Origin of the sequence: Streptomyces sp. NPDC007971 (genome assembly GCF_042958635.1) — a bacterium.
GTDB lineage: Bacteria > Actinomycetota > Actinomycetes > Streptomycetales > Streptomycetaceae > Streptomyces.
This window is the reverse complement of record NZ_JBIBJK010000001.1, coordinates 760,124-809,510: the sequence shown is the minus strand read 5'-3', so window position 1 is coordinate 809,510 and position 49,387 is coordinate 760,124. Positions and strand designations below refer to the sequence as shown.

The 49,387-nt window shown below is 71.4% G+C and carries 44 protein-coding genes (1 of these 44 only partly in view); 19 read left to right on the top strand and 25 right to left on the bottom strand.

Annotated features, from left to right (window positions below):
• The 3 genes from ACFZCP_RS03665 to glgB all read left to right on the top strand — a co-directional run.
• The coding region (locus ACFZCP_RS03665; RefSeq protein WP_391423656.1) for an alpha-glucosidase C-terminal domain-containing protein at positions 1-372 on the top strand (372 nt) is incomplete at its 5' end.
• A gap of 87 nt (positions 373-459) precedes the next feature.
• On the top strand, positions 460-1,863 hold the full coding sequence (locus tag ACFZCP_RS03660) for a maltokinase (protein ID WP_391423654.1): 1,404 nt from the start codon (positions 460-462) through the stop codon (positions 1,861-1,863).
• Positions 1,860-4,319 carry a 1,4-alpha-glucan branching enzyme gene (gene glgB / locus ACFZCP_RS03655; protein WP_391423653.1) on the top strand — a complete coding sequence of 820 codons (2,460 nt, stop codon included), beginning with the start codon at positions 1,860-1,862 and terminating at the stop codon, positions 4,317-4,319. Before ACFZCP_RS03660 ends, glgB begins: the two co-directional genes overlap by 4 nt.
• On the opposite strand, the gene ACFZCP_RS03650 is transcribed toward glgB, so the two are convergent.
• The 4 genes from ACFZCP_RS03650 to ACFZCP_RS03635 form a co-directional block, all read right to left on the bottom strand.
• Positions 4,294-6,522: a HelD family protein gene (locus tag ACFZCP_RS03650; protein ID WP_391423713.1), complete on the bottom strand. Its 2,229-nt coding sequence runs from the start codon at positions 6,520-6,522 to the stop codon at positions 4,294-4,296. The genes glgB and ACFZCP_RS03650 overlap by 26 nt on opposite strands.
• Positions 6,523-6,715: 193 nt before the next feature.
• Positions 6,716-7,048: a thioredoxin gene (gene trxA / locus ACFZCP_RS03645; RefSeq protein ID WP_362700700.1), complete on the bottom strand. Its 333-nt coding sequence runs from the start codon at positions 7,046-7,048 to the stop codon at positions 6,716-6,718.
• 67 nt (positions 7,049-7,115) lie between these two features.
• Positions 7,116-7,544 carry a MerR family transcriptional regulator gene (locus ACFZCP_RS03640; protein WP_391423651.1) on the bottom strand — a complete coding sequence of 143 codons (429 nt, stop codon included), beginning with the start codon at positions 7,542-7,544 and terminating at the stop codon, positions 7,116-7,118.
• A 194-nt stretch (positions 7,545-7,738) separates the two neighbouring features.
• Positions 7,739-8,260: an AsnC family transcriptional regulator gene (locus tag ACFZCP_RS03635; RefSeq protein ID WP_391423649.1), complete on the bottom strand. Its 522-nt coding sequence runs from the start codon at positions 8,258-8,260 to the stop codon at positions 7,739-7,741.
• Positions 8,261-8,305: 45 nt separating this feature from the next.
• Here ACFZCP_RS03635 and ACFZCP_RS03630 point away from each other — a divergent pair, with 45 nt between their 5' ends.
• Complete coding sequence (locus ACFZCP_RS03630) at positions 8,306-9,280, top strand: NAD-dependent epimerase/dehydratase family protein (RefSeq protein WP_391423647.1); 975 nt, start codon at positions 8,306-8,308, stop codon at positions 9,278-9,280.
• Position 9,281: 1 nt separating this feature from the next.
• Positions 9,282-10,172 carry an aldo/keto reductase gene (locus tag ACFZCP_RS03625; protein ID WP_391423645.1) on the top strand — a complete coding sequence of 297 codons (891 nt, stop codon included), beginning with the start codon at positions 9,282-9,284 and terminating at the stop codon, positions 10,170-10,172.
• Between the two features lie 159 nt (positions 10,173-10,331).
• On the opposite strand, the gene ACFZCP_RS03620 is transcribed toward ACFZCP_RS03625, so the two are convergent.
• A complete protein-coding gene (locus ACFZCP_RS03620) occupies positions 10,332-11,051 on the bottom strand; it encodes a DUF4232 domain-containing protein (RefSeq protein WP_391423643.1) in 720 nt (239 codons plus the stop codon).
• A 619-nt stretch (positions 11,052-11,670) separates the two neighbouring features.
• On the opposite strand from ACFZCP_RS03620, the gene ACFZCP_RS03615 reads away from it, so the two are divergent.
• Positions 11,671-12,834 (top strand): serine hydrolase, encoded by a 1,164-nt coding sequence (locus tag ACFZCP_RS03615; RefSeq protein ID WP_391423641.1) that lies wholly within the window; start codon positions 11,671-11,673, stop codon positions 12,832-12,834.
• Positions 12,835-13,081: 247 nt separating this feature from the next.
• Here the strand turns inward: ACFZCP_RS03615 and ACFZCP_RS03610 are convergent, their stop codons facing one another.
• From ACFZCP_RS03610 to ACFZCP_RS03590, 5 genes are all read right to left on the bottom strand, one after another.
• Complete coding sequence (locus ACFZCP_RS03610) at positions 13,082-14,977, bottom strand: DEAD/DEAH box helicase (RefSeq protein WP_391423639.1); 1,896 nt, start codon at positions 14,975-14,977, stop codon at positions 13,082-13,084.
• 87 nt (positions 14,978-15,064) lie between these two features.
• Positions 15,065-15,268 (bottom strand): cold-shock protein, encoded by a 204-nt coding sequence (locus ACFZCP_RS03605; RefSeq protein ID WP_018538971.1) that lies wholly within the window; start codon positions 15,266-15,268, stop codon positions 15,065-15,067.
• Positions 15,269-15,516: 248 nt separating this feature from the next.
• A complete protein-coding gene (locus ACFZCP_RS03600; protein WP_391423636.1) occupies positions 15,517-17,118 on the bottom strand; it encodes an AAA family ATPase in 1,602 nt (533 codons plus the stop codon).
• A gap of 132 nt (positions 17,119-17,250) precedes the next feature.
• On the bottom strand, positions 17,251-18,015 hold the full coding sequence (locus tag ACFZCP_RS03595) for a DUF2127 domain-containing protein (protein WP_391423634.1): 765 nt from the start codon (positions 18,013-18,015) through the stop codon (positions 17,251-17,253).
• 100 nt (positions 18,016-18,115) lie between these two features.
• Positions 18,116-19,825 carry a DHA2 family efflux MFS transporter permease subunit gene (locus tag ACFZCP_RS03590; protein ID WP_391423632.1) on the bottom strand — a complete coding sequence of 570 codons (1,710 nt, stop codon included), beginning with the start codon at positions 19,823-19,825 and terminating at the stop codon, positions 18,116-18,118.
• A 128-nt stretch (positions 19,826-19,953) separates the two neighbouring features.
• Between ACFZCP_RS03590 and ACFZCP_RS03585 the strand changes: the two genes are divergently transcribed.
• Positions 19,954-20,646, top strand: coding sequence for a TetR family transcriptional regulator (locus ACFZCP_RS03585; protein WP_391423630.1), 693 nt, complete (start codon positions 19,954-19,956; stop codon positions 20,644-20,646).
• 199 nt (positions 20,647-20,845) lie between these two features.
• On the opposite strand, the gene ACFZCP_RS03580 is transcribed toward ACFZCP_RS03585, so the two are convergent.
• The gene (locus tag ACFZCP_RS03580; protein WP_391423711.1) at positions 20,846-22,243 is read right to left on the bottom strand and encodes a cation:dicarboxylate symporter family transporter; all 1,398 of its coding nucleotides are present in this window, start codon (positions 22,241-22,243) and stop codon (positions 20,846-20,848) included.
• A gap of 121 nt (positions 22,244-22,364) precedes the next feature.
• Here ACFZCP_RS03580 and ACFZCP_RS03575 point away from each other — a divergent pair, with 121 nt between their 5' ends.
• The 6 genes from ACFZCP_RS03575 to ACFZCP_RS03550 all read left to right on the top strand — a co-directional run bounded on the left by ACFZCP_RS03575 (position 22,365) and on the right by ACFZCP_RS03550 (position 28,854).
• Positions 22,365-24,011, top strand: a complete 1,647-nt coding sequence (locus tag ACFZCP_RS03575; protein ID WP_391423629.1) for an ATP-binding protein — start codon at positions 22,365-22,367, stop codon at positions 24,009-24,011.
• Entirely contained in the window at positions 24,008-24,685 is a 678-nt protein-coding gene (locus tag ACFZCP_RS03570; RefSeq protein ID WP_391423627.1) for a response regulator, read from the top strand. Before ACFZCP_RS03575 ends, ACFZCP_RS03570 begins: the two co-directional genes overlap by 4 nt.
• Before the next feature lie 188 nt (positions 24,686-24,873).
• On the top strand, positions 24,874-26,247 hold the full coding sequence (locus ACFZCP_RS03565; protein ID WP_391423625.1) for an extracellular solute-binding protein: 1,374 nt from the start codon (positions 24,874-24,876) through the stop codon (positions 26,245-26,247).
• Positions 26,244-27,107 carry a sugar ABC transporter permease gene (locus ACFZCP_RS03560; protein WP_362700666.1) on the top strand — a complete coding sequence of 288 codons (864 nt, stop codon included), beginning with the start codon at positions 26,244-26,246 and terminating at the stop codon, positions 27,105-27,107. Before ACFZCP_RS03565 ends, ACFZCP_RS03560 begins: the two co-directional genes overlap by 4 nt.
• Positions 27,108-27,115: 8 nt before the next feature.
• On the top strand, positions 27,116-27,943 hold the full coding sequence (locus ACFZCP_RS03555; RefSeq protein WP_391423622.1) for an ABC transporter permease subunit: 828 nt from the start codon (positions 27,116-27,118) through the stop codon (positions 27,941-27,943).
• A 173-nt stretch (positions 27,944-28,116) separates the two neighbouring features.
• Positions 28,117-28,854: an XRE family transcriptional regulator gene (locus ACFZCP_RS03550; protein WP_391423620.1), complete on the top strand. Its 738-nt coding sequence runs from the start codon at positions 28,117-28,119 to the stop codon at positions 28,852-28,854.
• Between the two features lie 13 nt (positions 28,855-28,867).
• On the opposite strand, the gene ACFZCP_RS03545 is transcribed toward ACFZCP_RS03550, so the two are convergent.
• Positions 28,868-29,893: an ATP-dependent 6-phosphofructokinase gene (locus ACFZCP_RS03545; protein ID WP_391423617.1), complete on the bottom strand. Its 1,026-nt coding sequence runs from the start codon at positions 29,891-29,893 to the stop codon at positions 28,868-28,870.
• 277 nt (positions 29,894-30,170) lie between these two features.
• On the opposite strand from ACFZCP_RS03545, the gene pta reads away from it, so the two are divergent.
• The 3 genes from pta (at position 30,171) to pyk (ending at position 35,059) form a co-directional block, all read left to right on the top strand.
• A complete protein-coding gene (gene pta, locus ACFZCP_RS03540) occupies positions 30,171-32,300 on the top strand; it encodes a phosphate acetyltransferase (RefSeq protein ID WP_391423616.1) in 2,130 nt (709 codons plus the stop codon).
• Positions 32,297-33,502, top strand: coding sequence for an acetate/propionate family kinase (locus ACFZCP_RS03535; RefSeq protein WP_391423614.1), 1,206 nt, complete (start codon positions 32,297-32,299; stop codon positions 33,500-33,502). The genes pta and ACFZCP_RS03535 overlap by 4 nt, the downstream gene beginning before the upstream one ends.
• Positions 33,503-33,631: 129 nt before the next feature.
• The gene (gene pyk, locus ACFZCP_RS03530) at positions 33,632-35,059 is read left to right on the top strand and encodes a pyruvate kinase (RefSeq protein WP_391423612.1); all 1,428 of its coding nucleotides are present in this window, start codon (positions 33,632-33,634) and stop codon (positions 35,057-35,059) included.
• Between the two features lie 188 nt (positions 35,060-35,247).
• Here the strand turns inward: pyk and ACFZCP_RS03525 are convergent, their stop codons facing one another.
• The 4 genes from ACFZCP_RS03525 to ACFZCP_RS03510 form a co-directional block, all read right to left on the bottom strand.
• A complete protein-coding gene (locus ACFZCP_RS03525; RefSeq protein ID WP_391423610.1) occupies positions 35,248-36,630 on the bottom strand; it encodes a hypothetical protein in 1,383 nt (460 codons plus the stop codon).
• A complete protein-coding gene (locus tag ACFZCP_RS03520) occupies positions 36,620-37,174 on the bottom strand; it encodes a DUF6114 domain-containing protein (protein WP_362692457.1) in 555 nt (184 codons plus the stop codon). The genes ACFZCP_RS03525 and ACFZCP_RS03520 overlap by 11 nt, the downstream gene beginning before the upstream one ends.
• 117 nt (positions 37,175-37,291) lie before the next feature.
• Positions 37,292-37,930, bottom strand: a complete 639-nt coding sequence (locus ACFZCP_RS03515) for a DUF6230 family protein (protein ID WP_391423609.1) — start codon at positions 37,928-37,930, stop codon at positions 37,292-37,294.
• Between the two features lie 621 nt (positions 37,931-38,551).
• Complete coding sequence (locus ACFZCP_RS03510; RefSeq protein WP_391423607.1) at positions 38,552-39,523, bottom strand: tetratricopeptide repeat protein; 972 nt, start codon at positions 39,521-39,523, stop codon at positions 38,552-38,554.
• Positions 39,524-39,732: 209 nt separating this feature from the next.
• Between ACFZCP_RS03510 and ACFZCP_RS03505 the strand changes: the two genes are divergently transcribed.
• Positions 39,733-40,356: a TetR/AcrR family transcriptional regulator C-terminal ligand-binding domain-containing protein gene (locus tag ACFZCP_RS03505; RefSeq protein WP_391423605.1), complete on the top strand. Its 624-nt coding sequence runs from the start codon at positions 39,733-39,735 to the stop codon at positions 40,354-40,356.
• Between the two features lie 6 nt (positions 40,357-40,362).
• Here ACFZCP_RS03505 and ACFZCP_RS03500 read toward each other — a convergent pair whose 3' ends face one another.
• The 5 genes from ACFZCP_RS03500 to ACFZCP_RS03480 form a co-directional block, all read right to left on the bottom strand.
• Entirely contained in the window at positions 40,363-40,971 is a 609-nt protein-coding gene (locus ACFZCP_RS03500) for an Imm52 family immunity protein (RefSeq protein ID WP_391423604.1), read from the bottom strand.
• Positions 40,972-40,995: 24 nt separating this feature from the next.
• Positions 40,996-42,696, bottom strand: coding sequence for a methylmalonyl-CoA mutase family protein (locus ACFZCP_RS03495; RefSeq protein WP_391423602.1), 1,701 nt, complete (start codon positions 42,694-42,696; stop codon positions 40,996-40,998).
• 117 nt (positions 42,697-42,813) lie between these two features.
• On the bottom strand, positions 42,814-43,152 hold the full coding sequence (locus ACFZCP_RS03490; protein WP_391423600.1) for a DUF3817 domain-containing protein: 339 nt from the start codon (positions 43,150-43,152) through the stop codon (positions 42,814-42,816).
• 43 nt (positions 43,153-43,195) lie between these two features.
• On the bottom strand, positions 43,196-43,705 hold the full coding sequence (locus tag ACFZCP_RS03485) for a MarR family transcriptional regulator (protein ID WP_362692435.1): 510 nt from the start codon (positions 43,703-43,705) through the stop codon (positions 43,196-43,198).
• An 11-nt stretch (positions 43,706-43,716) separates the two neighbouring features.
• Positions 43,717-44,958, bottom strand: coding sequence for an MFS transporter (locus ACFZCP_RS03480; RefSeq protein WP_391423597.1), 1,242 nt, complete (start codon positions 44,956-44,958; stop codon positions 43,717-43,719).
• A gap of 359 nt (positions 44,959-45,317) precedes the next feature.
• On the opposite strand from ACFZCP_RS03480, the gene ACFZCP_RS03475 reads away from it, so the two are divergent.
• Positions 45,318-46,298 (top strand): DUF5937 family protein, encoded by a 981-nt coding sequence (locus tag ACFZCP_RS03475; RefSeq protein WP_391423595.1) that lies wholly within the window; start codon positions 45,318-45,320, stop codon positions 46,296-46,298.
• 472 nt (positions 46,299-46,770) lie between these two features.
• Here the strand turns inward: ACFZCP_RS03475 and ACFZCP_RS03470 are convergent, their stop codons facing one another.
• The 4 genes from ACFZCP_RS03470 to ACFZCP_RS03455 all read right to left on the bottom strand — a co-directional run bounded on the left by ACFZCP_RS03470 (position 46,771) and on the right by ACFZCP_RS03455 (position 49,075).
• Entirely contained in the window at positions 46,771-47,505 is a 735-nt protein-coding gene (locus tag ACFZCP_RS03470; protein WP_391423594.1) for a TetR family transcriptional regulator, read from the bottom strand.
• A gap of 28 nt (positions 47,506-47,533) precedes the next feature.
• Positions 47,534-48,289 carry a hypothetical protein gene (locus ACFZCP_RS03465; protein ID WP_391423592.1) on the bottom strand — a complete coding sequence of 252 codons (756 nt, stop codon included), beginning with the start codon at positions 48,287-48,289 and terminating at the stop codon, positions 47,534-47,536.
• A 145-nt stretch (positions 48,290-48,434) separates the two neighbouring features.
• Positions 48,435-48,728, bottom strand: coding sequence for an MTH1187 family thiamine-binding protein (locus tag ACFZCP_RS03460; protein WP_391423590.1), 294 nt, complete (start codon positions 48,726-48,728; stop codon positions 48,435-48,437).
• On the bottom strand, positions 48,725-49,075 hold the full coding sequence (locus tag ACFZCP_RS03455) for a DUF3817 domain-containing protein (RefSeq protein ID WP_391423588.1): 351 nt from the start codon (positions 49,073-49,075) through the stop codon (positions 48,725-48,727). Before ACFZCP_RS03455 ends, ACFZCP_RS03460 begins: the two co-directional genes overlap by 4 nt.
• Positions 49,076-49,268: 193 nt before the next feature.
• On the opposite strand from ACFZCP_RS03455, the gene ACFZCP_RS03450 reads away from it, so the two are divergent.
• Positions 49,269-49,387 carry the start of an AIM24 family protein gene (locus ACFZCP_RS03450; RefSeq protein ID WP_362692488.1) on the top strand. 514 nt of this gene lie beyond the right edge of the window, so 119 of the gene's 633 nt are visible here — the first part of the coding sequence; the start codon lies at positions 49,269-49,271; its stop codon lies beyond the right edge, outside the window.

The following is a 49,387-nucleotide window of genomic DNA, read 5'->3' as shown; positions in this document are numbered from 1 at the left end:
TACGGCTACCAGGTCACCAACGTCGAGGCCTCGATGTCCTCGCCCTCCTCACTGCTGCACTGGACCCGCCGCATGATCGAGATCCGCAAGCAGAATCCTGCCTTCGGACTGGGGTCCTACACCGAACTGCCGTCCTCGAACCCGGCGGCGATCGCGTTCCTGCGCGAGTACGAGGACGACCTGGTGCTGTGCGTGCACAACTTCTCGCGGTTCGCACAGCCCACGGAGCTGGACCTGAGGCGGTTCAGCGGGCGGCATCCGGTCGAGCTGTTCGGCGGGGTGCGGTTCCCCGCGATCGGCGAGCTGCCGTACCTGCTGACCCTGGCGGGGCACGGCTTCTACTGGTTCCGGCTGCGCCAGGACGCGGCGTAGCACCACGGCGGCGGGGCGGTTTTCGCCGTCCCGCCCCGGGCACGCATCACTCACACCCCGACGACCCGGGGAAAGGACGTGACGCCCATGGCGGACACGGTCAGTCCTTCCGACAGCACGAGTACGACCGCCCGGCTCCTCGCTTCGCTCGAACCCCTGTTGCGCGACTGGCTGCCGAGACAGCGCTGGTTCGCGGGCAAGGGGCGTCCGGTCACCGGTTTCACCCCGCTGGCCGCCACCGAACTGCTGCCCTGCACCGGCCGGCTGGGCCTGTACCACCTGCTCCTGCGCGTCCACCAGCCGCCCCTGCCGGGCGGCCCGCCGCACCCCGGCGACTGCTACCAGCTCCTGATAGGAGTGCGCGAGGCGCTGCCGCCCCGTCTGGCGCCCGCGCTGATCGGGCACGTGGCCCAGGGACCGCTCGCCGGACGCACGGTGTACGAGGCCCTGCACGACCCCCGGCCCGCCGAAGTGCTCCTGGAAGCCCTGCGCACCCGGGCGCGCATCGGCGGGCTCCGTTTCGAACGGGCCCCGGGCCAGGAGATCCGGGACGGGCTCGTGGCCCGGCTGATGACCGCCGAGCAGTCCAACTCGTCGGTCGTCTACGGCGATACGTTCATCCTGAAGCTGCTGCGCCGGGTCGTGCCCGGCGTCAACCCCGATCTGGAGATACCGCTCGCCCTGGCCCGCGCCGGCTGCGCTCGGGTACCCGCGCCGACGGCCTGGCTCCAGGCCGACCTGGACGGGCAGCCGTGCACCCTGGCCGTGCTGCAGCCGTTCGTGAGCGGTGCGAGCGACGGCTGGGAGCTGGCGCTGCGCGAGCTGGCCAAGGGCGAGGACTTCACCGCCGAGGCCCGGGCGCTGGGCCGGGCCACCGCCGAGGTGCACACCGCCCTCGCCCTCGCCCTGCCCACGGTCACCCTGGGCCAGGCCCGGCTGCGGCAGCTGGTGGACGGCATGACCGGCCGGCTGGAGGCGGCCGTACGGGCGGTGCCCGCCCTCAGGCCGTACGAGAGCGGGCTGCGCTCCGCCTTCACCGCGCTGGCCGGCCCGGTGGCCGAGGGCCGCACCTGGACCGCCCAGCGCATCCACGGCGATCTGCACCTCGGCCAGTGCCTGCGCTCGCCGTCCGGCCGCTGGTCCCTGATCGACTTCGAGGGCGAGCCGGCCCGGCCGCTGGCCGAGCGGCGCATGCCGCAGCCCGCGGTGCGCGACATCGCCGGGATGCTGCGCTCGTTCGACTACGCCGCCCTCTCGGCGAGCCCGCCCGCGCCCGCGTGGGCGCAGGGCTGCCGGGCCGCCTACTGCTCCGGGTACGCGGAGATCACCGGCCGCGACCCGCGTACCGAGCGCGTGCTGCTGCGCGCCTATGAAACCGACAAGGCGGTGTACGAGGTGGTCTACGAGGCCCGCCACCGCCCCGACTGGCTGCCGGTACCGCTCAGTGCGGTGCGCCGCCTCTCCCTGCCCGACCAGGAGGCTCGTTCGTGACGCCCAAGGCCAAGAAGGATTCCGCGGCCGAGAAGGACACCCCGGTCAAGAAGGACACCGCGGCCGGGAAGGAGACCACGGCCAGGAAGGGAACCGCGGAAGGGAAGGAGACCACGGCCAGGAAGAAGGCCGCCGCCAGGAAGGTGCCGGCGCAGGAGGTTCCCGGGAGGACGAAGGCGAAGGCGAGGGCGAGGGCCACGCCGAAGGGGGCGGCGAAGGCGACGGCGCCCGGGAAGGCGCGCGGGACCCTGCCGCGGCAGGGGGTCGCCGTCTCCCCCGCCGTGCCTGCCGCGGACCGTGAGCGTCTGCTCCACGGCACCCACCACGCTCCGCACTCCGTCCTAGGCGCCCACCCGGTCCCCGGCGGCATCGCCCTGCGGGCCTTCCGCCCGTACGCGCAGGCGGTCACCGTGGTCTGCGCGGACCTCAGGGCCGAACTGCACGACGACGGCGACGGCTTCTTCTCCGGGCTCCTCCCGCTCACCGAGGTCCCCGCCCACCGGCTGCTCGTGACCTACGACAGCACCGTCCACGACACCGAGGACGCCTACCGCTTCCTGCCCACGCTCGGCGAGCTGGACCTGCACCTGATCGGCGAGGGCCGCCACGAGCAGCTGTGGCGGGTGCTCGGCGCGCACGTCCTGACCCACCAAGGAGTGACCGGCACCCGTTTCGCGGTGTGGGCGCCGAACGCACGGGGGGTGCGGGTCGCGGGGGGCTTCAACTTCTGGGACGCGACCGGGTACCCGATGCGTTCGCTCGGCTCCTCGGGTGTGTGGGAGCTGTTCGTGCCGGGCATCGGCGAGGGCGAGCTGTACAAGTTCGAGATCACCCGCCCCGACGGCACGCGCACCCTGCGCGCCGATCCGCTCGCCCGCCGTACGGAGGTCCCGCCCGCCACCTCCTCGATCGTGCACGCCACGCACCACGAGTGGGGCGACGCGCACTGGATGGCCCACCGCGGCGACACCCCCGTGCACGAGGCGCCCTTGTCGGTGTACGAGGTCCACCTGCCGTCCTGGCGGCCCGGCCTGACCTACCGGCAGCTGGCCGAGCAGCTCCCCGCGTACGTCGAGGAGATGGGCTTCACCCATGTGGAGCTGATGCCGGTCGCCGAGCACCCCTTCGGCGGCTCCTGGGGCTACCAGGTCACCGGCTTCTACGCCCCGACCGCGCGCCTGGGCACCCCGGACGACTTCAAGTACCTGGTGGACCGGCTGCACCAGGCCGGCATCGGCGTCCTGATGGACTGGGTCCCCGCGCACTTCCCGCGCGACGAGTGGGCGCTGGCCGAGTTCGACGGGCGCCCGCTGTACGAGCACCACGATCCGCTGCGGGCCGCCCATCCCGACTGGGGCACGCTGGAGTTCGACTTCGGCCGACGCGAGGTGCGCAACTTCCTGGTGGCGAACGCCGTGTACTGGTGCGAGGAGTTCCACATCGACGGCCTGCGCGTGGACGCCGTCGCGTCCATGCTCTACCTCGACTACTCGCGCGAGCCCGGGCAGTGGTCGCCGAACGAGCACGGCGGACGGGAGAACCTGGACGCGGTGGCCTTCCTGCAGGAGATGAACGCCACCGTCTACCGGCGCTGCCCGGGCGTGGTGACGATCGCCGAGGAGTCCACCGCCTGGGACGGCGTCACACGGCCCACCCACCACAGGGGCCCCGGCGGCTTCGGCGGCCTGGGCTTCGGGCTGAAGTGGAACATGGGCTGGATGCACGACTCGCTGGAGTACGTCCGGCACGAACCGGTCCACCGCAGGTACCACCACCACGAGATGACCTTCTCGATGGTGTACGCCTACAGCGAGAACTACGTCCTGCCCATCTCCCACGACGAGGTCGTGCACGGCAAACGGGCCCTCGTCTCGAAAATGCCCGGCGACTGGTGGCAGCAGCGGGCGAACCACCGCGCCTACCTCGGCTTCATGTGGGCCCACCCCGGCAAGCAACTCCTCTTCATGGGGCAGGAGTTCGCCCAGGGCGCCGAGTGGTCCGAGGCGCACGGCCCGGACTGGTGGCTGCTCGACCCGTCCTACGGCGCCGAGGCCGACCACCGGGGCGTGCGCGACCTGGTCCGGGACCTCAACGCCCGTTACCGCGGCACGCCGGCCCTGTGGCAGCGCGACACCGATCCGTCGGGCTTCGAGTGGATCGTGGGCGACGCGGCGGACGACAACGTCTTCGCGTTCCTGCGCCACGACGCCGGCGGCAACCCGCTGCTCGCCGTCTCCCACCTGTCCCCGGTGGTCCGCCGGGACTACCGCATCGGCGTGCCGGAGGACGTCCCGGCCTGGCTGGAGGTGCTGAACACCGACGCGGCCCGCTACGGCGGCAGCGACGTCGTCCGGCCCGACCCGGTCAAGCCGGAGCCGCAGGGGGCCCATGGCCGCCCCGCGAGCATCCGGCTGACGCTGCCGCCCCTGGCTACGGTGTGGTTGCGGCCCGCCTGAGCGCGTCGGGCAGCGCACCGGTGTGCAGCACGCCCAGCCTCTGCGTGGCCCGGGTCAGGGCCACGTAGAGGTCGCTGGTGCCGTACAGGCCGGGCTCGACCACCAGCACCGAGTCGAACTCCAGGCCCTTCGACTGGCGGGGGTCGAGGAGCACGACGGACCGCGACAGGTCCGGCTCCGCGCCGGCCCTCACGCCGTCCAGCCGTGCGGCCAGCCTGCGGTGCAGATGGCGCGGGGCGATGACCGCGAGCCGTCCCTCGGCGGGGGTCAGTTCCCCGACCGCCTCGGCGACGGCGCCGGGCAGGTCGTCGGTGGCGCGCACCCAGGGCCGTACCCCCGTCGAGCGGACCGAGCTGGGCGGTTCGAAGGCGGGGTTCTCGGCGCGCACGACGGCCGCCGCCAGCTCCATGATCTCGGCCGGGGTGCGGTAGTTGACGCCGAGGCGCGTGTGCTCCCAGCGGTCCTCGACGTACGGCTGGAGGATCTTCGACCAGGAGCCGACGCCGGCCGCCTCGGCGGTCTGGGCGGGGTCGCCGACCAGGGTCATCGAGCGGGTCGGGCTGCGCCGCATCAGCAGCCGCCAGGCCATCGGCGACAGTTCCTGCGCCTCGTCGACGATGATGTGGCCGAACGCCCAGGTCCGGTCGGCCGCGGCCCGCTCGGCGGCACTGCGGTGGTCGGCTTCCTCCTGCCGCTCGGCGAAACGCTCGGCGTCGATGATGTCGTGCGCGGACAGGACTTCGGAATCCTCGTCCTCCTTGTCGTCGAACTCGTAGGTGCGGGAGGCGTAGGAGACGTCGAGGACGCCCTGCGCGTAGGCCACCTGCGTCTCCCGTTCCCGTTCGGCCCGCGCCCGGGCCACCCGCTCGTCCACGCCGAGCAGTTCGGCCGCCTCGTCCAGCAGCGGTACGTCCGCCACGGTCCAGGCCCGCGTCACCGGGCGGCGGATGGCGTCCGCGTCGTCGTCGGACACGTAGCCCACGGGGTCGGCGAGGAAGTCCGCGACCAGGCGCTGGGGCGTCAGCCGCGGCCACAGCTGGTCGATGGCGGCCCAGACCTCGGGGTTCTCGGCGAGCTCGTCGCGGATCTGGGTGACGTCCGAGGCGTCCAGCAGGCTGCTGCCGTCGTACGGGTCGGTGCCCACGCGCTCGGCATACAGGTCGGTGAGGGTGTTGAGGATGTGCCCCTCGAAGTACTCGCGGGCCGCGTTGTGCGGCAGCCGGGTGGCGCGGGTGCGCTCGCGGGCCACCTTGACCAGCCCGTCGTCGAGCATCAGGATCTCGCGGTCGTGCCCGATCGCGAGCACCGGATCGGGCAGCGACTGCCAGTCGCGTACGACGTCGGCGAGGACGTCCGCCATGGCGGCACGGCCCTTCACCGCGGCAGCCTCCCGGCTGTCGGCCGCCGTCGCCTTCACGCCGGGGAACAGCTCACCGACCGTGGCCAGCAGCACCCCGGTCTCGCCGAGGGAGGGCAGCACCTCGCCGATGTAGCCGAGGAAGGCCGGGTTGGGGCCGACGATCAGCACGGCCCGGCGGGCCAGCAGCTCCCGGTGCTCGTACAGGAGATAGGCGGCTCGGTGCAGGGCCACCGCGGTCTTGCCGGTGCCGGGGCCGCCCTCGACGACCAGCACCCCGCGGTGCGGCGCCCGGATGATGCGGTCCTGGTCGGCCTGGATGGTCTGCACGATGTCGCTCATCCGGCCGGTGCGCGCCGCGTTGAGCGCGGCCAGCAGGACGGCGTCACCGTTGTGGTCCTCGTGGCCGGTGCGGGTGGCGTCGCCGAGGTCGAGGATCTCGTCGTGCAGGGAGGTGACGGTCCGCCCCTCGGTGGAGATGTGCCGGCGGCGGCGCAGGCCCATCGGGGTGTGACCGGTGGCCAGGTAGAAGGGACGGGCCACGTCGGCACGCCAGTCGATGAGGACCGGGGTGCGCCGGGCGTCGTCCTCGCGCAGCCCGATCCGGCCGATGTGGTGGACGGCGCCGTCGGCGAGGTCGATCCGGCCGAAGCAGAGCGAGCCGTCGACGGCGTTCAGCGCGGCCAGCAGCCCCGATCGCTCGGCGACCAGGATGTCCCGCTCCAGCCGGGCCTGCATGGGCTTGTCGCCCTGGGCGAGCGCGTCCGCGACCGAGGTCTCGGTCTCGCCGCGCAGCACGTCCACGCGCGCATACAGTCCGTCGATGAATTCCTGCTCGTGGCGCAATTCATCGTCCGGAAATTCGGTGTTTGACAATTCCGCTCCCGCCCGGATATACTGTGCTCACTGAACTTCTTCGCGACCTGTTCAAATAGAAGTCGCGAACCACTGAATATACGCACAGAAATCCCCCGGGCGCAATTGACCGGGGGATTTTTCCGTGGGCGGCCCCGCGTTCACGGGCCTATGCGGCACGCGGCTACAGCACGTCGGCGAGCTCCTCCAGCAGCCGCCGCTTGGGCCGCGCGCCCACCATCGACCTCACCGGTTCACCGTCCCGGAAGACCATGAGGGTCGGCGTCGACAGCACCCCGTAGGAGACCGTCGTCTCCGGATTGCGGTCCACGTCCAGCTGGACGACCTTCAGCCGGTCGCCCTCCTCGAAGGCGATGTCCTTCAGCACCGGCGCCAGCTGCCGGCACGGCCCGCACCAGTCGGCCGTGAACTGCACCAGGACCGGAAGGTCCGAGCCGATCACCTCCTTCGCGAAGTCCGCGTCCGTCACCTCGGCCAGCCCGCTCACCAGACTCATCGCGTCAGCCCTCCCATCCCGCTCACCAAACTCATCGCGTCGCCCCTCCCAGCCCGCTCACCCAAACTCATCGCGTCGCCCCTCCCAGCTCGCATGCGGGTTCCGGACCCCCCGGAACCTGCGCCTCGACGGCCAGCTCGTCCCGGGCCCGCTCGGCCCGCCGCAGCTGCTCCGCGACGCTCTCCCGCACCGCCCGGAGCTGCCCGACGAGCGCGTCCAGCTCGTCCAGCTTGCGCCGGTAGACGGCGAGCGAGGCCGGGCAGGAGTCACCCTCCGGGTGCCCGGCGCGCAGGCACTCCACGAACGGCCGCGTCTCCTCCAGGTCGAACCCGAAGTCCTGCAGCGTCCGGATCTGCCGGAGCAGCCTGACGTCGTCCTCGTCGTACGTGCGGTGTCCCTTGTCGTCGCGCCGTGCGGGCAGCAGCCCCCGTGCCTCGTAGTAGCGCAGGGTGCGGGTGGTGGTCCCGGCCCGTGCGGCCAGCTCGCCGATTCGCATGCCCACGACCGTAGGCGTTGACGTCGGCGTCAAGGCAAGACGGGAGGCGGGCCGAGGTACGACGAGGCACGAGGAGAGGCAGGACGGGAGCAGGACGGGAGCAGGACGGGAGCAGGACGAGGCACGACGAGAGGTGGAACCGGAGGCAGGCCGAGGACCGCCGGGAGGCCGGTCAGGGCATGACCGGAGGCGGGTCAGGGCACGACCGGAGGCAGGAGGGGCTTTCGGCGCACCGGCGAGGACAGCACGATCGAGGTCGTCGTGCGGCCCAGCGCCGAGGTCTGCTCCAGGATCTCCTCCAGGTGCACGGTGTCGGTGACGGCCACCTTGAGGATCCAGCAGTCCTCGCCGACCACGTGGTGCACCTCGGCGATCTCCGGCCGGTCCAGCAGCTCCAGGGTCCGCGGATGCTTGAGGGTGTAGCCGCCGTGCGGGTTCACCCGGATGAAGGCCTGGATGCCGTACCCGAGGCGGGCGGGCGCGACCTGGGCGCCGTACCCCTCGACCACGCCCGCCGCCTCCAGCCGGCGCACCCGCTCCGCGACGGCGGCCGGGCTCAGGCTGACCCGCCGCCCCAGCTCGCTGAGCTTGATCCGCCCGTCGGTCTGGAGCAGCTGGAGGATCTGCCGGTCGACCGCGTCGAAGGCCACTGGTGTTTCGTCGGCGACGGCTCGCAGATGCCGTTGTTCTTTCGGCGTGGCGACCGTATCTCCCATGACTCCCCCTTCAGGAACGGATGTGACGCCCGGAGAATTATGGTCATGAGAACGACGCGAGAGGTATTGGTGATCGGCGGCAACCGCTATTTCGGCAAGCGGCTGATCGAGCGGCTGCTGGCGGCCGGTGACCGGGTCACGGTCCTGAACCGGGGTTCGTCGGCGCCCCCGCCGGGTGTGGTGCATCTGGTGGCGGACCGCGACGACGAGCAGGCCCTGTCCCGCGCGATCGGCACCCGCGTCTTCGACGTCGTCCTGGACCAGGTCTGCTACACCCCGCGCCAGGCGGAGATCGCATGCCGTGTCCTGGCCGGGCGCACCGCCCGCTATGTGATGACCTCGACCGTGGAGGTCTACGAGCACGAGGACAGCGAGGTGCCGGTCCCGGAGAGCGCGGTGGACCCGGCCACGGTCGCCGTGGACCGGCAACTACCGTGGGGGGAAACGGAGTTCCTCGAATCGCACTACGGCGAGGGCAAGCGGCAGGCGGAGGCGGTGTTCACCGCGGCCGGCCCGCAGCTCCCCTTCGTCTCCGTCCGGGTGGCCCACGTCCTGGGCGGCGACGACGACTTCACCGGCCGCCTCGGCCACTACGCCGACCGCATCCGCACCGGCGCGCCCATAGCCGTACCGCCCGTCACGCACCCGGCGACGTACATCCACGTCGAGGAGATCGCCGACTTCCTCTTCTGGGCGGCGGGCGAGGACTTCACGGGCCCGGTGAACGCCGCCTCCCACGGCCTGCTGACGCTGGAGGAGCTGTGCGCGGCGGTGGCCGCACGGCTCCCGGAGGGCAGGACCGTGTTCGAGACGTCCGAGGGCGGGACGGTGTTCGAGACGACCGAAGGCGGGACGGCATGGGAGACGGCCGGGCCGGCCGGGGCCGAGGTCTCCCCCTTCGCCTTCCGCCGCCGCTACGGCATGGACAACTCCCGGGCCACACGGCTCGGTTTCACCTTCGGCGACGTACGGCAGTGGCTGCCGCGGGCCGTCGCCGAGACCCTCGGAAAGGACCGGTGACATGCACCACCGCACCCTCGGCGGCCTGACGGTGAGCGCCGTCGGACTCGGGGCCATGCCGCTGTCGATCGAGGGCCGCCCGGACGAGGAGCGCGCCCTGGCCACGGTGCACGCGGCCCTGGACGCGGGCGTGACCCTGCTGGACACGGCCGACTCCTACCACCTGCCCGGGCAGGACCCCGGCCACAACGAACTCCTCCTCGCCCGCGCCCTCGCGACCTACGGCGGGGACACCGGCGACGTGCTGGTGACCACCAAGGGCGGCCGGGGCCGTCCGGCCGACGGCAGCTGGACGGTGACGGGCTCGCCCCGGCACCTCAAGGCGGCCGCCGAGGCCTCCCGCAAGCGGCTGGGCGTCGAGGCGATCGGCCTGTACCAGCTGCACAAGCCCGACCCGGAGGTGCCGTTCGAGGAGTCCGTCGGCGCACTGCGCGAGCTGCTGGACGAGGGCACCGTGCGGCTGGCCGGCCTCTCCAACGTGGACACGGAGCAGATCCGGCAGGCCCACGCGATCCTCGGCGACCGCCTCGTGTCGGTCCAGAACCGCTACTCCCCCGAGGTCCGCGACAGCGAGCCCGAGCTGCGGCTGTGCGAGCGCCTGGGGCTGGCGTTCCTGCCGTGGAGCCCGCTGGGCGGGATCTCGCGCAGCTCGCTGGACGGGCCCTCGCGGCTCGCGGACGGCACGCGGCGGTTCGCCGCGTTCCACACCGTGGCGCGGGAACGCGGGGTGAGTCCGCAACAGGTCTGCCTGGCCTGGCTGCTGACGAGGTCCCGGGCGCTGATCCCGATCCCGGGAGCCAGCCGCCCGGAGACGATCAGGGACTCGGCGGGGGCGGCGGATCTGGTGCTGAGCGAGGAAGAGGTGGCACGGCTGGACGCGACAGCCCTCTGACGAGGGGTCACACCCGGGAGCCGGGCGGCGGTGTTGTGGAAGTGGCTCCTGCACACCGCCTCGGCTCGTGCCGCGAGGATCTCGGTGTGGGGCGGGGGAATCCTTCGGACGGCCGGCGGGCCGTCCGGGAACCGTGGTCGTCTTCCGGAGTGTGCGGGCTCAGCCGCCCTGACCGGCGCTTCCGAGCGGGCCGACCTTCACCGGGGAGCCGGCGCCGTCCGTGACGGGCAGCGTGGCGGCGCCCGGCCAGGGGAGGGCGACCGTCTTCGTCTCGTTCGGAGGGGTCACCAGCAGCCCCGTGACACGGACGCCGGAGCCGCCCGACTTGTTGACCGGGTAGCTGATGCCGAAGGCCACCGCCTGCCCGCTCTTGAGCACGATCGGGGTGGGCTTCTCACCGGTGCGCTTCGCGGACAGCGACCCCGCGCTGGTCTTCAGGTCGACGCCCGCGTACCCGGACATCGCACAGGACCGGCTGCCCTTGTTCTTCAGCTCCACCGCGACGGTGCCGTCGGGGTCGCCGGTGATGGTGCTGTCCACCGCGGTGATCTTCAGCTCGTCGGTGCGGCACTTGCCGACCTTGGCGCTCTCGTCGGAGCCGGCTCCGGCGGCCGTGCCCTGCCCGCCGGACCCCTTCCCGGCGGCGCCCGACCCGGACGAGCCTGTACCGGACGAGCCCGTCCCGGACGAGTCCTTGCCGCCGTCCTGGTTGCTGCCCGTGGTCGACGACCCGGAGGAGGTGGCGTCCTTGCCTGCCGAAGCGGCGGACGAAGAGCTGTGCGCGGCCCCCGAGTCCGTGTCCTGGCACGCCGTCATCAGCAGGGCGCCGCCGACGAGGGCTGCGGAGACGAGTAATGCCTTGCGACGGTTGCCGTACATGAAAGACCCCTGGGTATGCAGTGGTTGAAGCCGAAGCGGTCTTCGGCTACCCGGTACTTGCTTGATGACTAGGAAGGGGCTGTGAACCACGGGGATCCCGACATCGTCGTTCCACGACACCGCTGTCACAGACCGGTGACATGGTCACGCCGCGGGGGGGCCAAGGGGCAGCCCGGTACGCCCTGTTCAGTGCTCTGGCAACAGCGCGCCTGCCCTGGTGACCCGCGTGAGCTGCCCGGACCATGGCCATCGGGCCCAGGTCGGCTTCCGCCCGGTGACTGCCTCCGGCTCTGCCCCTCGCGCCGGGCGCCAGCGCGTCGTGCGAGCGACCGCTATTTGACCTTGTACTCGCAGGGCTTGGAGTCCTTGCCCCCGTTGTTGTCTGCGACCTGTTTGCCGTCGACCTTGATCACGCAGGGGGCCATTTTCAGCGTTCCCAAGATCCAATCACGCTCGGACCTTTTGGCCCAACGGGCGCTCGGCGACGGTGCCACGGAGGGCACCGGGGGTTAGCCCCACCTGTAGCCGGGCGGGTAGCACGATCGTCCCGCCCGGCCGCATCCGGAGAAGCTGGGGACGCAAACCGCTGGATTCCCAACAGCACCGCAGGAGTTGACTCGTGGGTGAGCAGGCAAGGCAGGCGTTTCGTCCGTCCGGGCGGCGGAGCGGCCGGCGCAGAACCGTGCCGGCCGCGGCCGCAGTGGCCGTCGGCATCATGACGATGGGCGCCCTGGCCCCGCCGGCGGCGTCCGCCGCAGCCGGGCCGGACACCCTCCGCAAGGGCCTGAACACGCTGGTGCACACCGACGGCGTACCCGCGGCGCTGGCGAGCGTCGAAGATCGTGACGGCCGCACGCGCACCTACACCACAGGGGTGGGCGACCTTGCCACCGGCGCGAAGGTGCCCCGGGACGGTCAGGTGCGCATCGGCAGCAACACCAAGACGTTCACCGCGGTGGTCGTGCTGCAACTGGTCGGTGAAGGCAGGATCGGCCTTGACGCCCCGGTCGGCACCTACCTGCCCGGTCTCGTCCGCGGGGACGGGATCGACGGACGCCGCATCACCGTCCGCCAGCTGCTCCAGCACACCAGCGGGCTTCCCGACTACAGCAAGTACCTCAGCGACGACATCCGCTACTACGACCCTCGCGAACTCCTCGACGTCGCTCTGCGGCACAAGGCCGACTTCGCTCCCGGCACACAGTGGGCCTACAGCAACACCAACTACCTGGTGGCAGGCCTGCTCGTCCAGAAGGTCACCGGCCACCCCCTCGCCGAGGAGATCGACCGGCGCGTCATCGGACGCGTCGGACTACGCCACACCTACTTCCCCGCCCCGGGCGAGGTGACGATCCGGGAGCGCCATCCCAGGGGTTACTACCAGGATTCGGCAGGCGCGCCTCTGGTCGACGCCACCGAATGGGACCCGTCCTGGGCCTGGGCCGCGGGCCAGATGGTGTCCACCAACTCCGACCTGAACCGGTTCTTCGGCGCGCTGCTGGCCGGCCGGCTTCTCCCGAAGGCTCAGCTCGACCAGATGCGCACCACCGTCCCCGCCGGTCACCCCTTTCCCGCCGGTGCCCGTTACGGGCTGGGACTCGTGAGCACGCCGCTGTCGTGCGGCGGTGTGTACTGGGGCCACGGCGGCAGCATGACGGGATACGAGACCCGAGGCGGCGTCACCGAGGACGGTCGCGCCGCCGATGTCGCGGTGACCACGCAGCCGAGCCCGGCGGCCCAGGAGCACATGGCCGCTGTCGTGGATACGGCCCTGTGCCGCTGAACCGCGCCGCCCGGTGCGCGCCGGCCACACCGGCCATGCCGGCGACATCAACCGCACCTGCACCTGCACCTGCACCTGCACCTGCACCTGGCATCACCACATCAGCTGCCGCACCAGCCGCACCAGCCGCACGGATCAGGGAAGTGGAAGCCTGTTCCGCCGCCATGCCGCATCCTCGGCGGAACCAGCACGCCCAGAGCGAGCGCCGGCGGCATGGCGGCGCCGGGGCGGTGCCGCCAGGTGCGGCTCAGGTCGCGGAGGTGCGGCGGCCGCCTCGGCGGTCCGAGCCTCGGTCCGAGCCTCGGTCCGAGCCGCGGTCGGGGCCGCGGTCCGGGCCGCGGTCCGGGCCGCGGTCGGAGCTGCGGCCGCCGCCCCGGCGGTCCGAGCCTCGGCCGCCGGACCCGGCAGCGCTCCCCGTGGCTCCGTCGGACGCCGTCCGTCGGCCGGATCCCCGGGCGCCCTTGCCGGAGGCGGCACCGGTCGCCGTGCCGGCTCCGGACCGGCGGCCGGAGCCACGGCTGCCGGCGCCGGCAGCACCGCCCGTGCCCCCACCGGATCCCGACCGGCGGGCAGAGCCGCGGCCGCCGGGCGTGGACGTGCCGCCGGATGCTGCCGCCGCGCCCGCGGCAGTACCGCCGGACGCCGCGCCCCTTGCCGCGGAAGTCCCGCCGGACGCTGCCGTCCCGGTCCCGGGCCGGCGGTCCTGGCCCCGGCCTCCCGTCCCGGCGCCGGCGGCTGTCGCGGCCTGGGTGCCGTCGCCGCCTCGCGGCCGGCGGCCGGACCGCCTGCCGGACGCGGTGCCGGTCTTGCGGTCCGGGCGGGTCACCGCCGCAGTCGCGGGCTGCGGGACCTCGATGGTGACGGGCACGCCGGAAGGCTCGCGGGCGCCGGTGATGGTGGCCAGTTCCGTGTCGCCGGACGTGACGCGGGCCGTCCGGGGGCGGATGCCCGCGTCCGACATGAGCCGGGTCACGTCCCGCTTCTGGTCGGGCAGGACCAGGGTGACCACGCTGCCGGAGCCGCCGGCACGGGCCGTGCGGCCGCCCCGGTGGAGGTAGTCCTTGTGGTCGGCGGGGGGATCGACGTTCACCACGAGGTCGAGATCGTCGACGTGTATGCCCCGGGCCGCGACGTTCGTCGCCACCAGCGCGGTGACCTGGCCGTTCTTGAACTGTTCCAGGGTGCGGTTGCGCTGCGGCTGGGAGCGTCCTCCGTGCAGCGCCGCCGCGCGGACACCGACGGCCAGGAGCCGCTTGGTGAGCCGGTCGGCGGACCTCTTGGTGTCGAGGAAGAGGATGACCCGGCCGTCACGGGCGGCGATGCGCGTGGTGACGGCCTTCTTGTCGGTCTCGTCCTGGACGTGGAGCACGTGGTGCTCCATGGTGGTCACCGCTCCCGCGGACGGGTCCACGGAGTGCACCACGGGGTCGGTCAGGAACCGCTGCACCAGACGGTCGATGTTGCGGTCCAGGGTGGCCGAGAAGAGCATGCGCTGCCCGTCGGGCCGCACCCGCTGGATCAGCTTGGTGATCTGCGGCAGGAAGCCCATGTCGGTCATCTGGTCGGCTTCGTCCAGCACTGTGATGCGTACGTCGTCGAGCACGCAGTCCCCGCGCTCCACGAGGTCGTTGAGCCTGCCGGGACTCGCCACGACCACCTCGGCGCCGCGCCGGAGCACTGCCGCCTGCTTGGTGATGGACAGTCCGCCGACCACCGTGGCCAGCCGGAGGTTCACGGCCGTCGCGTAGGGGGTCAGCGCGTCCGTCACCTGCTGGGCGAGTTCACGGGTGGGCACCAGCACGAGGGCGAGGGGGGCCTTGGGCTCTGCGCGCAGTCCGGCAGTGCGGGCCAGGAGCGCCAGCCCGAACGCGAGGGTCTTGCCGGAACCGGTGCGTCCCCGTCCGAGCAGGTCACGGCCGGCGATCGAGTTGGGCAGCGTGGCGGCCTGGATGGGGAAGGGGGAGATCACGCCTTGCGCGGTGAGGGTCTTCAGGAGCCCCGCGGGCATGTCCAGCGCGGCGAAGTCCTCGACGGCGGGAAGTGCCGGCGTCGTGCTTTCCGGCAGCCGGAATTCCATGGACGACGGCGCGGACGGAGGGGGTGACGAGGCGCGGCGGTTGGGTTTCTGGGGCCTGCGGGACATGCGGTGATCTGCCTTCCTGGAAACAGCACAAACCGGGATCCGCACCATGACGGTGCGGACCCCGGTGAGCGGATACGCGTCCGGCGATCAGGCGGGGACGATGTTCTCCGCCTGCGGGCCCTTCTGGCCCTGCGTGACGTCGAAGGAGACCCGCTGGCCCTCCTGGAGCTCACGGAAGCCCTGGGTCGCGATGTTCGAGTAGTGGGCGAAGACGTCGGGGCCGCCGCCGTCCTGCTGGATGAAGCCGAAACCCTTTTCGGCGTTGAACCACTTCACGGTTCCCTGCGTCATGACTTTTCTCCTTCTGTAGGCAGAGGCCCCATCCGGAGATGCCGGAACAAACAAATGCGCCTGAAGGAGAAACATTCCCGTCAGGCGCACATAGGTTCATGGGTACCACAACTGCAACCCCAAGACCGTAGCACAGCTCGGCGACCCGTCAACGGATCACCGAGGCGTGTGCAGGGCTTCCCCGGTGCCTTCCGGTGATCGTCCGGCCCGCTCGGCGGCGACACCTCGGCGATCTTCGGCGATCTTCGTCATGAGTCCTGCTCGTCCGCCCCCGCACCGTCCTCTCCTTCCTCCTCGTCCGCCCCGGCCCCACCCGCCGCCCCTTCCTCCTCGTCACGCACGCCGAGCAGCCGCCGGGTCAGCTGATCCCGGTCGGAGAGGAGCTCGTCCAGGGCCGCCCGGACGTCCTCCGGCTCCGTGCGCGGGGACTCGCGTTCCGCCGCGATCAGCACGGAGCGGCGGACGAGTTCCTTGGTGAAGGACGCCGTCGTGCCCTCGGTGCGGGTCACCACCTCGTCGGTGATCTCCTTGCCGAGACCGAGGCCGGAGCCGTAGAGGGAGAGGAGACGGGCACGGCCCCCCGTGTCCGGCAGCGGGATCTCCACGGCCAGGTCGACGCGGCCGGGGCGCTGGGCGAGGGCCGGTTCGAGGAGATCGGCGCGGTTGGTGGTGAGCAGGAAGGCCACGTCGGCGTCGTCACCGAGACCGTCCATCTCGTTCAGCACCTGGAAGAGCAGTGGCTGCTCGCCGCCGCCGTGGTCCCGGGCCTCGGCGATCAGGTCGCAGTCCTCCAGGACGACCAGCGCCGGCTGGAGCATCCGGGCGAGCGCGCAGGCGGGGCCGATGGCGTCGATACCGGTGCCGGAGAGGATGACGGCGGTGAACTCGGGGAGGTGGGAGAGGAGATAGCGGATGGTGTGGGTCTTGCCGGTGCCGGGGGGTCCGTAGAGGAGGAGGCCGCGGCGCAGGTGCTGGCCGGCCGCGCGCAGCTGCTCGCGGCGCCTGGCCACGCCGACGACCTGGCGCTCCACCCGCTCCAGCAGGCCCGCCGGAAGCACGATGTCCTCGCGGGTGATGCCGGGGCGGCGGTGGAAGCTGAACGGGCCGAGGCCGTCCCTGAACTGCGAGCCCTCGAAGGAGAGCACCTGGCCGCGGAAGATGTTGTGCTCGCGCACGAGCGCGTCGATGTCGGCGAGCAGCCGGTCCGCGAACTGCTTCTCCTGGGCGAGGACCTCGATCTCGACCTTGTTGCGTCCGTATGCGTCGGCCGGGCCGCGCAGCAGCAGCGCGAACCGTTCGTCGCCGTCCGCGCCGAGGTAGAACCCGCAGGACACGCAGGCCAGTTCCTCGTCCGGGGAGACCGGCAGGTGGGCGTAGTCGACCGCGCCGATCACGAAGCGGTCGTAGCGGTCGGCGGACTCGAGGATGTCGCCGAGGGTGAGGTCGCCGTGGTGCTGGGCGCCGCGCATGCCGACCAGCTCGTAGGAGCGGCCCTCGGCTGCGAACCAGCGTTCCAGCGCGAGGTGGACGTTGGGCAGGTCGTAGGGCGGGTACGCGGCCTTCACCACGGGGCGGTCCGTGGGGGCCGAGCCCAGGTGGGCCCGGAGCCGCTGGGTGAGGTCACGGCTGCCGTCCCGCTCCGCGCGCCGGGGCCGGGCGACCGCCATGAGGAACTGCTGGAACAGCTCGTTGATCTGCTCGATCGACAGCGGCGAGGGATCCCGCTGTGCCCCGTACCTGCGCTCGTACTCGGACGAGCTCATGATCTCCACCCCGTCCGGCTCCCCCGTGTCCGGCTCCCCCGGGTCCGGCGCGCCCACGTCCGGTACGTCCAGTCGCGCCTTCGCCATGCCGTGCTCCCCCATGTGCGCCTCCCTGCGTTCGACCGGTCACGTCGCGGCTCCCAGCCTGGGGCGAACGCAGGGGCGGGTCAAAGGGATTGAGTGCCGGGGCCGAGGCCGGGGCCGGGGCCGGGGCGCGTTCTAGACGGTGATCCCCGCCGACTCCTCGACCTCCAACAGCGAGGCGCTGTGCCGTTCCTCCTCGAAGGCCCTGCGTCCGCCGCGCAGCCCGAACAGCCGTTTGGCGACGGCGATGTAGAGGACGGCGAGGATGTTGAGGACCAGGGTGGCGATCTTGAGGTAGCTGATCTTCTCGGTGAGTTCGTAGATCTCCAGCGGGAGGAAGGCGGCGGTGGCGACCACCGTCAGGTACTCCGCCCAGCGCTTGGCGTACCAGAGGCCGCCCGCCTCGATCAGCTCGATGAGCGCGTAGGCCAGCAGCAGGGCGGCCACCAGCATCAGCGTGGAGTGCTTGTAGCCGAAGGCCTTCTGGATGGAGCCGACGACCGGCGAGTGGTCGAGGTCGTAGTGGAAGTGCTTGAAGACCGGGCGGAAGACGTCGATGTTCTCGTTGAACAGCCTGCGCACCGCGTCCTGGCTGTTGCTGAACTTCCACACCGCGACGGCGACCAGCACGATGAACACCCCGCGCACGGCCCGCTCGATCGCCAGGAAGCGCAGGATGAACAGATCCCGCAGCACCTTTCCGCGCGGCACCAGCGGCGCGTCGGACGCGGGGCCCGAGCCGTGCGGCTCGCCCAGGACGAAGTCGCCGCAGCGCAGGCAGCGCCACACCTCCCCGAGCGCGGTCTCGGCGTGCAGCCGTACCCGCAGCCGGGGATCGTCGGGCGCGTAGGTCACGTGTCCCTTGCGCGCGCAGGTCCGCCGGTCCCAGTCGATCTTCATCCCCCGTGCCTCCAAGTTCGTTCGGGAACACGCACGAACGTGCCGTTCCGGTTCCGGAGCGGCACGTTAGTGGATGCGGGCGGGAAGAGACCGTCGGGGGTCAGCGGGCGGCGCTGTCCGCCGACTTCTTCTCCTCGGCCGTCGCCTCCTGTACGGCCGGCTCCTCCTCGGCCGTCGCCTCCTGCACGGCCGCCGCCTCGCGCCGCGGCAGCAGGACGGCCACCAGGACCGTGCCGACGCCCAGGATCACCGCGCCGACCAGGCTGGTGTGGGCCACCGCGTCGGAGAAGGCGGAGCCTACCGCGTCCGCCATCTGCCGGGCGCCGGAGGCGAGCTGGGCGGCCTGCTGCCTGAGCTGGGCGGCCTGCTGCGGGTCGCTCGCCTGCGCGGCCTGTGCGGCCACCTGGTGGGCCTTGTCGCCGATGCCCTGCGCGACTGCGTATCCGGCGCCGACCGAGTCCTGGGCCGTCTCCAGGGCGCTCGCCGGGAGCCTGCTGCCCGCGGTGGCGTCGGTGAGGTGGTTGCCGTACGACGTGGCGAGCAGCGAGCCGAGGATCGCGATGCCGAGCGAGCCGCCCAGTTCCAGCGAGGTGTCGTTGACCGCGCCGCCGACGCCCAGTTCGGACTCCGGGAAGGCGCCCATGATCGCGTCGGTGCAGGGCGAGAGGGCGAGGCCGATGGCGAGGCCGAGGATGACGAGGGGCGCCACGAAGTCGCCGTACGTCGAGCCCGCGTCCACCCGCGTCAGCAGGGCGAGCGCGGTCGTGCCGCCGACCATGCCCGCGGTCACCGTGAGCTTCATGCCCACGCGCGGGGTGAGCCAGCCGGTGAGGGCCGAGCCGACGAAGACCGCACCGGCCAGCGGCAGCATCCGTACGCCGGTCTCCAGGGCGTCGTAGCCGAGGACGAACTGCAGGTGCTGGGTCAGGTAGTAGAAGGCGCCGAAGACGGCGAGGAAGAACAGGGCGACGGCGAGGTTGGATCCCGCGAACCGGCGGTCGGCGAAGCGGCGCACGTCCAGGATCGGGCGCGGGTGGCGCAGCTCCCAGACGACGAAGGCGACCAGGCCGGCGCCCGCGACGACGGCGGCGGTGACGGCCTTGACGCCCCAGCCGAAGTGCGGGCCCTCGATGATCATGTAGACGAGCGAGCCGGTCCACACGACGGACAGCAGGCCGCCGACGTAGTCGATCCGGTCGTGGTGCCCGGCCTTGGACGGCGGTACGAGGACCAGGGCGGCGACGATCGCGACGGCGGCGATGGGCACGTTGATCAGGAAGGTCGAGGACCAGCCGTGGTCGCGCAGCAGGGCGCCGGCGACGACCGGCCCGGCGGCGATGGCGAGGCCCGCGGTGGCGGTCCACAGGGTGATGGCCTTGGCGCGTTCGGCGCGCGGGAAGGTCGCGGCGAGCAGCGAGAGCGTGGCGGGCATGATCAGCGCGGCACCGACACCCATGACGGCCCGGGCCGCGATGACCGCGGTGGAGCTGTCGGCGAGGTATCCGGAGACGGCCCCGCCGCCGAAGACCACCAGACCCAGGACGAGGGCCCCGCGCCGGCTGTACTTGTCGCCGATCGCGCCGAGCAGCAGCATCAGCGCCGCGTACGGGACGGTGTAGCCGTCGATCACCCACTGCAGGTCGGCGCTGGACAGCCCGAGGTCCCGGGTCATGTCGGGCGCCGCGACCGTGAGGGCGGTGTTGGCCATCACGATGACGAGCAGGCTCAGACAGAGCACGAGGAGCGCCCACCAACGCCGGGCGTAGGGGCGGTCCATCCTTTCGACCGGTTGGTTCATGACGAGTCGCATGGCAGGGATCGCCTTCCTCGGTGCGCGACCAGGACTTGCACAGCACCGTGCAATTGCACAGCACTGTGCAATGTACGCCGTTGCACGCTAGTGTGCAAATCGAGAGGCGTGCGGAGAGGGCGTGCAGAATGACGGTCATGACCACGGGTAACAGCCGCGCCGACGCCAGGACCACGGTGGGCACCAGCCGCGCCGACGCCAACCGGCGCCGCATCCTCGACGTAGCCCTCGCCGAGCTGCTGCGCGACCCCGACGCCTCCATGGACCAGATCGCGCGCGCCGCGGGGGTCGTACGGCGGACGGTGTACGGACACTTCCCGAGCCGCGAGGCACTGATCAGCACGCTCGTCGACGAGGCGGTGGCCGCGCTGGCACAAGCGGACGCGGGAGCCCGTGAGGAGATCACGGACCCGGCTCGGGCGGTGGCCCGGTCGGTGCTCGCGATCTGGGAGATCGCCGACCGCTACCGGCTGCTGGTCGCCCTGGCGCAGCGCACGGTGACCGTGCAGGGCATCCGCGAACGCCTCGCCCCCCTGCGCGAGACCAAGGTGCGGCTGCTGCAACACGGCTTGGACGAGGGCGTCTTCAGCTCCCCGCTGCCCGCACCGGCCCTCGCCTACGTGCACGAGCAGATGCTGTTCGCGGTGATGGAGGCCGTGAACGACGGGCTGGTGTCGGCAAAGGAGGCGGGCCGCTCGGCCACGGTCACGGTCCTGACCGCGGCGGGCGTACCCGCCTCCACCGCCGCCGCACTGGTGGCCGAGGTGAGCGAGGAGCCGGGCGGCCGAGCGGAAGGGGCTAGCGGAAAGCCGGGCGGCTGAGCACAAGCGGGGAGAGGCTCAGCCGCCCGGCGGTGGGGCCGGACGCCCGGCCCGGGTTCAGGCCGGGCCGGACATCCGGAGCATGGGGCGCGGGGTGCGGGGTGCGCAGCGCCCCTGCGCAAGGGGCGCGGGGAACGGCGCGAGCAGCCACAGCCGGCCCGCGGAGCGCGAGCGGCCCCACGCATCCCCGGACGACCGGCTACGCCTTGGCCAGCTCCTTCTCCGGAACGCCGGCCGGAGCGGCATCCTCGTCGAGCAGCGTCGTCTCGTCGAACGGCAGCTCCCCGGCCAGCACCCTGCGCACCCGCTGCGTGTCGATCTCCTTCGTCCAGGTGCCGATCAGCACGGTGGCCACCGCGTTGCCCGCGAAGTTCGTCAGCGCACGCGCCTCGCTCATGAAGCGGTCGATACCGACGATCAGGCCGACACCGTCGACGAGCGCGGGCTTGTGCGACTGCAGGCCGCCGGCCAGCGTGGCCAGACCCGCGCCGCTGACGCCCGCCGCGCCCTTGGAGGCCAGCAGCAGGAAGAGCAGCAGCGGGATCTGCTCGCCGACGGACATCGGTGTGCCGAGGGCGTCCGCGATGTAGAGCGAGGCCATGGTCATGTAGATCATGGTGCCGTCGAGGTTGAAGGAGTAACCGGTCGGCACGGTGATACCGACGACGGGCTTGCTGACGCCCAGGTGCTCCATCTTCGCGATGAGCCGCGGCAGCGCGGACTCCGAGGAGGAGGTGGACAGGATCAGCAGGAACTCCCGGGCGAGGTACTTGAACAGCGAGAAGACGTTCAGTCCGGAGACGATCCGCAGCACCGCGCCGAGCACGACGAAGACGAACAGGAAGCAGGTCACGTAGAAGCCGGCCATCAGCACGGCGAGGCTCTTCAGCGCGTCCAGGCCCGCCGAGCCGGTGACGGCCGCGATCGCGCCGAAGGCACCGACCGGCGCGGCCCACATGACCATGGCCAGGATGCGGAAGACCAGCCGCTGGATGTGCTCGACGCCGCGCAGCACCGGCTGCCCGAGGGGCCCCATGGCCTGGAGCGCGAACCCGGCGAGCAGGGCGACCAGCAGCGTCTGCAGCACCTGCCCCTCGGTGAAGGCCGACACGAACGAGGTCGGGATGATCGACAGCACGAAGTCGACGGGCGGCAGCGCGTCGCCGGACACCTGGGCGTGTCCGGTCTGCTTGAGCGCCGCGGTCAGGTGCAGCCCCTCGCCCGGGTGCAGCACGTTGCCGACGACGAGCCCGATGGCGAGGGCGACGAGCGACATCACGAGGAAGTAGGCGAGGGCGATACCGCCGACGGCGCCGACCTTGGCCGCCTTCCGCACCGAGCCGATCCCGAGCACGATGGTGCAGAAGATGATCGGCGAGATCATCATCTTGATCAGATTCACGAAGCCGGTGCCCAGCGGCTTCAGCTCCACGCCCGCATCGGGCCAGATGAGCCCCACGGCGATACCGAGCACCACCGCGATGATGACGGCGATGTACAGGTAATGAGTACGGTCCCGCTTCACACGGGGTGCGGCAGGTGCCGGATCGGGGGAACTGGCGGCCACGGCTGCCCTCCTTGACGTCTTCGTCGGCATCACCGGCGTGCGGCTCACGTCCGGGGGTTGTGGGGGATGCCGTGACTATCTCCCGGTCTGTGAGGGCGGTCACCCTTCCGTTCATTGAGTTCATGCTTGACGCGGCAGGCACACTCTTGGCATGCGCGTCCCGTCCCTCCCCCGTCCCCGCAGCCTGGCCGGCCAGCTCTTCGCCATGCAGGCCGTGCTGATAGCGGTGGTCGTGGCCGGGTACGCGCTGTTCACCTACGTCAGCGACCAGCGGCAGGCCGAGGACGCCGCGGTCCGCCAGGTGACGGCGGTGGCCCGTTCGGTCGCGGACTCCCCCTCGGTCCGCTCGGCGATCCGCACGCCGGAGCCCACCGGGGCCCTGGAGCCGTACGCGCTCCAGGTCATGCGGGACACGAACGTCGACTTCGTCACGATCATGACCCCGGACGGCATCCGCTGGACCCACCCCGACCGTCAGCAGATCGGCAGACGCTTCCTCGGCCGCATCGGCCCCGCCCAGCACGGCCACACCTTCACCGAGACGTACACGGGCACGCTCGGCCCCTCGGTCCGGGCGGTCACCCCGGTGACGGACAACGGCCGGATCATCGGTCTGGTCAGCGCCGGGATCAAGGTCGAGGCGATCAGCGAGCGGGTGCAGGACCAGGTCACGGCGCTGTTCGCGGTCGCGGGCGGAGCCCTGCTGCTGGGCGCGGTCGGCACCTACGTGATCAACGCCCGCCTGCGCCGTCACACCCACGGCATGAACGCGACCGAGCTGAGCCGGATGCACGACTACCACCAGGCGGCGCTGCACGCCGTCCGCGAGGGGCTGCTGATGCTGGACGGGCAGTACAGGGTGGCGCTGATCAACGACGGCGGCCGGGAGCTGCTGGGGGTGGGCGAGGAGGGGGACGTGATCGGCGCGTCGGTCGCGGACCTCGGCCTGCCGGCCCCGCTGACCGGGGCGCTGCTGTCGTCCGAGCCCCGGGTGGACGAGGTGCATCTGACGGCGTCCCGGGTCCTGGTGGTGAACACCTCGCCGGTGTCGGGAGGAGAGCGCAGGGGCACCGTGGTCACCCTGCGTGATGTCACCGAACTCCAGTCCCTGATGGGCGAGCTGGACTCGGAGCGGGGTTTCACCCAGGCTCTGCGTTCCCAGGCGCACGAGGCCGCCAACCGCCTGCACACGGTGGTCTCGCTGATCGAGCTGGGCCGGGCCGAGGAGGCGGTGGAGTTCGCGACGGCGGAACTGGAGCTGGCCCAGGCGCTGACCGACCAGGTGGTGGCGGCGGTGAGCGAACCGGTGCTGGCCGCGCTGCTGCTGGGCAAGACGGCACAGGCCAACGAGCGGGGCGTGGAGCTGGTGGTGTCGGCCGACAGCCGCCTCGACGACGGCGTGCTCCCGCCCGAGCTGTCGGCGCGGGACCTCGTCACGGTCCTCGGCAATCTGATCGACAACGCGGTGGACGCGGCGCAGGGCAGTGCGGGGGCGCGGGTCACCGTGACGGCGTACGCCCCGGACTCCGAACTGGTGCTGCGCGTCTCGGACACCGGGCCGGGTGTCGACCCCGCCCATGCGGACCTGGTATTCCAGCGGGGGTTCTCGACGAAGCCGTCCGGACCCGGCGGCCGCGGCCTGGGGCTGGCCCTGGTGCGGCAGGCGGTCGCGCGGCTCGACGGGACACTGACGGTGGCGGAGTCCGACGACGAGGAGGAGGGTGGAGCGGTGTTCGAGGTGCGGTTGCCGTTGCGCACGGCCGTCGACCCCTCCCCGGCGCCGGGAGGCGAGAAATGACGGGCACGCAGCCCATCCGGGTCCTCGTGGTCGAGGACGATCCCGTGGCCGCCGACGCGCACGTGCTCTACGTGGGCCGGGTGCCGGGGTTCGTCGCGGTCGGCAAGGCGCACACGGGCGCGGAGGCCCGCCGGATCCTGGACCGGACGCCGGTGGATCTCCTGTTGCTGGACCTCCACCTGCCGGACGTGCACGGCCTGCAGTTCGCCCGCTCGCTGCGGGCGGCCGGGCACCACGCGGACGTGATAGCGGTGACGTCGGCACGGGACCTGGCCGTGGTCCGCGAAGGGGTCTCCCTCGGGGTCGTCCAGTACGTCCTGAAGCCGTTCACCTTCGCCACGCTGCGGGACCGGCTGGTGCGGTACGCCGAGTTCCAGGCGGCGGTGGGCGAGGCGAGCGGACAGGACGAGGTGGACCGGGCGCTGGCGGTGCTCCGGGCGCCGTCGCCCGCGGCGCTTCCGAAGGGGCTGAGCGCGCCGACGCTGGAGCGGGTCACCGTGGCCCTGCGAGGCAGCACGGACGGTCTCACCGCGACCGGCGTCGCCGAGGCGGTGGGCATCTCGCGCATCACGGCCCGCCGCTATCTGGAGCACCTGGTGACCGCCGGGCGGGCGGTACGCAGCCCGCAGTACGGGACGGTGGGACGCCCGGAGCTGCAGTACCGCTGGGTGTGAGGGACCGGCGACGCGGGGCCTGCCGCCGGGCTGCCCCGGGGCGGCCGGGGCGTTCGCCCGTGCCGATGCCCCCGGCAAAGCCGCGAAGGCCCAATCCCACGCAGACGCATTGACCTGACTAGACCACTCCTCCTACGTTCACACGGCAGCCGTTCCCGCGTCACCCCGAAGTGAGTCCGCAGGAGGTCATGCCCGTGCGCCCCACCGCCGCCCTCACCACCCTCCTCGCCGCCGCCCTCGCCGCCACCGCCCTCACCGCCTGCGGCAGCGGCTCCGGCAGCAGTCCGAACACCCTCAAGGTCTCGTACAAGCAGTCCACCGACAACTCCATCAAGGTGATGGACACCTACCTCGCCGGGATCAGGAAGCAGTTCGAGAAGAAGTACCCCGGAAAGAAGGTGGAGTTCGTCCCCGTCAAGGCCCCGGACTCGGAGTACTACACCAAGCTCCAGCAGATGCTCCGCTCCCCCAGGACCGCTCCCGACCTGGTCTACGAGGACACCTTTCTCATCAACTCGGACATCACCAGCGGGTACTTGAAGCCCCTCGACCCGTACCTCGCCAAGTGGCCGGACTGGCAGCAGTTCATCGACACCGCCAGGAACGCCGCGAGAGGCGAGGACGGGAAGACGTACGGCGTGCCGGACGGCACCGACACCCGGGGCCTGTGGTTCGACAAGCGCGTCTTCAGGAAGGCCGGCCTGCCCACCACCTGGCAGCCGAAGACCTGGGACGACGTCCTCGCCGCCGCCCGGACCATCAGGCAGAAGGTCCCCGGCGTCACCCCCCTCAACGTCTACACCGGCAAGCCGGCGGGTGAGCGGGCCACCATGCAGGGCTTCGAGATGCTCCTGTACGGCACCGGCGACGGGACGGCCGACCCCCTGTACGACAGCGGCACCAAGAAGTGGATCGCCGGGAGCCAGGGGTTCAAGGACGCGCTGAAGTTCGTCGGGACCGTGTACAAGGAGAAGCTCGGCCCCGATGTCTCCGACGCCCTCGACCCCAACTACGCCACCACCGTCAACGGCGAACTCCTCCCCCAGGGCAGGCTGGGCATCGACCTCGACGGCTCCTGGCTCCCGCAGGCCTGGCTGCCGGGCAGCGGGCACGAGTGGAAGGACTGGTCCCGGCAGCTGGGTCTGGCGTACATGCCGACCCAGCACGGGCAGGCGCCCGGCAGGGTGAGCATGTCCGGCGGCTGGACCTGGGCGGTCCCGGCCAAGGCGGCCCACCCCGACCTCGCCTTCGACTTCATCCGGGAGATGCAGACGAAGGACAACGCCCGTGCGTGGTACATCGCCAACTCCGGCATCGCGGTGCGCAAGGACGTCGCCGCCGACCCGGCGTACGCCACCGCCCAGCCCGGCATCAGGTTCTTCACCGATCTCGTCGCGAGCACGCACTACCGGCCCGCCTACCCCGCGTACCCGAAGGTGTCGACCGCCGTCCAGGAGGCCATGGAGGGGGTGACCACCGGTGACCGGTCCGCCGAGAAGGCGGCGAGCGGCTACGACGCCACCCTCAAGGACGTCACCGACGGCCAAGTGGTCCGCAGGTGAGGCTGCACCGGCGGATCACCCGCGCCCTCCCCCTCACCCCCGCCCTCGTCCTGCTGCTCCTCTTCCTCGCCGGCCCCATCGCCTACTGCGTCTACATCGCCTTCACCGACCTCCAGCTCACCGGCCAGGCGCACTCCTCCTTCGTCGGCCTCGCCAACTTCCGCAGGGCCTTCCACGACGACGCCTTCCTCAACGCCGTGTGGCTGACCCTGGTGTTCACGGTGCTGTCCTCGCTCGTCGGGCAGAACACCCTGGGGCTGGCCCTCGCGGCGCTGATGAAGCGCGCGTCCAGGCCCGTGCGCACCCTCACCGGTGGGGTCGTCATCACCGCCTGGGTGCTGCCGGAGGTGGTGGCGGGATTCCTGCTCTACGCCTTCTTCCGCCGCGAGGGGACCCTGAACGCCATCCTGGACTGGCTGCATCTCCCGCGCCAGAACTGGCTGTTCACCCTGCCCATCCTCGCCGTCTCCTTCGCCAACGTCTGGCGCGGCACGGCGTTCTCGATGCTCGTCTACTCCGCCGCGCTCGACGGGATACCGAGCGAGATCACGGAGGCCGCCGAGGTGGACGGGGCGGGCGGCTGGCGGCGGATGTGGCACATCACCCTGCCGATGATCCGCCGCTCCATCGGCACCAACCTCATGCTCAACACCCTGCAGACGCTCTCCGTGTTCGGGCTGATCTGGGTGATGACCAGGGGCGGGCCCGGCGACCGGAGCCAGACCCTGCCGCTGTTCATGTACGAACAGGCCTTCCAGAACAGCATGATCGGGTACGGCACCGCCGTCGCCCTGCTCCTGCTGCTCGTCGGCTCCCTGTTCTCCGTCGTCTATCTGCGCCTGCTGCGCACGGAGGTGTAGGACCGGCCATGCCCCGATACCGCCGCTCGCGCCGGCTCGCCGCCGACGCCGGGCTGATCACCGTGGCCGCCGGCTTCGCGCTGCCCCTCGCCTGGGTGCTGCTGTCCTGTGTGGACGCGCACGCCGACCTGAAGGTGAAGCTGCCCGACGGGGTCACGTTCGCCAACTTCGACGCGATCCTCACCCCGGACGTCGTCTACACCCCGCTCCTCAACAGCCTGATCCTGTGCGGGGGAGCGACCGCGCTGACCGTCGTCTGCGCGGCCCTCGCCGCCTATCCCCTGTCCCGCTTCCGGTCCCGGCTCAACCGGCCGTTCCTGCTGACGGTCCTGTTCGCAACGAGTCTGCCGATCACCGCGATCATGGTGCCGGTGTACGCGCTGTTCGTGCGGGTGAACCTGATCGACACCCTGCAGGGGACGATCTTCTTCTTCGCCGCCTCCCAACTCCCGTTCGCCATCTGGCTGATGAAGAACTTCATGGACTCGGTGCCCAAGGAGCTGGAAGAGGCGGCCTGGACGGACGGGGCGTCGTCGCTGCAGTCCCTCGTGCGGATCGTGCTGCCGCTGATGGGGCCCGGCGTCGCCGTCGTCACCGTCTTCTCGTTCGTGATGATGTGGGGGAACTTCTTCGTCCCCTTCATGCTCCTGCTCACGCCGGACCAGATGCCGGCCTCGGTCAGCATCAACGAGTTCTTCGGCAACCGGGGCATGGTGGCGTACGGGCAGCTCGCCGCGTTCTCCGTGATCTACTCGACGCCGGTGATCCTGCTGTACGTCCTGGTGGCGCGGCGGCTGGGGGGCGGTTTCGCGCTGGGCGGCGCGGTCAAGGGATGACGGACGGAGGTGATCCGCCCGTTACCTACCGAACGGCCGGAACGTACCGAACGGCCGGAACGTACCGAACGGCCGGAACGTACCGAACGGCCGGAACCGTACGTTCCTACAATTAGTGATCCTGGCAGAACGGCCCGTAGTCACCGCGGCGGCACACCCCTAGCTTGTGCGGGGTGCGCCAACCCCCAGCCCAGCCGAGCCCGTCGGCTCCCCCGTTCAACGCCCCGGCCGCCCGCAGGCTCCGCGCCGCCCTCGGCATGGGGCCCGAGCACGTCGCCTTCGGCATGAGGGCCTCGTACGGGCTGTCGTACGTCACGCCCGATCTGGTGACGGCCTGGGAGCGCGGGATCGCCTCCCCCGGCAATCCCGAACTCACCGCCCTCGCCGGGGTGTTGTGGTGCTCTGCGGGCGAGCTGATCGGCAGGCCCCGGACCCTGCGCGAGCACCGGGTCGCGCGGGGGATCGCACCCGAGGACGTCGCCCGGGCCGTCGGCCTGGACCTGCCCGGGTATCTGCGGATGGAGGAGAGCGGGGCGTGGCGGGGCAACGAGCGCCAGTCGGCCGCGCTCGCGCAGGCGCTCCGGCTGGCCCTGCCCGACTTCGTGACCGTGACGGGCCGCGAGGCGAAACTCGCCGAGATGCTGCACAGCGCGGTGACCACCCGCTGGCAGGCCTATGTGCGCCCGGTGGCGAAGGTCGCGCCCCTGGACCGGGGGGTCCTGGAGGGCGTGCTGCAAGAGTTGCACGAGGACTACCAGGGGCACATGACCGCCACCCTCAGCTGGGGCGGCGGCAGCAGCAGTGCCAGTGAGTCCGGCCGGGAGTTCCTCGACCGGATCGTCGACACCTTCTGGACGGCGGTCGAGAACCGGAACGGCCTGCACCGGCCCGGCTCCCCGGAGTCGCCCTAGTGCGGGAACCGTCCTAGAAGACGGACTCCGCCTCGTCCATCCGGTCCTTCGGCACCGTCTTCAGCTCGGTGACCGCCTCGGCGAGCGGGACCATCACGACGTCGGTGCCGCGCAGCGCGGTCATCCTGCCGAAGTCGCCGCGGTGCGCGGCCTCGACGGCGTGCCAGCCGAAGCGGGTGGCGAGGACGCGGTCGTAGGCGGTCGGGACGCCGCCGCGCTGGACGTGGCCGAGGATGACCGGCTTGGCCTCCTTGCCCAGGCGCCGCTCCAGCTCGTAGGCGAGCGCGGTGCCGATGCCCTGGAAGCGCTCGTGGCCGTACTGGTCGATCTCGCCCTTGCCGTAGTCCATGGTGCCCTCGACGGGGTGGGCACCCTCGGCGACGCAGACGACCGCGAACTTCTTGCCGCGGGCGAAGCGCTCCTCGACCATCTTGACCAGGTCGGCGGGGTCGAAGGGGCGCTCGGGCAGGCAGATGCCGTGGGCGCCGGCGGACATGCCGGACTCCAGGGCGATCCAGCCCGCGTGCCGGCCCATGACCTCGACGACCATCACGCGCTGGTGGGACTCGGCCGTGGTCTTCAGGCGGTCCATGGCCTCGGCGGCGACACCGACCGCGGTGTCGAAGCCGAAGGTGCGGTCGGTGGCGGAGATGTCGTTGTCGATGGTCTTCGGGACGCCGACGACCGGCAGGCCGGCGTCGGAGAGCATGCGGGCCGCGGTCAGGGTGCCCTCGCCGCCGATCGGGATCAGCGCGTCGATGCCGAACTCCTCGACCATGTCGGCGGCACCCTCGCAGGCCTCGCGCAGCCGGTCGCGCTCCAGGCGGGAGGAGCCGAGGATGGTGCCGCCGCGGGCCAGGATGCCGCTGACCGCGTCCAGGTCGAGTGAGCGGTAGTGGCGGTCGAGCAGACCCCGGTAGCCGTCCTCGAAGCCGATGACCTCGTCGCCGTACTGCGCCACCGCCCGGTGCACGACCGACCGGATCACGGCGTTCAGGCCGGGGCAGTCGCCACCTGCGGTGAGAACTCCGATGCGCATCGTGCTGTATCTCCTGCTCGCTGTCGGTACCGGTGAGCCAATGCGATTCTTTCACGTCCGCCGGGGCAGCGAGGTCCTGACGGGCGCCTTATCCGGCACCGGAGGTATTGTCAAGAGGGTCCTGCTCACCGTGGTGGGCGATTTTTATGCCGCAGACGAGACAGCACCGCCCAGGCACCACGACCGGGCCTTCACCGGGCCACCACCGCCGAGGCGCCACCACCGCACCACCACCGCCGAGGCACCACCACCGAGACACAGGAAACGGAGTGCACACGTGACGCGCAGCGTGTACGTGACCGGGATCGACCGCGGCGACGGCCGCCAGGTAGTCGAGCTGGGGGTCATGGAGCTGCTGACCCGGCAGGTCGACCGGGTGGGAGTGTTCCGTCCGCTCGTGCACCACAGTCCCGATCGCCTGTTCGAACTGCTGCGGGCGCGGTACCGCCTCTCCCAGGATCCGGCGACCGTCTACGGCATGGACTACCACGAGGCGTCCGCGCTCCAGGCCGAGCAGGGCACGGACGAGCTGGTCTCCACGCTGGTCGACCGCTTCCACCTGGTGGCCCGGGACTACGACGTCGTCCTCGTCCTCGGCACCGACTTCGCCGACACCCAGCTGCCCGACGAGCTGTCCCTGAACGCCCGCCTCGCCAACGAGTTCGGCGCCTCCGTGATCCCCGTGGTCGGCGGCCGCAGGCAGACGGCCGAGTCCGTGCTGGCCGAGACGCGCAACGCCTACCGGGCGTACGACGGGCTCGGCTGCGACGTGCTCGCCATGGTCGCCAACCGGGTGGCCCGCGAGGACCGCGACGAGATCGCCGAGCGGCTCACGAACCGCCTGCCGGTGCCCACGTACGTGCTGCCCGACGAGCCCGCGCTGTCCGCGCCGACCGTCGCGCAGATCGCCCATGCCCTCGACGCCAAGGTGCTGCTCGGCGACGACTCCGGGCTCGCCCGGGACGCGCTCGGCTTCGTCTTCGGCGGGGCGATGCTGCCGAACTTCCTGAGCGCCCTGACCCCGGGCTGCCTGGTCGTGACCCCGGGCGACCGCGCCGACCTGGTCGTCGGCTCGCTGGCCGCGCACAGCGCCGGCACCCCGCCGATAGCCGGCGTGCTGCTGACCCTGAACGAGGTGCCGCGCGAGGAGATCCTCACGCTGGCCGCCCGGCTCGCCCCGGGCACCCCGGTGCTCTCGGTCCCCGGCACCAGTTTCCCCACCGCCGAGCACCTCTTCGCCATGGAGGGGAAGATGACGGCGGCCACCCCGCGCAAGGCGGAGACCGCGCTCGGCCTGTTCGAGCGGTACGCCGACACCACGGACCTGGCCCGCCGGGTCTCGGCGCCGAGCACCGACCGGGTCACCCCGATGATGTTCGAGCACCAGCTGCTCGAACAGGCCCGCTCGGACAAGCGCAGGGTCGTCCTCCCGGAGGGCACCGAGGAGCGGGTGCTGCGCGCGGCCGAGGTGCTGTTGCGCCGCGGGGTGTGCGACCTGACCCTGCTCGGACCCGTCGACCAGATCCGCAAGAAGGCCGCCGACCTGGGCATCGACCTCGGCGACTGCCAGCTGATCGACCCGGCCACCAGCGAGCTGCGCGACTCCTTCGCCGAGCAGTACGCCCGGCTGCGCGCCCACAAGGGGGCGACGGTGGAGCTGGCCTACGACGTCGTCTCCGACGTGAACTACTTCGGCACGCTGATGGTCCAGGAGGGCCTGGCCGACGGCATGGTGTCCGGCTCGGTGCACTCGACCGCGGCCACCATCCGGCCCGCCTTCGAGATCATCAAGACGAAGGGGGCCGCGCCCGGCGCGGCAGGGGACGGGCGGGCGCAGCCGGAGTCCTCGATCGTCTCCTCGGTCTTCTTCATGTGCCTGGCGGACAAGGTGCTGGTCTACGGCGACTGCGCGGTCAACCCGCACCCGAACGCCGAGCAGCTGGCGGACATCGCCGTCCAGTCGGCGGGCACCGCGGCCCAGTTCGGCGTGGAGCCGCGGATCGCGATGCTGTCGTACTCCACCGGCACGTCGGGCTCGGGCGCCGATGTCGACAAGGTGCGCGAGGCGACCGAGCTGGCGCGCTCGCGGCGGCCGGACCTGAAGATCGAGGGGCCGATCCAGTACGACGCGGCCGTGGAGCCGTCCGTCGCCGCGACCAAGCTTCCCGGGTCCGAGGTCGCCGGGCAGGCCAGCGTGCTGATCTTCCCCGACCTCAACACCGGCAACAACACCTACAAGGCCGTGCAGCGCTCGGCCGGCGCGATCGCCGTCGGCCCGGTCCTGCAGGGCCTGCGCAAGCCGGTCAACGACCTGTCCCGGGGCGCGCTCGTCCAGGACATCGTCACCACCGTCGCCATCACGGCGATCCAGGCCCAGCACCTCGACCAGAAGGCGTCCGAGCAGTGACCTCCCCCACCCGTGTCCTCGTCCTCAACTCCGGCTCCTCGTCGGTGAAGTACCAGCTGCTGGACATGCGGGACAGCAGCCGGCTGGCGGTAGGTCTGGTCGAGCGCATCGGCGAGCAGACCTCGCGGCTCAAGCACACCTGCGCGGCCACGGGCGCCACCCGTGAGCACACCGGCCCGATCGCCGACCACGACGCGGCGCTCAAGGCGGTCGCCGAGGAGCTGGCCCGCGACGGCCTGGGCCTGGACTCGCCGCAGCTGGCCGCGATCGGGCACCGGGTGGTGCACGGCGGCCTGTTCTTCACCGAGCCCACCGTCATCGACGACGAGGTGCTCACCGAGATCGAGCGGCTGATCCCCGTGGCGCCGCTGCACAACCCGGCCAACCTGACCGGCATCCGCACCGCGCAGGCGCTGCGCCCCGACCTGCCGCAGGTCGCCGTCTTCGACACGGCGTTCCACACGACGATGCCGCAGTCCGCGGCGCGTTACGCGATCGACCCGAAGATCGCGGACCGGCACCGCATCCGCCGCTACGGCTTCCACGGCACCTCGCACGCGTACGTCTCCCGGGAGACCGCGCGCCTGCTGGGCAAGGACCCCTCCGAGGTGAACGTGATCGTGCTGCACCTGGGCAACGGCGCCTCGGCGTCGGCGGTCCGGGAGGGCCGGTGCGTGGACACCTCCATGGGGCTGACGCCGCTGGAGGGTCTCGTGATGGGTACGCGGTCCGGTGACCTGGATCCCGCCGTCATCTTCCATTTGGAGCGCGTTGGCGGAATGTCCACGGACGAGATCGACACTCTTCTCAACAAGAGGAGCGGTCTGTTCGGGCTGTGCGGGGACAATGACATGCGGGAGATCCGCCGCCGCGTCGACGAGGGCGACGAAGAGGCGCGGCTCGCCTTCGACATTTACATTCACCGGCTCAAGAAGTACATCGGCGCCTATTACGCGGTACTCGGCCGGGTGGACGCGGTCGCGTTCACGGCGGGGGTCGGTGAGAACGCCGCCCCGGTGCGGGAGGCTGCGATCGCGGGCCTGGAGACGCTCGGCCTGGCGGTCGACAGCGGGCTGAACGCCGTACGCAGCGGTGAGCCGCGGCTGATCTCGCCCGGGTCCGCGCGGGTGGCGGTCGCCGTGGTGCCGACCGACGAGGAACTGGAGATCGCCACACAGACCTACGCGCTGGTCGGGCGGTAACAATATGCGGCTCCGCCGCGTGGGAGCTGAGCAATACACCGGAGTAACACGCCTGAGCGCATGTCCGCCCATTTGTATCTTCCGCCAGACGGAATATTCCGCAGCGAAACAAACCGATAGGATCGCCCCATGCGCCGTTCGAAAATCGTCTGTACTCTCGGCCCCGCGGTCGACTCCCACGAGATGCTCGTCTCGATGATCGAGGCCGGCATGAATGTGGCCCGGTTCAACTTCAGCCACGGCACCCACGCCGAGCACCAGGCGCGGTACGACCGCGTCCGGGCCGCGTCGAAGGAGACCGGCCGGGCCATCGGTGTCCTCGCCGACCTGCAGGGCCCCAAGATCCGTCTGGAGACCTTCGCCGAGGGTCCGGTCGAGCTGGAGCGCGGTGACGAGTTCGTCATCACGACCGACGACGTGCCGGGCGACAAGCACATCTGCGGTACGACGTACAAGGGGCTGCCGGGCGACGTCTCGCGCGGCGACCAGGTCCTGATCAACGACGGCAACGTCGAGCTGAAGGTCGTGGACGTCGACGGCCCGCGGGTGAAGACGATCGTCATCGAGGGCGGTGTCGTCTCCGACCACAAGGGCATCAACCTGCCCGGCGCGGCGGTCAACGTCCCGGCGCTGTCCGAGAAGGACATCGAGGACCTGCGCTTCGCGCTCCGCATGGGCTGCGACATGGTCGCGCTGTCCTTCGTCCGCGACGCCAAGGACGTGCAGGACGTCCACCGCGTGATGGACGAGGAGGGCCGCCGTGTCCCGGTGATCGCCAAGGTCGAGAAGCCGCAGGCGGTCGAGAACATGGAGGACGTCGTCATGGCGTTCGACGGCGTGATGGTCGCCCGTGGCGACCTCGCCGTCGAGTACCCGCTGGAGAAGGTCCCGATGGTGCAGAAGCGCCTGGTGGAGATGTGCCGGCGCAACGCCAAGCCGGTGATCGTGGCGACCCAGATGATGGAGTCGATGATCACCAACTCGCGGCCGACCCGCGCCGAGGCCTCCGACGTGGCCAACGCGATCCTGGACGGCGCGGACGCGGTCATGCTCTCGGCCGAGTCGAGCGTGGGCGCCTACCCGGTCGAGACCGTCAAGACGATGTCGAAGATCGTCGTCGCGGCGGAGGGGGAGCTGCTCTCCAAGGGCCTGCAGCCCCTCGTCCCCGGCAAGAAGCCGCGTACACAGGGCGGTTCGGTCGCCCGCGCGGCCTGCGAGATCGCCGACTTCCTCGGCGGCAAGGGGCTGATCGCCTTCACCCAGTCCGGTGACACCGCCCGCCGGCTGTCCCGCTACCGCGCGGCCCAGCCGATCCTCGCCTTCACCACCGACGAGGGCACCCGCAACCAGCTGACCCTCAGCTGGGGCGTGGAGCCCCACATCGTCCCGTTCGTCAACAGCACCGACGAGATGGTCGACATGGTCGACCAGGAGCTGGCCGGGCTGGGCCGCTTCAACCCCGGTGACACGGTGATCATCACCGCCGGCTCGCCCCCCGGCGTCCCCGGCACCACCAACATGGTCCGTGTGCACCACGTGGGCGGCCAGACCGGCTGACGCCCCGCCCGCAAGGGCTCTGTACGGCGCCGAGGGCGCCCCCTGGGACCAGGGGGCGCCCTCGGTCGTCCGGGTCCGCGAGGGCTCGGGCCTCGGCCCGCCTCCCGCGGAACGTGACGTGGCCCGGTCCCCCACGGATGGGGGACCGGGCCACGGCGTGCGGCTCCCGAACGGGCTTGTGCGGGCGCTCAGTCGGTGGTGTACACGTGCATGCCGGGCACGTGCAGGGAGCCGCCGAACTGGGCCGCCTGGACCACCTTCACATGGGTGAAGTAGATCAGCGGGATGTTGAGCGGGGGCGGGCTGTCCGGGCTGAACGTCACGGGGATCAGGCCGAACAGGTTGCCCGAGATGCTCTCGGTGTACATCACGGTGTCGCCGTTGCGGATCGTGGACGTCGAGCCGGCGGAGGCCTGCACGTGGTAGGTCTTGCCCGACTGCTTGTCGTTCACGGTCTGGTGCAGGTCGCCGATGTCCGTACCGCCGGAGATGACGTACTTCAGCACCTTCTTCGTGGTGCCGCCGGCCGTCTTCACCTCGACGATGCCCTGGTAGTCGGCACCCTTGAGCAGCAGCGAACTGGCGTTCAGGTACCAGGGGTCGTCCGCCACCGGCACCTTGTTGTCGACGCCGCTCTGGTCGTCGGTGGCCGCCTTGCAGTCGTCCGCGGACGTCGTGGAGCTCGCGGACGGGCTGGGCGTGGCCGACGCGGCCGCGTCACCGGCCGCCTTGGTCGCGTCCGTGGCCGCCGTGGTCGTGTCCTTGACCGCGTCGGTCGTGTCCTTGACCGTCTTGGAGGCCGTGTCGGTGGTGTCCTTCACGGTGTCCGCGGCCTTGTCGGCGACCTTGGTCACCGTGTCCCCGGCCGTTCCGGCGGAGCCGGTCCTGCCGGAGTCGGTCTTCGCCGAGTCGGCCGACGAGGACGACGCGGACGGCGTCGGACTCGCGGACGTGCCGGAGTCCTTGCCGCCACCGGTGAGGACGTTGCCGATGTCACCGATGGTGGTGCCGATGGTGTCCAGCAGACCGCCACCGCTGCTCTGGCTCGCCGACGGAGCGGGCGTGGCCGTGTCACCGCTGCCGGAGTCCGAGGAGCCCGACCCCGCACCGGAGCCGGAGGACGGCGTCGGCTTGGGCGTGGCCTTCTCGCCGGAACCTGAATCCGACGAAGAGGTCGGGCCCGAGCCCGTGGTGTCCTTCGCGCCCTTGGCGTCCTTGCCGTCGGCGGAGGCCGTCGGGGTCGGCGTGGGCGTGCCGGTGGACTCGCTCGCCGACGGCGAGGGCGAGGCCGACGCGTCCTTGGAGCCGTCCAGCGCCTTGACGCAGTCCTTGTACTCCGCGGCCTTCTGGCTGTTGGAGGTGGACGTGCCGCCGTTGTCGGCGAGGGCGAGACTCGACGTGAAGCCCATCCCCATCAGGACGGCGGTGGGCATCGCCACGGAGGCGATCGCCTTGCCGGCCGGCATGTGGAACCTGGTGAACAGCGGCTTCCTGGGTGCCGCGTGGCGGGGCCCGGTTCTCTCACGGGACCCGTCCACATCGGTCCCGTGGGCCACCTCGTCAGCCGGCACTGTGCCTCCCGTTCGCCCCGTTGGCCGGGCTCGTTCCTGACAGGTCACTCATCGCGTTCACCCCGTCCGCTCCCTGAAAGGGCAGCGGTGCGGCCTCGGGGGAACCGCCCTCGCCCGGTGCGGCTTCGGCCGGCGGCTCCGGCTGCGGCGGCGCGCCCGGCGCCCAGGCCACGGCCATCGCTCCGCCGATGAGGGCGAGCACGAAGCCCATGACGAAGCCGCCGAAGTTGGACACGGGCAGGGACACCAGCGCCAGCAGGATCGCGGCGACGCCGGCGAAGGTTCGTACGTGCTTCTGGAACCAGAGGCTGATGCCCAGGACGATGAGCAGCACGCCGATGATCAGGGATCCCGCTCCGGCGGTGGTCGCCATGGCCAGCGTCAGATGACCGAGCTGGAGATGGAAGTACGGGAAGTACATGATCGGAATGCCGCTGAGCAGGACGTACAGGCCGGCCCAGAACGGACGGGTGCCCCGCCAGGCGCGGAACTGCAGCCTCCGGGCGGTGAACTGGCCGGTTGCGGCAGGAGTCTCTGCGCTCATGGAAAACAGCTCCCTGGTGCGGCGTTGCTGTGGTGGTGATGTGTGCCGCGCGTGAAGACGCGGCCGGAGTGTGGACGGGCGGGGGCGCCACCGGCTCCCCCGCCCATCAGCGAGTGCTCAGTAGCACTCGTGCGAACCCGTCGACACGGACATCTTCAGGCCGCTCAGCTTGAAGGTTCCGGCGGTGGTGGCCCACGCCGTCTGCTTCACGTGCTCCAGCGTGGCCTTGTCGGCCTGCTGCGCGAAGCCGTACGGGTTGGCCTGCTCGCCCCCGCCCTTCATGCCCGGACCCTTGCCGGCGTCCTTGGCGGCCACACCGATGTCGATGTTGTCGAACGTCGCATCGGCGTTGAGGTCGGCAACATCGATGTAGATGTTGTCGGCCTGGACCTTGTCGGCACCCGCGCCGCCGGCCCTCAGGATCAGGCTGACGGATCCGAAGATCGGCACGTCCGGGGTGACCACGGACTGGCACAGGTTGGTGATGTCGGCGTGCTTGAAGGCCGAGACGGCCACCGGGTGGGCCGTCTTCTTGCCGTCCATCGAGTAACCGCTGTCGATGGCGCCGTACTGCGAGAAGCCGGTACCCACCAGCTCATCGGCCGACACCTTGAACGACTGTCCGGAAACGCTGAACGAAGCGGCGAGAGCGCCCTGCGCGAGGGCGACACCTATCGCGGCCGTCGCGGCCACGCTGGGCACCATGACCACAGCGAAGCGCTTCCATCTGGTCCCGCCACGCACCTGGGACTCCATATTTCCTCCTTCTCGGACGTACATCTCCTGGCCCGGACTCGCCCCAGTCGGCGGCTCAGCCAGGCAGGGATGGGAGAAGTGCTACGTCCTCGGGAAGGAGAGCGCCTGCACTCGGAGGCACGAACCGCGCCCGAATAACCGGCGATCACCCCCGAGCGACAACCACTGGTCGCGCCTGACACGCATCACGCACAACCTTCTGGACAGGCTTCGCCGTACGGCGAAGACCCCCCTGTCCTAGAGCCGGCGCCACTGCCGCCGACTCTGCTCGGTGGGGACCCAGAGTCTCCCGTGACCCGACCGGTTGCCGGGGTGCGGGAATGGACCGAGCGTCGCCGATCGTGGTGCATTCTCGCGCCGGGCACAAGGGGGTTCGTTACTGGCTAGTAACGGCCGGATAACCGAACAACGACCCAGAGGTCTCGGAGTACCACCCTCGGTGGCATCAGAGGGCAGAGCAAAGCCGTTGATCCCTGGACGAAACCAGACAGATCAACGGCTCTGATTTACTCCGAGTAACAGCGGCCCCGATTACCAAGATTCGGTAAAGCGGAGCCGCCCTGACACCTCGTCGGCAAATCTTTCACCTCGGCGTCACAAGCCGTGGCGTTTAGTAACTGGTCAGAACAGCGCCCGCGCCAGCGCCCTGCGCGCCCCGACCACCCGCGGGTCCTCGGGGCCCACGACCTCGAACAGCTCCAGAAGGCGACGGCGCACCGTGTCCCGCTCGTCACCCACCGTGCGCCGCACGGTCTCGATGAGCCGCCCGAAGGCGTCCTCCACATGACCGCCCACCAGGTCGAGGTCGGCGGCGGCGATCTGCGCGGCGACGTCGGCCGGCTTCTCGGCCCCCTCCTTGCGCACCTGCTGCGGGTCCATGCCCTGCACACGCTGGAGCAACTCCGCCTGAGCGAGACCCAGTTTGGCCTCCGTGTTGGCCGGGTCGTCGCTCAGCACGTTCTGGTAGGCCTGGACGGCACCGCCCAGGTCCCCCGCGTCCAGCGCCTGGACGGCGGCCTCCAGCAGGGCGTCGTACGGTCCGACGGGCGCCGCCTGCTGCGGGACGCCGCCGGGCTGTGCGTCGGGGTCGACGGTCAGGCCGGTCAGGCCGAAGCGCTCCTCGGCGACCTGCACCAGCTGGTCCAGGGTCTGGCGGATCTGCTGCTCGTCGACGGCTCCCTGGAAGAGCGGCAGCGCCTGCCCCGCCACCACGGCGAAGACGGCCGGGATCCCCTGGACCCCGAACTGCTGCATCAGCATCTGGTTGGCGTCGACGTCGATCTTGGCGAGCAGGAAGCGCCCGCCGTACTCGACGGCCAGTCGCTCCAGGACCGGGCTCAGCTGCTTGCAGGGCTGACACCACTCGGCCCAGAAGTCGATGACGACGGGTACTTCGGCGGAGCGCTGCAGGACTTCGCGTTCGAATCCCGCCTCATCGACGTCGATGACGAGATCGGCGGGGGAGACTGCCCCCGCCCCGCCCTGCCGGGCGGTTTCGGCGCGCACCTGCTCGGCCTTGGTCTTGGCGTCCTGGGCCGCCTTCACCGCGGCGAGGTCGACGACACCGCTCATGGACATGTTCCGTGGCTGCATGCGTCTATCCTCCCCCGATCCGGTGCATGAAGGAAAAAGTGGTGTGGGTGGCGCGGGGTCCCCACCCGGCGCCGGTGGTCGTCGCTCGTGTACGTCCCTCACGAGCTTTCGCTACGACCCGTAGCGTAATGCCATGCGGGGCCCCCGCGACACCACGCCCCGGTGATCTCTCTCACGACGCCGGGAGAACGGCCGGTTATGGTCGTGGGATGCAGAGCCGCACCCCCGCCAGCCGACCCGGACGCCCGCGCAGCGCCGCCGCGGATGCCGCGATCCTTGCGGCCACGCGCCAGGCGCTGGTGGAGCTGGGCTGGTCCAGGCTCACCCTCGGAGACGTGGCGACGCGGGCCGGGGTTGCAAAGACGACGCTCTATCGCCGCTGGGCCGGCAAGCACGAGCTGGTGGTGGACGCGGTCGCCGAACTCTTCGACGAGCTGGAACTGCCCGACCGCGGCAGCCTGGCCGCCGACATCGAGGGCGTGGTCCTGCAGTTCGCGGCGATCCTGGCGCGTCCGGAGGCCAAGAGCGGCCTGATGGCGGTCGTCGCCGAGTCGACCCGCGACGACGCGCTGCGCGAGCGCATCCGCGCGTCCATCGTGGAACGCCAGATGGGCCTGGTCCTGGAGGGCCGCTCGCGGGCCCAGTGCCGTGGCGAACTCCCGCCGGAACCGGACCAGGTGGAGGCCGCCCGCACGGGGGACCTGATCTTCGACATGGTGGCGGGAGCGGTCGTCCACCGCACGCTGGTGAGCGGCAAGCCGGCGGACGCGGAGTGGGTGCACGACTTCACACGGGTACTGCTGCTCGGGCTCACGGGCGCCGCGGAGGGCTGAGCCGGATCACCCCGCCCACGGGCGGGTCAGCAGCGTTCCGCGCCCGAGCTTTCGTACGGCGAGGCCGGGAACCTCCGCCAGGATCTCCGCCGGAGACCCGGCCACGTAGGTGGCGAGGCCGGTGGGCCGGCTCCGCCGCCACCCGCTCTCGGCCTCCCACGCCGAGAGACCGATGAAGGTGGCCCACTCCGGCTCCCACGCGCCGGCCACCGCCTCCAGCAGGCCCTCGACCACCTCGGGGCCCAGGTCCTGCAGCACGGTCCCGGCAGGCTCCCTGAACCACAGGAAGGCGGAGTTGTCGATGCCCGACATTCCGTCGCGGCCGCTGTCGACGGAGAGCGACTTGTCCTGGGACGGGGACATGAGGACCAGCCGGAAGCCCCGTCCGCCTTCGTCGCAGGCCCGTACGAACGGCTCCAGCTCCGCCGGCTCCGGGCGCAGCGGCCAGGACTCCGGGGGGACGCTCTCATCGTCGCCGACCAGGCCGTCCCAGTCCCGCAGACCGGGGTGCAGAGCGCCCAGCCCGGTCAGGAACAGGGCCAGCCGCTCGGCACACCGGGACGCGGACTCCGGTCTGCCTCCCCAGCGGGAGGCCAGCACCGTCTCGTCGGTCACGATCCCCCCCTGTGCCCGCCGGGCTCAGAAGCCGGCCGGCTCCGTGTACACCCCCCACTCGTCCCGCAGCACCCCGCAGATCTCGCCCAGCGTGGCCTCCGCACGGACGGCGTCCAGCATAGGACCGATCATGTTGGAGCCGTCGCGCGCAGCGGCCAGCATGCTGTCCAGCGCCGCCCGCACCGCGCCCTCGTCCCGCCCGGCCTTGCGCCCGGCGAGCATCCGCACCTGCTCCCGCTCCACCTCGTGGCTGACCCGCAGGATCTCCAGGTCCCCGGTGACCGACCCGGTGTGGACGTTGACGCCCACGACCCGCTTCTCACCCTTCTCCAGCGACTGCTGGTAGCGGAAGGCGGACTCGGCGATCTCCCCGGTGAACCAGCCGTCCTCGATCCCGCGCAGGATGCCCGAGGTGATCGGCCCGATCGGGTGCTGCCCGTCGGGGTGTGCCCGCAGTCCCCGCTCCCTTATCTGCTCGAAGATCTTCTCCGCGTCCGCCTCGATGCGGTCCGTCAGCTGCTCGATGAACCAGGAACCGCCCAGCGGGTCGGCCACGTTGGCGACGCCGGTCTCCTCCATCAGCACCTGCTGCGTGCGCAGCGCGATCTCCGCCGCCTGCTCGCTCGGCAGTGCGAGGGTCTCGTCCAGGGCGTTGGTGTGCAGCGAGTTGGTCCCGCCGAGCACCGCGGCCAGCGCCTCCACGGCCGTACGCACCACGTTGTTGTACGGCTGCTGGGCCGTCAGCGAGACACCCGCGGTCTGGGTGTGGAAGCGCAGCCACTGCGCCTTCTCGCTCTTGGCGCCGTACACGTCCCGCATCCAGCGCGCCCAGATGCGCCGCGCCGCGCGGAACTTGGCGATCTCCTCGAAGAAGTCGAGGTGCGCGTCGAAGAAGAAGGACAGGCCGGGCGCGAACACGTCGACGTCGAGCCCGCGCGAGAGGCCCAGCTCGACGTACCCGAACCCGTCCGCGAGCGTGTAGGCCAGTTCCTGGGCGGCCGTCGCCCCGGCCTCGCGGATGTGGTAGCCGGAGACGGACAGCGGCTTGTAGGCGGGGATGCCGGCCGCGCAGTGCTCCATGAGGTCGCCGATGAGGCGCAGGTGCGGCTCCGGCTGGAAGAGCCACTCCTTCTGGGCGATGTACTCCTTGAAGATGTCGGTCTGCAGCGTGCCGTTGAGCACCGCCGGGTCCACACCCTGCCGCTCGGCGGCGACCAGGTACATGCAGAAGACGGGCACGGCGGGCCCGCTGATGGTCATGGAGGTCGTGACGTCGCCGAGCGGGATGTCCTTGAACAGGACCTCCATGTCGGCGGCGGAGTCGATGGCCACCCCGCAGTGCCCGACCTCGCCGAGCGAGCGCGGGTCGTCGGAATCGCGGCCCATGAGAGTCGGCATGTCGAAGGCCACGGACAGACCCCCGCCGCCCGCGGCGAGGATCATCTTGTAGCGCTCGTTGGTCTGCTCGGCGTTGCCGAACCCGGCGAACTGCCGGATCGTCCAGGTGCGCCCGCGGTAGCCGGTCGGATGGAGCCCGCGCGTGAAGGGGTACTCCCCGGGCCAGCCGATCCGCTCGAATCCCTCGTACGTGTCGCCCGGTCGGGGCCCGTACACCGGCTCCACGGGGTCGCCGGAGAGCGTGGTGAAGTCTGCGTCGCGCTTGCGCGCGGCGTCGTATCGGGCCTGCCAGCGACGGCGGCCCTCCTCGATGGCGTGAGCGTCCATACCCCCGAATTTACTAGGACGTCCAAGTAAATGTCGATGGGCAACCGCCGCACGGGTGCCGTACGGCGGTGACGGCCCGGAGCGGACCGGGGGCCCGGCGGCGACCGGAGCGGGTTTCTAGGCCTTGGCGACGGCCGGAGCCGGGGTGGCCGCCTTGGCCTCCAGCTCGCGGCTGATCTTCCGCTCGACGAAGAAGGCGGCGGTCGGGATCGTCCCCGCCAGCAGCACCCACAGCTGCTTGCCGACCGGCCACTTCGCCTTGGAGCCCAGGTCGAAGGCGAAGACCAGGTAGACGACATACAGCCAGCCGTGGGCGATGGCGACGACCCGGGTGACGTCGGCGGCACCGTCGACGTCCAGCCCGTACTTCGCGATCATGCTCAGGCACAGCAGGACCAGCAGCACACCGGTGACATAGGCCAGGACGCGGTAGCGGGTCAGCACGCTCTTCTTCATGCCGACGAGCGTAACCACCCGTTCCGGGAGATCTTGCCCCGGGTCACTCCTCGTCGAAATCGTGTGCCGCGATCCGCAGCGGACGGAGCAACGCGAAGATCTCCCCGCACTCCTCGGCGTCGTAGGCTCCGAGGCCGAAATCCATCGCCATCAGGTCGCGGGTGGCCGCGTCGACCACCTCGCGGCCCTTGTCGGTGATGACCGCGAGGGTGCCGCGGCCGTCGTTGGGGTTGGGGCGCTTGGCCACCAGACCGGACTTCACCAGCCGGTCGACGGTGTTCGTCACGGAGGTGGGGTGCACCATGAGCCGCTCGCCGATCTTGGACATCGGCAGCTCGCCGGCCTTGGAGAAGGTGAGCAGCACCAGCGCCTCGTAGCGCGCGAAGGTCAGACCGTACGGCTTGACCACCGCGTCGACCTCGGCCAGCAGGATCTGCTGCGCCCGCATGATCGAGGTGATCGCGGCCATCGCGGGCACGTTTCCCCAGCGCTGTTTCCAGAGCTCGTCGGCACGGGCGATGGGGTCGAAGGGAAGGCTGAGAGGCTTGGGCACGCCATCAGACCCTACCGGCTGGTCATATGCCGGTCAGCCCCGTCTCGGCTTTCGGTCGCCCGGCAGGCCAGGGCGAGGGCGCCGCAGCACAGCACACCGAGCGCCCCGGCCCCCACGACGGCCGCCCGCACCCCCATGACCTGGGCCGCTGCCCCCGCCAGCGCCATCCCGACGCCCTGGATCGTCATCAGCCCGGCGCTGAGCACGGTCATGGCCCGCCCGCGCAGCTCCTCGGGCACCGCCCGGACGAACCACTGGTCCAGGCCCAGCGTGTACGCCGATCCCGCCCCGGACAGGAGCAGGAGGAGCAGGGAGGGCACGAGGCCGGGGTGCAGCGCGTAGCCGAGGTAGGGCAGCAGGGTCAGGCAGAGCAGCGGCAGCGCGATCCGCTCCCGGGCCGCGGGACCGAGCCGCGCCCCGGCGTACAGCTCGCCGGCCACCGTGCCGACGGGCAGGGCGCACATCAGCAGGCCGAGGCCGGCGGATCCGGCGCCGAGCGCGTCGGCGTAGGGCGCGGCCAGCGCCTCGGGGACGACGGAGAACATCGCGGGCATCCAGAACAGCAGGAGCAGCACGCGGACGCGCCGGTCGGCGAAGAGGCGGCGGGCGCCGGGCCCGGGCTCCCCCGGCTGCCGGGCGCGGGCGGGCCGGTGGCGGGTGCCGAGGCGCAGCAGCGCGGCCGAGGCGAGGAAGGTACCGACGGTGATCAGCAGCGCGTGCCGCGGACCGACGACCGTGAGGAGCAGACCGCCGAGGCCGTATCCGACCAGCAGCGCGCTCTGGGCGACGATCCGCAGCAGGGAGCGGCCGAGCACGAACGGCTCGCCGCCGCCGAGGACGTCCGCGAGGGTCGCCATCCGGGTGCCGGCGAACACCGGCGCGACGACGGCGAGGCAGCAGCGCAGTGCGAGCAGGACGGCGATGTCCGCGCCCGGGGCCACCATCAGCGCGACGCATCCCGCGCACACCAGGTCGCAGGTCACCAGCACCCGCCGGGCCGGGAGGCGGTCGGCGACCGAGGCGAGCAGGGTGCCGCCGACCGCGTGGGGCAGGAAGCCGACCGCGAAGGTGAGCGCGCTCATCAGGGGCGAGCGGGTGAGGTCGTAGACGAGGACGGACAGCGCGATCTCGCTGACGATCACGCCGAGCATGGACAGGACGTGGGCGGCGAAGACCGCCCGGAACTCGGGTACGGCGAGGACGCGGCCGTAGCCGGCGCGCGCGGGCGCCACGGCCTCGGAGGATGCGGACATGCCGCGCAGCGTGCCCACGCCCGCCCCCGTCGGCGTAGAGTTTCGGCCCAGCCCGAATGTTCCGGCCCCACCGCTCCGGCCCGCCGCTCCGGCCCGAGCGCTCCGGGCTGAATGTTCCGGGCTGAATGTTCCGGGCCGAATGTTCCAGGAGGCGAGCGCTCCGGGCCGAGTACTCCAGGGGGAGCGCTCCGGGCCGAGTGCCCCAGGGCGAGCGCTCCAGGCCGGATGTTCCAGGCCGGGGAGGCTCCGTCCGGGGAAGCTCCGCCTGAGGACACTCCGTCCGAGGAGGCTCCGCCCTGGGACGCTCCGCCCTGGGATGCTCCGCCCGAGGGCGCATACGACCGACCGAGGGGATCGCAGTGGCCTCACGTCTGCACTTCCGCGAGGACGACTTTCTCCGCTGCCGGTTCGCCGTGTCGCCGCTGTGGGAGACGCAGGAGGCGGTACGGACGCTGAAGCGGCCCGACCGGCACGGCTATCACGCGCCCTGGCTGCGCCGGATCCGCGCGGCCGCGGCGGGTCTCGACCTGGCACCGCTGTGGCTGCTCATGCCCCGCCGGGGGCACTCCCCCGACTGGCTCGGCCCGCCGCCGATCTCCCCCGCCGCCACCTTCGAGGAGGAGATCGCGGCCGTGCGCGGCGCCGATCCGGAGGCGGCCCGGGACGACACCGCCCGCGCGCTCGCCTGCACCCCGGGGGCCCTGGAGTCGGACCGGGGCCGGGCCTGGCTCGCGGATCCGGCGCGGATGGTGCGGGAGCTGGCGGATGCGACGCAGGAGGCCTGGCGGGTGCTGGTCGAGCCGGAGTGGCCCCGGCTGCGGGCGCTGCTGGAGGCGGACGTGGCCTTCCACTCGCGGCGGCTGGCCGAGGTGGGACTCGGCACGCTGCTGCCGGAACTGGATGCGCGGCTGTCCTGGAACGGCCGCACGCTGACGGTCCCGCTGCACGGCGAGTACGCACGCGATCTCGGCGGACAGGGCCTGGTGCTGATGCCGAGCGTGTTCTCCTGGCCCGACGTGATCACGGGCTTCGATCCCCCGTGGCAGCCCACGGTCGTCTACCCCGCACGGGGCATCGCCGGCCTGTGGGCCGAGCCCGCCGACCGCACCCCGCAGGCGCTCGTACGGCTGCTCGGCCCCAACCGCGCCGCGGTGCTGGCCGGGCTCGACGAACCCGCGACCACCACCGCCCTGGCCCACCGCCTGTGCCTCGCCCCCTCGTCGGTGTCGGCCCACCTGACGGTCCTGAGGAACGCGGGCCTGCTGACCACCCGCCGCTACGGCCACCAGGTCCTCTACGAACGAACCCCCCTGGGGATTGCCCTGGCATCGGGGGGCTGAGCCCCAAAGGGGCACAGGGCCGGCAACCGATGAACGATCAACCCCCTCGCTGGACAACACCGGCCGGCGCACCCACCTGAGGGGGCGCGGGGAACTGCGCGACCAGCCACAACACACCCGCACCCGACAAGCGACTGACACCATCACTGGGCAACCCCGACCGACGCACCCAACCCAAGGGGCGCGGGGAACTGCGCGACCAGCCACAACACACCCGCACCCGACAAGCGACTGACACCATCACTGGGCAACCCCGGCCGACGCACCCAACCCAAGGGGCGCGGGGAACTGCGCGACCAGCCACAACACACCCGCGCCCGACAAGCGACTGACACCATCACTGGGCAACCCCGACCGACGCACCCAACCCAAGGGGCGCGGGGAATTGCGCGACCAGCCACAACGAACCCGCACCCGGAAGACCACCCACACCCCCACGGCGCACCCCACGGCGCCCCCCACGACGCACCCCTTACGGCGCCCCCCGACGACGCAACCGCTGCCGAACCGCCCTCTGAGCCACCGGCCCCAGCTCCTCCAGGACCGCGACCAGCGCACCGAGCTGTTCGAGGGCGTCCAGTGCCGCCCGCGCCCCTTCCTCGTCGACACCCTCGTACAGCTCGATGCCGACGAAGGAGGCGGCGACGGCGCGCGCGAGCCGCGCCGGGTCGGCGAACTCCCCGAGCGGCGTCGCCGGAAGCACCCGCCGCAGCACCCGCTCGATCTCGGCGATCCACAGATCGAGCCCGGCGGCGGCGGCCGGGCCCAGCGCGGCGTGGGTCTGGGCGCCGGCCAGCAGCTGACCGAGCAGGGCCACATGGCCACCGGCCCGCTCCTGCTCGTGGATCTCGCGGCCGACGGCGAGAAGCTCGGAGAGGGAGCCGACGGGGGTGAGCCGGGTGCGGTATCTGGCCACGGCCTGCTCGGCGCCGTACCGGCAGGCGGCCGCGAGCAGTTCGTCCACGGATCCGAAGTGGTAGAAGACCAGCGCCTGGTTGACCCCGGCCGCCGAGGCGACCGTACGGGCCGACGTCTTGGCGATGCCCTGCTCGGTGAGGGTGCGCAGGGCGCCCTCCAGCAGCTTGGTCTTGGTCTCCTGGGCCTTCCCCCGCGCTTCCTGGTCCTTGTCCCGCACCTCCCGTTCCCTGCCCCGCACCTCCCGGTTCTTCTCTCGCGCCTCGTGGTCCTTCCCCCGCTCCGCGCTCATGCGCGCGTCACCTCCGAGGTCGTCGCCGTCATCCGTACTTCTCCAGGGTGCGCAGGACACGGGGTGTGCACGCCTGGGTGACCGGGGTGCGCAGGCAGCGGCGGGCCGCCGGGGTGCAGGCGAGCGGTTCCTTCAGAAGGGCCAGCGACATCGCGACCATGAGCAGCAGCGGGCACAGATAGGCCACGGCTGCCGCGAACTCGCCGAAGACGCGGACGACGGGCTCCAGGCCCAGGCCGGCGCAGCACATGGTGAGCACCAGCGCCCGGACCACCAGTTCGGCGAGCCAGTTGGCCAGGGCCCGCTCGGGGGTGATGCCCCGCTCCAGCCACAGCCGCAGCCGGTCGAAGGACCAGGCGGTCGCCCAGCCCGTCAGCGGCCGCAGCACCAGCCGGTCGGCCATCGCGCCGAAGGCGCCCCCGCGGGGACGGTAGTCGTAGCCGGTGAGGAAGCGGACGCCCTGGCCACCGTCGGGCACGTAGCGCCAGTAGCCGCTGCCTTCGGCGACCGGGGAGAACGGGTGCCGGGAGGAGAAGCGCAGGGCGGAGGTGCGGCTGCCGTCGGGGCCGTCCTTCTCGCTCGCGGCGACTCCGGTGCCGGAGACGGTGAGGAACGGCAGCACGCGTGCGGCGTACCGGAAGCGCCGCGGCCGGCCGTGCGTGCGCGGGAGGTACTGGATCTCGCGGACCCGCAGGTCCCAGCGCCGGTGCTGGGCGGGGTCCTGGGTGCGCGCCCAGAGTTCGTCCAGGTCGGCGCGGATACGCGTCTCTATGTAGAGACCCATGGTGTTCCCCCACGTCAGAACAGTGTTTGAGCGACTGCTCAAACGATGTGCGTGGGAAAAATACACCTTCCTTGAGCGGTCGCTCAAACGCGCGTACGAACGAACCCCGGCCGCACGGGCCGGGGTTCACGCACAGAGGCCGGCACTACTGCGCCAGGTGCCGCTCGACGGTCTCGACCTTCGAGGTGAGCCCGTCGGTCACCCCGGGCCGGATGTCGGCCTTGAGCACGAGGGACACGCGCGGTGCGCGCTTCTCGACGGCGGCGACGGCCCGCTTGACGACGTCCATGACCTCGTCCCACTCCCCCTCGACGGAGGTGAACATGGCGTCGGTGCGGTGGGGCAGGCCCGACTCGCGGACCACGCGGACGGCGTCGGCGACGTACTCCCCGACGTCCTCGCCGACGCCCAGCGGCGTCACGGAGAAGGCGACGATCATGCGTTGACGACCCCTTCCTTGCGGGCGCGGGCGGCGATGACGGCGTCCTCGGACTCACGGCGCAGCCGCCGCTCGGCGATGAAGCCGCCGCCGGGGATGATCGAGTAGGCGAAGTAGAGGGCGCCCGTCCCCTTGCTCCACTTCGTGCGGTTCCAGGCGTCCAGCCAGAAGATCACGTAGAGGATGAACAGCACGCCGTGGATCGGGCCCAGCACCGGGGCGGCGTTGAAGCCCGAAGCCACCGTGTACTTGATGATCGTGCAGGCCGCGAGCACGATCCAGGAGATGCCCTCCGGCACGGAGACCAGGCGAAGTCGGCGGATGGCGGATGCGGTCTTGATGTCCACGGGTCACCTTCGGTGGGAGTGTCGCTGAGGCGCGGTCGCTTCGTCGATCCGCTTCGTGATCCGCTTTGTGAACGGAAGCACAAGCGTTCGCCCATTGTGGCAAACAGTGTCCCTAGGGGTGCGCACAGGGTCGCTCTCCACCCACGGGCCCTGTTCCGCCCACCCACCTCGCCGCTACGTTCACTGCGTGGCGATGTTCCGACTCCAAGGAAGCAAGGTGCTCGCCGTCGACATGACCGGGGATGCCGTGAAGGCGAAGAACGGCTCGATGGTCGCGTACGACGGGCAGATGGCCTTCAAGAAGCTGACGGG

Coding starts and splice junctions, on each gene's coding strand:
- ACFZCP_RS03660 (WP_391423654.1), top strand. CDS start 460: ATGGCGGACACGGTCAGTCCTTCCGACAGCACGAGTACGACCGCCCGG.
- trxA (WP_362700700.1), bottom strand. CDS start 7,048: ATGAGTCTGGTGAGCGGGCTGGCCGAGGTGACGGACGCGGACTTCGCG.
- ACFZCP_RS03640 (WP_391423651.1), bottom strand. CDS start 7,544: ATGCGAATCGGCGAGCTGGCCGCACGGGCCGGGACCACCACCCGCACC.
- ACFZCP_RS03635 (WP_391423649.1), bottom strand. CDS start 8,260: ATGGGAGATACGGTCGCCACGCCGAAAGAACAACGGCATCTGCGAGCC.
- ACFZCP_RS03630 (WP_391423647.1), top strand. CDS start 8,306: ATGAGAACGACGCGAGAGGTATTGGTGATCGGCGGCAACCGCTATTTC.
- ACFZCP_RS03625 (WP_391423645.1), top strand. CDS start 9,282: ATGCACCACCGCACCCTCGGCGGCCTGACGGTGAGCGCCGTCGGACTC.
- ACFZCP_RS03620 (WP_391423643.1), bottom strand. CDS start 11,051: ATGTACGGCAACCGTCGCAAGGCATTACTCGTCTCCGCAGCCCTCGTC.
- ACFZCP_RS03610 (WP_391423639.1), bottom strand. CDS start 14,977: ATGTCCCGCAGGCCCCAGAAACCCAACCGCCGCGCCTCGTCACCCCCT.
- ACFZCP_RS03605 (WP_018538971.1), bottom strand. CDS start 15,268: ATGACGCAGGGAACCGTGAAGTGGTTCAACGCCGAAAAGGGTTTCGGC.
- ACFZCP_RS03600 (WP_391423636.1), bottom strand. CDS start 17,118: ATGGCGAAGGCGCGACTGGACGTACCGGACGTGGGCGCGCCGGACCCG.
- ACFZCP_RS03595 (WP_391423634.1), bottom strand. CDS start 18,015: ATGAAGATCGACTGGGACCGGCGGACCTGCGCGCGCAAGGGACACGTG.
- ACFZCP_RS03590 (WP_391423632.1), bottom strand. CDS start 19,825: ATGCGACTCGTCATGAACCAACCGGTCGAAAGGATGGACCGCCCCTAC.
- ACFZCP_RS03585 (WP_391423630.1), top strand. CDS start 19,954: ATGACGGTCATGACCACGGGTAACAGCCGCGCCGACGCCAGGACCACG.
- ACFZCP_RS03580 (WP_391423711.1), bottom strand. CDS start 22,243: ATGCCGACGAAGACGTCAAGGAGGGCAGCCGTGGCCGCCAGTTCCCCC.
- ACFZCP_RS03575 (WP_391423629.1), top strand. CDS start 22,365: ATGCGCGTCCCGTCCCTCCCCCGTCCCCGCAGCCTGGCCGGCCAGCTC.
- ACFZCP_RS03570 (WP_391423627.1), top strand. CDS start 24,008: ATGACGGGCACGCAGCCCATCCGGGTCCTCGTGGTCGAGGACGATCCC.
- ACFZCP_RS03565 (WP_391423625.1), top strand. CDS start 24,874: ATGCCCGTGCGCCCCACCGCCGCCCTCACCACCCTCCTCGCCGCCGCC.
- ACFZCP_RS03555 (WP_391423622.1), top strand. CDS start 27,116: ATGCCCCGATACCGCCGCTCGCGCCGGCTCGCCGCCGACGCCGGGCTG.
- ACFZCP_RS03545 (WP_391423617.1), bottom strand. CDS start 29,893: ATGCGCATCGGAGTTCTCACCGCAGGTGGCGACTGCCCCGGCCTGAAC.
- pyk (WP_391423612.1), top strand. CDS start 33,632: ATGCGCCGTTCGAAAATCGTCTGTACTCTCGGCCCCGCGGTCGACTCC.
- ACFZCP_RS03520 (WP_362692457.1), bottom strand. CDS start 37,174: ATGAGCGCAGAGACTCCTGCCGCAACCGGCCAGTTCACCGCCCGGAGG.
- ACFZCP_RS03515 (WP_391423609.1), bottom strand. CDS start 37,930: ATGGAGTCCCAGGTGCGTGGCGGGACCAGATGGAAGCGCTTCGCTGTG.
- ACFZCP_RS03510 (WP_391423607.1), bottom strand. CDS start 39,523: ATGCAGCCACGGAACATGTCCATGAGCGGTGTCGTCGACCTCGCCGCG.
- ACFZCP_RS03505 (WP_391423605.1), top strand. CDS start 39,733: ATGCAGAGCCGCACCCCCGCCAGCCGACCCGGACGCCCGCGCAGCGCC.
- ACFZCP_RS03495 (WP_391423602.1), bottom strand. CDS start 42,696: ATGGACGCTCACGCCATCGAGGAGGGCCGCCGTCGCTGGCAGGCCCGA.
- ACFZCP_RS03490 (WP_391423600.1), bottom strand. CDS start 43,152: ATGAAGAAGAGCGTGCTGACCCGCTACCGCGTCCTGGCCTATGTCACC.
- ACFZCP_RS03480 (WP_391423597.1), bottom strand. CDS start 44,958: ATGTCCGCATCCTCCGAGGCCGTGGCGCCCGCGCGCGCCGGCTACGGC.
- ACFZCP_RS03470 (WP_391423594.1), bottom strand. CDS start 47,505: ATGAGCGCGGAGCGGGGGAAGGACCACGAGGCGCGAGAGAAGAACCGG.
- ACFZCP_RS03465 (WP_391423592.1), bottom strand. CDS start 48,289: ATGGGTCTCTACATAGAGACGCGTATCCGCGCCGACCTGGACGAACTC.
- ACFZCP_RS03460 (WP_391423590.1), bottom strand. CDS start 48,728: ATGATCGTCGCCTTCTCCGTGACGCCGCTGGGCGTCGGCGAGGACGTC.